Annotated in this window: 37 protein-coding genes (1 of these 37 running past the window's edge); 30 read left to right on the forward strand and 7 right to left on the reverse strand. The window is 43.8% G+C overall.

Annotated elements, in window-relative coordinates; all coding sequences use genetic code 11:
• Window positions 1–97: 97 nt before the first annotated feature.
• The 5 genes from JGK20_RS00385 (at window position 98) to JGK20_RS00405 (ending at window position 6,716) form a co-directional block, all read left to right on the forward strand.
• Complete coding sequence (locus JGK20_RS00385) at window positions 98–925, forward strand: TonB-dependent receptor (RefSeq protein WP_293228742.1); 828 nt, start codon at window positions 98–100, stop codon at window positions 923–925.
• Window positions 926–1,098: 173 nt separating this feature from the next.
• On the forward strand, window positions 1,099–1,917 hold the full coding sequence (locus JGK20_RS00390; RefSeq protein ID WP_293228744.1) for a class I SAM-dependent methyltransferase: 819 nt from the start codon (window positions 1,099–1,101) through the stop codon (window positions 1,915–1,917).
• Between the two features lie 10 nt (window positions 1,918–1,927).
• On the forward strand, window positions 1,928–3,733 hold the full coding sequence (locus tag JGK20_RS00395; protein WP_293228747.1) for an ABC transporter ATP-binding protein: 1,806 nt from the start codon (window positions 1,928–1,930) through the stop codon (window positions 3,731–3,733).
• 195 nt (window positions 3,734–3,928) lie between these two features.
• On the forward strand, window positions 3,929–5,662 hold the full coding sequence (locus JGK20_RS00400; RefSeq protein ID WP_293228749.1) for an ABC transporter ATP-binding protein: 1,734 nt from the start codon (window positions 3,929–3,931) through the stop codon (window positions 5,660–5,662).
• A gap of 157 nt (window positions 5,663–5,819) precedes the next feature.
• The gene (locus JGK20_RS00405) at window positions 5,820–6,716 is read left to right on the forward strand and encodes a transposase family protein (RefSeq protein ID WP_293228751.1); all 897 of its coding nucleotides are present in this window, start codon (window positions 5,820–5,822) and stop codon (window positions 6,714–6,716) included.
• Window positions 6,717–7,291: 575 nt separating this feature from the next.
• Here JGK20_RS00405 and JGK20_RS00410 read toward each other — a convergent pair.
• Together JGK20_RS00410 and JGK20_RS00415 are read right to left on the reverse strand one after the other, a co-directional pair.
• A complete protein-coding gene (locus JGK20_RS00410; protein WP_293228753.1) occupies window positions 7,292–7,693 on the reverse strand; it encodes a biopolymer transporter ExbD in 402 nt (133 codons plus the stop codon).
• A complete protein-coding gene (locus JGK20_RS00415; RefSeq protein ID WP_293228755.1) occupies window positions 7,677–8,336 on the reverse strand; it encodes a MotA/TolQ/ExbB proton channel family protein in 660 nt (219 codons plus the stop codon). Before JGK20_RS00415 ends, JGK20_RS00410 begins: the two co-directional genes overlap by 17 nt.
• Before the next feature lie 866 nt (window positions 8,337–9,202).
• Between JGK20_RS00415 and JGK20_RS00420 the strand changes: the two genes are divergently transcribed.
• Window positions 9,203–10,873: a TonB family protein gene (locus JGK20_RS00420; RefSeq protein WP_293228758.1), complete on the forward strand. Its 1,671-nt coding sequence runs from the start codon at window positions 9,203–9,205 to the stop codon at window positions 10,871–10,873.
• A 90-nt stretch (window positions 10,874–10,963) separates the two neighbouring features.
• Window positions 10,964–12,049 carry a hypothetical protein gene (locus tag JGK20_RS00425; RefSeq protein WP_293228761.1) on the forward strand — a complete coding sequence of 362 codons (1,086 nt, stop codon included), beginning with the start codon at window positions 10,964–10,966 and terminating at the stop codon, window positions 12,047–12,049.
• A gap of 58 nt (window positions 12,050–12,107) precedes the next feature.
• Here JGK20_RS00425 and JGK20_RS00430 read toward each other — a convergent pair whose 3' ends face one another.
• Both JGK20_RS00430 and JGK20_RS00435 read right to left on the reverse strand, forming a co-directional pair.
• Window positions 12,108–13,172, reverse strand: coding sequence for a PepSY-associated TM helix domain-containing protein (locus JGK20_RS00430; protein ID WP_293228764.1), 1,065 nt, complete (start codon window positions 13,170–13,172; stop codon window positions 12,108–12,110).
• Between the two features lie 238 nt (window positions 13,173–13,410).
• Entirely contained in the window at window positions 13,411–14,103 is a 693-nt protein-coding gene (locus JGK20_RS00435) for a hypothetical protein (RefSeq protein WP_293228767.1), read from the reverse strand.
• Between JGK20_RS00435 and JGK20_RS00440 the strand changes: the two genes are divergently transcribed.
• Complete coding sequence (locus tag JGK20_RS00440) at window positions 14,084–14,275, forward strand: hypothetical protein (protein WP_293228770.1); 192 nt, start codon at window positions 14,084–14,086, stop codon at window positions 14,273–14,275. The genes JGK20_RS00435 and JGK20_RS00440 overlap by 20 nt on opposite strands.
• Window positions 14,276–14,467: 192 nt before the next feature.
• Here JGK20_RS00440 and JGK20_RS00445 read toward each other — a convergent pair whose 3' ends face one another.
• Window positions 14,468–14,734, reverse strand: coding sequence for a DUF4351 domain-containing protein (locus JGK20_RS00445; protein ID WP_293228773.1), 267 nt, complete (start codon window positions 14,732–14,734; stop codon window positions 14,468–14,470).
• 251 nt (window positions 14,735–14,985) lie between these two features.
• On the opposite strand from JGK20_RS00445, the gene JGK20_RS00450 reads away from it, so the two are divergent.
• The 6 genes from JGK20_RS00450 (at window position 14,986) to JGK20_RS00475 (ending at window position 24,698) form a co-directional block, all read left to right on the forward strand.
• Window positions 14,986–17,106, forward strand: coding sequence for a TonB family protein (locus JGK20_RS00450; protein ID WP_293228776.1), 2,121 nt, complete (start codon window positions 14,986–14,988; stop codon window positions 17,104–17,106).
• A gap of 396 nt (window positions 17,107–17,502) precedes the next feature.
• A complete protein-coding gene (locus JGK20_RS00455) occupies window positions 17,503–18,330 on the forward strand; it encodes an AMIN domain-containing protein (RefSeq protein WP_293228779.1) in 828 nt (275 codons plus the stop codon).
• 202 nt (window positions 18,331–18,532) lie between these two features.
• The gene (locus tag JGK20_RS00460) at window positions 18,533–19,456 is read left to right on the forward strand and encodes an ABC transporter substrate-binding protein (protein ID WP_293228782.1); all 924 of its coding nucleotides are present in this window, start codon (window positions 18,533–18,535) and stop codon (window positions 19,454–19,456) included.
• 8 nt (window positions 19,457–19,464) lie between these two features.
• On the forward strand, window positions 19,465–20,466 hold the full coding sequence (locus JGK20_RS00465) for an iron ABC transporter permease (RefSeq protein WP_293228784.1): 1,002 nt from the start codon (window positions 19,465–19,467) through the stop codon (window positions 20,464–20,466).
• Window positions 20,467–20,471: 5 nt separating this feature from the next.
• A complete protein-coding gene (locus tag JGK20_RS00470; protein WP_293228787.1) occupies window positions 20,472–21,275 on the forward strand; it encodes an ABC transporter ATP-binding protein in 804 nt (267 codons plus the stop codon).
• A 588-nt stretch (window positions 21,276–21,863) separates the two neighbouring features.
• Complete coding sequence (locus JGK20_RS00475) at window positions 21,864–24,698, forward strand: TonB-dependent siderophore receptor (protein ID WP_293228790.1); 2,835 nt, start codon at window positions 21,864–21,866, stop codon at window positions 24,696–24,698.
• 334 nt (window positions 24,699–25,032) lie between these two features.
• Here JGK20_RS00475 and JGK20_RS00480 read toward each other — a convergent pair whose 3' ends face one another.
• Window positions 25,033–25,203 (reverse strand): hypothetical protein, encoded by a 171-nt coding sequence (locus JGK20_RS00480; protein ID WP_293228793.1) that lies wholly within the window; start codon window positions 25,201–25,203, stop codon window positions 25,033–25,035.
• Window positions 25,204–25,248: 45 nt separating this feature from the next.
• On the opposite strand from JGK20_RS00480, the gene JGK20_RS00485 reads away from it, so the two are divergent.
• Together JGK20_RS00485 and JGK20_RS00490 are read left to right on the forward strand one after the other, a co-directional pair.
• Window positions 25,249–26,628, forward strand: coding sequence for a cytochrome P450 (locus tag JGK20_RS00485; protein ID WP_293228796.1), 1,380 nt, complete (start codon window positions 25,249–25,251; stop codon window positions 26,626–26,628).
• Window positions 26,629–26,732: 104 nt separating this feature from the next.
• Window positions 26,733–28,100 carry an MATE family efflux transporter gene (locus tag JGK20_RS00490; protein WP_293228798.1) on the forward strand — a complete coding sequence of 456 codons (1,368 nt, stop codon included), beginning with the start codon at window positions 26,733–26,735 and terminating at the stop codon, window positions 28,098–28,100.
• 80 nt (window positions 28,101–28,180) lie between these two features.
• On the opposite strand, the gene JGK20_RS00495 is transcribed toward JGK20_RS00490, so the two are convergent.
• Entirely contained in the window at window positions 28,181–28,945 is a 765-nt protein-coding gene (locus JGK20_RS00495; RefSeq protein ID WP_293228800.1) for a thioesterase II family protein, read from the reverse strand.
• A 627-nt stretch (window positions 28,946–29,572) separates the two neighbouring features.
• On the opposite strand from JGK20_RS00495, the gene JGK20_RS00500 reads away from it, so the two are divergent.
• The 14 genes from JGK20_RS00500 to JGK20_RS00565 all read left to right on the forward strand — a co-directional run.
• A complete protein-coding gene (locus JGK20_RS00500) occupies window positions 29,573–29,803 on the forward strand; it encodes a phosphopantetheine-binding protein (RefSeq protein ID WP_293228803.1) in 231 nt (76 codons plus the stop codon).
• Window positions 29,800–31,341, forward strand: a complete 1,542-nt coding sequence (locus tag JGK20_RS00505) for a benzoate-CoA ligase family protein (RefSeq protein ID WP_293228806.1) — start codon at window positions 29,800–29,802, stop codon at window positions 31,339–31,341. The genes JGK20_RS00500 and JGK20_RS00505 overlap by 4 nt, the downstream gene beginning before the upstream one ends.
• A gap of 149 nt (window positions 31,342–31,490) precedes the next feature.
• Window positions 31,491–32,747 (forward strand): salicylate synthase, encoded by a 1,257-nt coding sequence (locus tag JGK20_RS00510; RefSeq protein WP_293228809.1) that lies wholly within the window; start codon window positions 31,491–31,493, stop codon window positions 32,745–32,747.
• A 73-nt stretch (window positions 32,748–32,820) separates the two neighbouring features.
• The gene (locus tag JGK20_RS00515) at window positions 32,821–34,335 is read left to right on the forward strand and encodes a 3-oxoacyl-[acyl-carrier-protein] synthase III C-terminal domain-containing protein (RefSeq protein WP_293228811.1); all 1,515 of its coding nucleotides are present in this window, start codon (window positions 32,821–32,823) and stop codon (window positions 34,333–34,335) included.
• Between the two features lie 61 nt (window positions 34,336–34,396).
• Window positions 34,397–37,870: an amino acid adenylation domain-containing protein gene (locus JGK20_RS00520; RefSeq protein ID WP_293228813.1), complete on the forward strand. Its 3,474-nt coding sequence runs from the start codon at window positions 34,397–34,399 to the stop codon at window positions 37,868–37,870.
• A 97-nt stretch (window positions 37,871–37,967) separates the two neighbouring features.
• Window positions 37,968–42,677 (forward strand): type I polyketide synthase, encoded by a 4,710-nt coding sequence (locus JGK20_RS00525; RefSeq protein ID WP_293228816.1) that lies wholly within the window; start codon window positions 37,968–37,970, stop codon window positions 42,675–42,677.
• A 93-nt stretch (window positions 42,678–42,770) separates the two neighbouring features.
• Window positions 42,771–43,022 carry a phosphopantetheine-binding protein gene (locus tag JGK20_RS00530; RefSeq protein ID WP_293228819.1) on the forward strand — a complete coding sequence of 84 codons (252 nt, stop codon included), beginning with the start codon at window positions 42,771–42,773 and terminating at the stop codon, window positions 43,020–43,022.
• A gap of 51 nt (window positions 43,023–43,073) precedes the next feature.
• On the forward strand, window positions 43,074–43,391 hold the full coding sequence (locus tag JGK20_RS00535; protein WP_293228822.1) for an acyl-CoA dehydrogenase family protein: 318 nt from the start codon (window positions 43,074–43,076) through the stop codon (window positions 43,389–43,391).
• Window positions 43,310–43,819 carry a hypothetical protein gene (locus tag JGK20_RS00540; RefSeq protein WP_293228825.1) on the forward strand — a complete coding sequence of 170 codons (510 nt, stop codon included), beginning with the start codon at window positions 43,310–43,312 and terminating at the stop codon, window positions 43,817–43,819. Before JGK20_RS00535 ends, JGK20_RS00540 begins: the two co-directional genes overlap by 82 nt.
• Window positions 43,820–43,892: 73 nt before the next feature.
• Window positions 43,893–47,324, forward strand: a complete 3,432-nt coding sequence (locus JGK20_RS00545) for an amino acid adenylation domain-containing protein (protein ID WP_293228828.1) — start codon at window positions 43,893–43,895, stop codon at window positions 47,322–47,324.
• Window positions 47,325–47,358: 34 nt separating this feature from the next.
• The gene (locus JGK20_RS00550) at window positions 47,359–50,250 is read left to right on the forward strand and encodes a type I polyketide synthase (protein WP_366038342.1); all 2,892 of its coding nucleotides are present in this window, start codon (window positions 47,359–47,361) and stop codon (window positions 50,248–50,250) included.
• Between the two features lie 53 nt (window positions 50,251–50,303).
• Window positions 50,304–55,682 (forward strand): non-ribosomal peptide synthetase, encoded by a 5,379-nt coding sequence (locus tag JGK20_RS00555; RefSeq protein WP_293228831.1) that lies wholly within the window; start codon window positions 50,304–50,306, stop codon window positions 55,680–55,682.
• Window positions 55,683–55,744: 62 nt separating this feature from the next.
• Window positions 55,745–57,415 (forward strand): pyridoxal-dependent aspartate 1-decarboxylase PanP, encoded by a 1,671-nt coding sequence (gene panP / locus JGK20_RS00560; RefSeq protein ID WP_293228834.1) that lies wholly within the window; start codon window positions 55,745–55,747, stop codon window positions 57,413–57,415.
• A gap of 97 nt (window positions 57,416–57,512) precedes the next feature.
• Window positions 57,513–57,671: the start of a type I polyketide synthase gene (locus JGK20_RS00565; protein WP_293228837.1), read on the forward strand. It continues 3,117 nt past the right edge of the window; only the first 159 of its 3,276 coding nucleotides appear in the window; it begins with the start codon at window positions 57,513–57,515; its stop codon lies off the right edge, out of view.

The following is a 57,671-nucleotide window of genomic DNA, read 5'->3' on the forward strand; positions in this document are numbered from 1 at the left end:
CGAGAAGCTGGAGAAACAAATATGGCACAGGCACAACGGCTCGCTGGCTATGGTCTAGACGTTTTGAAGAAGCTGTTTAGAATGAAATAGCCCTGGCATGGAACGTCAGTCTTTGCTTGAATTGGCAGGAGTGAGAACCCCTGCGGCTCCAGATATCAATCTCAGCGACAGCAACAATGTAATTCTTCCTAAAGTTGCAATAGATTACCGTTTTAATCCCAACGTATTGATCTACGGTAGCATCGGTCGCGGATACAAGAATGGGGGCTTTAGTTCGCTTCCCAGCACTCCAGAAGCTGCTGCATTCGACCCCGAACGCAGTTGGACTTACGAAATTGGGACAAAAACCAACTGGTTTAACGATCGCCTTCTAGCTAATTTATCTCTGTTCTACACGCGAGTCAAAGATTATCAAGTCATTGACTTTATTCCTCCCAATATATCCTCAATTACTAATGCTGAATCTGCGAATATTTGGGGTTTAGAAGTAGAAGTAAAAGCACAGCCAGCAACAGGACTTAACTTAAATGCAGGATTGGGATATACAAATGCCAAATATGACAGATATACCAATGGAGCTGGAATAAATTTGGGAGAAAATAGGCTATCAAACACGCCAGAACTCACCTACAATTTAGGAGCGCAGTACCGCAGTCCTAATGGATTCTTTAGCAGGGTTGAGTTACAAGGATTTGGCACTACTTTTTTTGAAGAAACCAACCAAGCAAAACGGAGTCCCTTTGGTTTAGTAAATGCCAGAATCGGCTACGAGTTTGATAACTTTGGGATTTATTTATTTAGCAATAATTTGTTTGACAAAACCTATCTCACTTCGAGTTTTAAAAATCGCTTTGACGGCGATCGTTTCTACGGTGGTATTGGCGAAGGTAGAACTATTGGAGTTCAAGTCACAACGCAATTTTAGTCAGTAGGAGAAACATATGACAAGCAGCAAAAATCAACAATTCGATGTAATCATCTTAGGTTCAGGACTGGGTGAAAACATCTCCTAAACCTGATGTTAAGAAGTATTTTGATTTCAAGATCGGAGATATGGCGCGCTATCTTTTAGTCAATCAGTAAACAGGAGATCGATTTATGTCTGAGTCAAATGTTCAGTTAAGCGGTGTACCGCGCACAATGGTTTTAACTCTGCGAGGGCGTGCGGACGAACACGATCGCCCCGACGGTTTATTTCAAGACGATCGCGCTGCTGCATGGATAAAATCTTTGCCTTGGGATAAGGAACTAGAGGAATTTTACAATCCAGTATCTCAAATTGCTTGGGCTGTGCGGGCCAAACTATTTGATGAAGTTGCCGAACGTCATATTGCTAATTTTAGGTATCCATTAATTGTAGAATTGGGTGCTGGTTTATCGAGTCGCTATCATCGTGTCGGCAAGGACCGATCGATCTGGATCGATCTCGATCTTCCCGTCGTGACTGAAATTAGACAACAGTTAGACACCGAGACAAACGAACATCAATTTATCCGCAGTTCGGTGATGGATTTTAATTGGATGGACGCACTACCCAAAAGGGAACCTGAAAGCATTTTGTTCATTGCTGAAGGATTGCTGATGTACTTTGAAATTAACGAGTTGCAGCAGTTAATTAACGAGATGCGCCGCAAGTTTCCCGGTGCAACTTTGGTAATGGACGTAGTAGGAAACTCTAGTAAAAAAACTGGCAGTAAATTGGCTCAACTGGGAGCACCGATAAAGTGGTATGCCAGAGATGAACGAGATGTTGAAGCTTTGGGATTGTCGCTAGTAAACGTTCGATCCTTTTTTCGATCGTACCCGGAACGTTGGCCTTTGATGGTGCGCTTGCTTTCTTGGATTCCTTATATTCGCAATGGCTGTCTGGTTGTGGAAACCAAACTCAATCCGTTGGTGCAAACAATTAATCAGTGAATTTTGAATCATGAATGTACTGAATTCGGAAACAAAGCAGAGCATCTTATTAGATTTAGTGAAACAGCGACTGTTGCCAATTTGTCTCTCAATCGGTATGGCTGCGATCGGTACATTGCTGGGGCTAGTGCCGTTTGTTCTGATTTATTTGATGGCGATCAAGTTACTCAATCCGCCAATTGACCGAAACTATATTTGGATATTGGCTGCTGTTAGTGTAGCTGCCATTTTTTTCAAGTCTTTGTGTAAGAGTTTAGCAATATCCATTTCTCACCGTGCAGCTAATGCGATAATCTGCGACGTGCGATTGGCGATCGCCCAAAAGTTAAATCGGGTTCCCTTGGGTTACTTCAATCAAAACTCGATCGGTCAAATTAAAAAGATTATGGCAGACGATGCTGAAAATCTTGAAGAGGCTTTAGGTCATATTTTACCAGATTTCGTATCTGTCACAACATTAGTTTTGCTGACAACCATTTATCTATTTACTGTTGACTGGCGGATGACTCTAGCAACACTTGCTGTTTTTCCGATCGCCCTTGCAGGTCAAGCTTGGTCAGTTCAAGCTGCTGTGAAACCCCTTTACAAACCGTTTCACGATTCCCTGGAAGACATGAATAGCACGATCGTTGAATACGTGCGGGGAATGAAAGTAGTTAAGGCATTCGGGCAAACAGCAACGTCCTACGAAAAATACGAAAATGCTGTCAATCGCTATCACAAAATTTACCAAGAATGGGTTTGGAAATCCTTACCCGGTTTATCAGTATTTTTTGTCGGTATCACGGCTAATATCGTTACCATTTTACCAGTAGGAACTTGGCTTTATCTTTCTGGCAGCATCGATATGTCAACCTTAATTTTGTTTTTGGTTTTAGGTTTGAGTTTCAATGCACCGCTGTCTAAACTGATGTCAATTCTCTCAGACGGATATTATATGTTTGAGGGTATGAAGCGTATTGAAGGAATTTTCAACGAGCAAGCGTTGTCGGTGTCAGAGTGCGATCGCCAACCGGAAAACTCTAGCGTTGAATTTCGTAATGTTGCCTTTAGCTACAACGAAAAACAGACACTTCGCGACATCAGTTTTACCGCAAAACAAGGAACTGTAACTGCTTTTGTCGGGCCTTCTGGAGCAGGAAAAACGACTGTCGCACGGCTAATTCCCCGGTTCTGGGATGCAGATAGCGGTGAAATTCTCATTGGTGGGGTTAACGTTAAGGATATGTCTTTTGAAACTCTGATGTCGCAAGTAGCATTCGTGTTTCAAGATGTATTCTTATTCCAAGATACTATTTGGGAAAACATTCGCTTAGGGAACCCAAAAGCCAGCAATGCAGAAGTTATTGAAGCAGCAAAAATGGCTCTAGTTCACGAATTTGTTGAGGCCCTGCCGCAAGGTTATCAGACTATTGCGGGTGCGCGAGGTGCTAAACTCAGCGGTGGACAAAAACAGCGAATTGCGATTGCGCGAGCTATCTTAAAAAATGCTCCAATTGTTGTATTGGATGAAGCTACAGCTTTTTTAGACCCAGAAAATGAGGCCAAAATTCAAGAAGCGATCGGTAGTTTGATTCAAAATAAAACTTTAATTGTCATAGCTCACCGACTATCAACTATTACCGAATCTGACCAGATTATTGTATTAAATAAAGGTACGATAGTCGATCGAGGTCGCCATTCCGAACTGTTGCAAACAAGTGAGTTATACGGCAAAATGTGGCAGGCTCATAACACGGTGCAAGACTTAGAGCTTAATGCAATAAGACTTACGCAAGAACACAGTATTTCTGTAGTTGCAAGCGAAGCAAAGTAACTTCAGCCTTGGTTTTTATTGAGGCAATACTGTAATATCCATAATTGACAGCAAAGATACAGCACTTCCGGCTATTATGAAGCACAGTTTTACTCGTATCCCTTTCCTGTCCTAACTTTCGATACTGTCTGCGTACCTCATAGCAGCCGGAAGTGCTGTATTAACATGATAGTTACAATCGCGGGTAAATAAACAATGATTTCCTTTGTAAAACAACTCTACAATCTAGGCACAAAACAAGATAAATCGGATCTAGTTGTGGCAACACTACTAAAATTAATCTCAGCATTATTCACGAGCACACCTACGGTATTTCTCTACTTAATTTTGCTAGATTTATTCGATGAAAATATTGACGTTTGGAAATTTGTTTATTTGATAATTGGTGTAGCAGCTTGCATTCTGTTACAGTCGATTTTTGGTTACCAAGCATACCGTATTTACAGCAGCATCCAAGCCCGCATTGCTGGCAGAATCCAAAACGAGATAGGCGATCGGATTCGCAAACTTTCAATGGGGGTTTTTTCAGAGATGAATGCCAGCACGATCGACACAATTGTGACCGCTGATGTGATGAAAATTGATTATATGTATGCCTTTCCAACTATAGTTGATGCTATTAGCATACCTGCTTTTATTGCTTTGTTTTTATACTTTATAGATTGGCGGATGGCCATAGCTACAGTAGCAGGAATTCCGTTGGCTATCTCGATTTATAACTGGAGTCAAAGTCGGCTCAAAGAACTGACTCAACTCCAAGCAAAATCGCAAATCCAGAGCAATTTACAAATCATGGAATATATCGATGGAATTGGAGAAATTAGGGGATTCGATCGAACGGGGATGCAATTCCAAAAGCTCGCTGTAGCTGTTAAGGATAGCAGAGAAGCTAACATTAATTTAGCCACAAAGTTAGCACCCGCAGACGTAGCTTTTAACACAGCTTTAGAATTAGGTTTTGCTGCACTTTTGCTGTCAGGAACCTATTTGCTTTTGCAAGGTCAATTGACTGTACCAGTTTTTCTGATGTTTTTGGTGCTGGGTTTGCGATTTTACATCCCCTTGCAAAAAATTGACGAATTATCTCGCAATCAGCGACAAGCAAGTGAAGCGATCGCCCGTATATCTAACTTGCTGGAAGTTCAGCCACTCCTTGAAGTAAAAGAAGACAAAACTTTAGAACAGTTCGATATAGAGTTTAAAAATGTTTCTTTTAGCTATGAAGAGATTCCTGTGCTGCAAAACATTAGCTTCACGGCAAAACAGGGGAGGGTAACGGCACTTGTCGGCCCTTCTGGCTCTGGCAAAACAACTATTAGCAACTTAATTGCTCGGTTTTGGGATGTCAGTAATGGCGATATTTTAATAGGTGGAGTAAATGTCAAAGATTTAAAAAACGATACACTACTATCATATATTAGCATAGTGTTTCAAGACGTTTACTTGTTTAACGACACTATACTCAACAATATCAAGTTTGGCAATTCTAATGCTACGCAAGAGCAAGTGGAAGCAGCAGCTAAAGCTGCAAGGTGTCACGAATTTATTTTAGAATTACCCGACGGATACAACACTCCTGTCGGTGAAGGCGGATCTGCACTTTCTGGCGGAGAGAAGCAGCGAATCTCGATCGCCCGAGCCATTTTAAAAGATGCGCCGATCGTGCTGTTGGATGAAGCTACAGCATCGATCGACCCGGAAAATGAGCTGCTAATTCAACAGGCGATCGACTCTTTGGTGCAATCAAAGACGCTAATTGTTATTGCACACAAACTCTCAACTATTAAGAATGCCGACCAAATTTTAGTAATTGAAGGCGGCAAAATTATTGAGCGGGGCAATCACGGCGAATTAATTAAAAACGGCAATCTTTATAGTCGCTTTTGGAGCGATCGACAACAAGCCAGAAGTTGGAAAATTGAAGTTTGATAAGGAGTAAAAAATGTTGGATGCTGACCTGTTATTTGACGCTACATTTTATCTCAACCAAAATCCCGGTGTAGCGGCAGCAGTAGAGCAAGAGACATCTCCAAAATAGTAACATTCGTGGTAAAATAACATCATAAAGCTTTTTTAACACCGAAACATGACCGACATACTAAATCATATTGAAGAGCATCCTCAAGAAACACAGCGATTAATTGGTTTGGATTATGAACAACTACAACAATTAATTCAAAACGCGGAACGATTACATCATGAAAAACAAGCTTTACTAGAATCAAAGAAAATTAGAATTATTGCTAGTGGAGGCGGGCGTAAATCAAAATTATCTATGCGGGAACAAATAATTTTAACGTTGGTCTATCTGAGGCATATGACAACCTTTCAACTTCTGGGCATCCAGTTTGGAGTAAGTGAATCTACAGCTAATGATACGTTTAATTATTGGTTGCCTCAATTGCGAGAATTGCTACCATGTAGCTTACTTGAGCAAGTAAAAAAAAACGCTGCTGACTATGAAATGGTCAAGGAAATACTCACAGAATATGAATTAATAGTAGATACCTACGAACAAGTCAGAGAAAGACCTGGAGCTCAAGATGAACAAGAAAAATATTTTTCAGGTAAGAAGAAAAATCATACATTTAAAAGTCAAATAATTGTCATGCCAGATGGTAGAGATATCGTTGATGTTGTGGCACTTAAACCTGGACCGAAAAGCGATATAACTTTATTCCGAGAAGAACGCTCACAGTTTGACCCTCAACAAAAATTCAAGGGAGATAAAGCTTACGTTGGAGAAGCTTTAATGACAACTCCTATGAAGAAACCCAAGAATCGAGAATTAACAACTGAAGAAGAAGAACAAAACAAAGCATTTTCTGGCAAAAGAATCTTTGTTGAACATCGAATTCGCTCCCTCAAAATATTTCGAGTTCTCCAAGAAAGATTTAGGTTAAATCCCCAGAAATATGAGGAAGTAGTTTTGACGATTTGTGGAATAGTAAGGTTGCGAATTAGAGCGCTAATATTACAATGATAAATATCTGCTACATCATCAGGTTAAAATCAACACACATAACTAGATATTTTGGCTTAATTATCAACAATAAATATCTCAAAGCCTTATTAGAGCGTACAGAGTCGCTAATTTATGATGATTGCATTTACGTCTTACAGCCTAGTTACACAAAGGCTTTAACTGTTTTTGGAGATGTCTATTCTAAGTTTCCCACGATTCCAGGCCAATGCAAATACTACCCTTGACAATTTCCCTTTTTCCTTAACTTGTCACCAATGATCGTCCGTAGATTATTTTTGAATCTGACCTTGTTGCCAACTTCCTTTGTTGAGCAGGCTCAGCATACACCTTGACAGGGCTAGTTGAAAAAAGCATAATTTTACCACAAAAAGATCGTAATAAATGACTACACTACGAGCAATTTTATTGATGAAATTATTAAAATAATCTGAAATTACAGAGGTACTAAAATCCGGGTATCAAAGCCTGTATTTACTTTTTAATCAGGCTTACAGGCTTTTTTAGTACATCTGCACGGGATAATTTCAGTTTAAAGGTATGAAGAAATACAAATTAGGAATTATATTAGCTCCCTACTTTGTGGTAGCAATCCCTAACTTAGCTCCCTTAATTCGGCGCAATCTATCCATGACTTCCACAACATTTCCGTGATTGACGCTTTTATCCGCATTCAGCACAATTAAGGAGCTCGGATTTGACCCCATCACCTGTCGCACCGTACTCTCAATCTGGTCTAAGTTGACTGACTTTTTATCAACCATTAATTTTCCCTGAGCATCGAGCGTGACGGTGATTTTAGAAGGCGATTCCTGAACTTGAGAGGTTGCTGCTTTCGGTAAATTTACAGGCAAACCCTCGGATTTGGATAAAGACAGGGAGGAAATAATGAAAAACGTCAATATGGCGAAAACCACATCAATTAGTGGCACGATATTAATTTGGGCAATATTATCAGGTTCATCGGGTAGGCGCATAGTTAGATTCTCTTGATAGTTTTTCGTAGCGGTGACGGTACAATAACTCTAGCTGACCTCCAGATTCCTGAATAAAAGCTATCTGCTGTAGGTAAAAACCGCGAAACATATTGGCAAATAAAAGCGTAAAGATTGCCACGACTAACCCCATTGCCGTAGAAACGAGGGCTTCGCTAATCCCACCGGTAACGCCTGCGGCATTGGTGCCTCCGGCATCTCCCAGTTTCAGAGAATCAAAGGTGGTAATTAACCCCAAAACTGTTCCGAGCAACCCAAATAGTGGGGAGAGGGTGATAATGGTGTCAAATATTGTATTGAATCGCTTCAAAATGGGGATTTCTGCCTGAGCTGCACTCTCTAAAACCAAACAAAATTCTTCGATGTTGGGCGAGTCTAATTCTAATGCTTCTAAAAAAATTCGGGCTAAGGGCAAATCGGCGTTTACTTGTAATTTTTTGATGGCGGAATCGGGGTTTTGACTGTAGAGTTGTAGCACTTCCCTCACGACTCGCCGCTGCCGCCGATTCACTCTAAACCAAAAAGCAAGACGCTCTAAAATCAGCGCGACTGCTGCGATTGATGAGGCCAACAGCGGCCAAGAAACAATGCCCCCAGCGCGAAAAATGTAAATGAGATTATCCATTGGTTTGTACTCTCGTTAGCTGTTTTGAACGATCCAAGCTGCCTCATGGTGCAACGCCGCCCGATCGAATGCTGGTATAGTTTCTGCGTCAAGTCGGCACAATTAAACAGTTGACAGTTGACAGATGACAGATGAGTGCGAAGTGAGAAGAACGGAGATTTAAATTCCGTTCTGATCGCAATCTGCCGACCTGAGTAAGGGCTTCAAACCCCTGCCCCGTCGGTGATTCAGACGGAGAATTGTTTCACTCAAGCGCGATCGCACAAACGCACTACCTGTATTTGACTATCTTCATCTGTACCCAAAATGCTCCTACTGCGATCCCGACCGATTTTTCTGCCAATGCTTTTTTGCTAAATATATGCGTTAGGACTTGACAATAGTCTTCAATAATTTAAAAGATTCTCAACTAGGTTTCCACAAAAATCAGGCAATGTCAAGCGATCGCCCAGAAATCTTTAATAAATAATAGTTATCTGTTTTATGATAACTATTATAAATAGTTATCATGTTTTTCTCTAAAAAGCTTGAGAATGTTGAAATTTGTTGGTAAATTCGGGGGTAGAGTATTGCAGTTAAAGAATTTTGGAAGCTGGCCCTGCCAGAATCAGAACATTGACAGCGCCCATGCGAGCCACACAGGCACACCCAAAAGAAATGCCCAGGGGTGGCGTCTAGTCGCTCTATCAAAATTAAATAAATGAAAATTAATAGCAAGAGTCTTGAACAGGGTGACAGTCTTCTTATAGGATAAGTAAGTTCATCAGTGATAGCAAGCTCAACCCGCAGTTGGTAGCTTGTTTCGGGTTATGTGGGGGAGCCAGCGAGGATGTTGCCAACCCATCAATAAAGGAGATCGATCGGGCATGAGTTTTTCAAATTTTTCGGCGACGCAAAGACAACAACAAGAAGAAGCTCTCAAAAAAGTGCTGGCGATCGGTTTTATCGCCTCAACCTTACTGCACGGTGTCGCGCTGCCGCTGAGCCTCAACTTGGTCAAACCTGCTGAATTTGCAGAGGATGCCATTGAAATTGTTGTGCTTGATGAGCCTAAAGTAGAGGAAACCGAGCCAGAGCAGGCTATTCCAGAAAAGGTTTCTCCCCCGACTGAGACGTTCAAACCAGAACCGCCACCAGAGCCAACTCCCCCAGAGGAGCCACCGGTAGCGGCAACGCCACCGCCGATTCCAGAGGAGCCATCGGTAGCAGCAACGCCCCCGCCGATTCCAGAGGAGCCAAAGGTAGCGGCAACGCCACCGCCGATTCCAGAGGAGCCAAAGGTAGTGGCAACGCCACCACCAGAGATTAAGAAAGAGCAGCCCTTAACGGAAACTTCGCCACCAACTCCTGTGGAGCCTTCCCCCCCACCTCAACAGGATTTCAATTCCCCAGAAACTCCTAAAACCCCGATCGCCAACGAACCCAAAAATCCCTCGCCCGATCCTCCAAAAATTGATAGCCCCAGCACAACTGCTCCCCAGCAATCGCCTCCGAGCGAACCACCCGTTACCGCCTCCCGCCCCAAGGGCGCTGGCAGTTCCACAGACTTTACAAAAGATGCTGGAAATCCCAACTCCTCCGACAGCCCTGAAAAAAACAACCCGCTCTCGCCATCTGCTTCGGCGGGTAGCGGGGAACCTTCTGATGAGGCATTAAATCCTGCTTCCGGCCCCATACAGCGATCGCCCCAAACTGGCTCGCCAGTCACAGCTACTAGGCCAGGAGGCGGTAGTAACTCTGGAAATGCGATCGGGGATCTCACAAACCCCTCATCCTCTAATAGCCCCGGAGGCGGAAGCCCCGCCAGCGAAAGCGAAATATCTTCCTCAGAGCCATTTGCGGCTGGTTCGGGGCCCTCGCCCCGATCGCCCGCGGCTGGCCCGCCAGTCACAGCCACCAGGCCAGGAGGTGGCCGCAATTCGGGAAATGCGATCGGGGATGCCACAAACCCCTCATCCTCTAATAGCCCCGGAGGCGGAAGCCCCGCCAGCGAAAGCGAAATATCTTCCTCAGAGCCATTTGCGACTGGTTCGGGGCGATCGCCCCGATCGCCCGCGGCGGGCCCGCCAGTCACAGCCACCAGGCCAGGAGGCGGCCGCAATTCTGGAAATGCGATCGGGGATGCCAGAAACCCGGTCGGAAGTCCCTCGAACTCACCATCCGGTGGGAGTGGAACTGGTGGGGGGCTTTCTTCAGAGCCATTTGGCAGTGGTTCGGGTGCGGTGCCAAAGCCGACAAATCCAGGAGGCGGGGGGAGTCCTTCGCGTCCGAACGGCCCGGCTCCAGGTACTTGCATTAGCTGCGGTAAACCTGAATATCCGAGCGCAGCCAGACAAGAAGGGCGACAAGGCCGAGTGGAAGTCATGTTTGACGTTGACCCCAACGGTAAGGCATTCAACATCGCGATCTTGACTTCGAGCAAGTACGACGACTTCGATCGCGCAGCGATTAAAACAGTAGAAAAATGGAAATTTGCCTCATCAGAGAGCGGCATTCAAGGAAAAACAGCATCCATTACCTTCCGGCTCAATGAGTAGGGATTTTTTTGAGACTCTCGCAATTTGGCTGGGAATTCTATAGCACCGTCCCTGGAATAGCAAAGTTAAAAGTTGAATTTTTTGTGAATTATGAATTTGAGAATATCGTCAGCAAAATTAAGTAAACTTCAGCGAGTTGGACTCGCTCTATTAGTTGGTTCCAACTTGGGAATGGCTCAGTTATTTGCAAACCCTCACAGCGCAATGGCAGGAGTGATTACTTTACCCGATGGCGGACGTTGCGAGGGAGAATTGAGTGAGGGAAAACTCAGCGGCCCCGGCACCTGTCAATATGCTAATGGCGATCGCTACGAAGGCCAATTTCTCAACGGCAAACCTCACGGTAAGGGCACTTATACATTTAAAGCAGAAGGTCGATACCAAGGAGAATTTGCGGATGGGGAATTCAACGGTCAAGGTGTCCGCGAATTTGCTAACGGCAACCGCTATGAAGGGACTTTTAAAAACGGTGAGTTCGATGGAACTGGCATTTTTACCTCAGCTAACGGAATTCGTTACGAAGGCACTTTTACCAACGGTTCTCCCAGCGGTCGAGGGGCTTTTACTTTCAGTGACGGCACTCGTTGCGAAGGAGATATTAAGGAAGGAAAAGTTAACGGCAAAGGTGTCTGTCAATATGCCAATAAAAACCGCTACGAAGGAGAGTTGTTGAATAACTTGCCTCACGGACAGGGAACCTATACCTTTGCGGTCGGAGGCCGTTATGAGGGGCAATTTAGTGAAGGGCAATTTCACGGTAAAGGAGTTCGCGAATATCCGAACGGCAACCGCTATGAAGGAGAGTTTGTGAAGGGAAACACTCAAGGTCAGGGGTTGTTGACTTTTAAAGAAGGGGGACGTTATCAAGGGCCGTTTGACAATGGAGAATTTAGTGGTGAAGGTGTCCGTGAGTTCGCCAATGGAAATAGCTATAAAGGCACTTTTGTCAAGGGTAAGATGAGCGGGAAAGGAGTTTATGTTTTTGCGAATGGCGATCGCTGCGAAGGCGAATTTAACGATGGTCAGTTCAACGGTAAAGGTAAGTGTATCTATGCCAATGGCGATCGCTATGAAGGTCAATTCCTCAACGGTCAAAAACACGGTCAAGGTGCCTATGTTTATGCAGATGGCACTAAGGTAGAAGGAAATTGGCAACAAGGTCAAATTAAAAAATAATCTACGGGCGATCGATTTCATCTTTAACGTTTGAGTCGCAGTAAAAACCAACATCCCGCTATGTTTTAAAAGGCGATCTCCGTTTCCACATCACTAAACCAGTGATTGATAAAACTGCTGGCATTAAGCCGATGAAGACATAGAGAATGCGCGTAGCAAGTCCGCCAAAGGTGCCGTAGTGCAAATTAACGATCGTCACTAACACCTTAAATAGGGGATCTGGTTCAAGCACTTTTTCTGCTTTCAATACCTTGCCTGTAAAGCGATCGATCTCGACTGCACTCAAGTCAAAATGTCCCGTTGTTTGCTCTGGAAAACTTTTCTGAATAACTAGCTTATTTCCCTTGTCTTCGGGAAATTGGACATAGGAAATCTTGCCACCGGGAAGCGCTGCATCGGCTTTTTGAATTAATTGACTCAGTGCAATTGGTGTTTGAGTTTTATTTGGAACGGGTTTTGCTTGAACTTGACCGCCCCCTCCACCTAATAAAAACTGCGCTGCAATAATCGCTGAGCCGGTAAAAGCAAGGATGCTGAGCAGAATTGTTGTGAGGATACCACCGACATTATGCAGGTCGTAATTCAATAAAGGTGCGGGTGCCCTCCAACGAATTTTAAATCCGATTTTTAAGTTTCGCCAACCCGACCACAGTAACGTTCCGGTGATAGTAGTCAGCAATAGCAATCCACCTACAAAACCCATTGCAATATGACCGGGCGTTTTCAGCAATAGGGTGTAGTGTAAAGTGTGCATAAAACCGATAAACGATCGCTCCCACACTCTCGCACCCAACACCTTTGCTGTATAAGGATTCACATAGACTTCTAAATGATTTTCGTCTGGCAAATTACCGCCAAAGTTATAGGTATCTTGTGGTGTTTTGGGAAAGCGAACGAACGGCGCTTCCAGAGTTGGATAAGCTTGTTGAACTGATTCAAAAATTCGAACGAACGACGCTTTTTTGGGTTGCGGAATAACTTGCATTAAAACAGGATTTAATGCGCGATCGGCTTCTTGGCGAAAGACGATCGTGCTACCCGTCAAACCCGTGATAGTAAAGATTAATCCGAGGAGCAAACCAATAATACTGTGAATGTTGAGAACAAACTTGCGGAATTTCATTTTTGACCTCACTAAAAATGCACGGGAAATTAACCAATTACTGCGAATAGTTCGCCCATTTCGATATGTTATTGAATTTGATAATCAAGGAATTTTGGATTTGGAATTTACGACTTTAGATTGACCCCAAACAGTCAAATCAGAAGCTTGAGAATTTGGGATTTACGATTTGCGATCGGCGTTGAAACTTTCTTACTTATTTGAAACTTTTATCTTAAGTTGACACCAATCATCTCGGTTACTCTCCTTTGCCACATTTTGTTTTGCCACCACCGCAATAAGTCGCAAACCAAGGACTGAATTTAGCGGCATCTTCTTTATCGTTGGTCATATTCACAAGCGTTGCAAAGCTAGATGGCTTACTACCATAGCGAAAGTGCATATGTATTGGTTCACCCTTTGATGCACCGTGCGGCGGGATGAAACTGAGATACTGAAAGCGATTACAGCCTGGATCTTGCTTTTCCTGTTTCGCTAACTCAAATAAATCCCAAGCTATTTTGTACTCTTTGTAATACTTGGAATCGCCAGTTGCACCCATGTAGACGTACTGGCAGTTGCGCGCGATCGGTTTTTTACCGGCTGCATCTTTATAGAAGCTGAATTTCTCCATTTTCTCGACATCAATGCGTTTGGGATTGCGCGGATCTTTGACAGAGTTCTGGTGTTCTGTGTTGAGATTAAACACGCCATTAAATCCTAAATAAGGGACTTTATAGGCATTGATGGAGAGAATTTGAGTGGCTACAGGCGATGGGGACGCAATTGCCTGGGGCGCTTGCGGGGCTGTATTTTCAGAGGTACTAGAAGCATTTGTTGGGGCTGCCCCATCGGCCGTTTTATTCGCTTCAGGTATATCTGATGTGCCTTGACAGGCGATCACCACTACCGCAGTTACAGCTAGAATTGCCTTGAGTTGGAATCGTTTCATAGATATCTCCTGGGATAAAAAATTAGAGTGCGATCGATTCGTTGCCAACTCGCAAGTAGGGCTAATGCCCCTGTGCCAGCCCCAAATGCGAACGATCGCACCGTGGAGTCGCACTCATTATCATTTACAGCAAGCCTCTGGGGATACTCGTTCTTTCCATCTAGTTGCCTGACACGAGCAACCGTGCAATCCGAGTGCATTAACAAATCTTGATTTATTGATAACTATTTTCAATAAGTAAGTTACAATAGCTTATTGCTAATGTCAAGTCAAATTAATCAATAATTAATCTCAATAATTTTGGGACAGGTTTTGACGATCGCCCTCAAGCTAGAAGCGCGATCGCATCGACGAGCCCGCCAAATTATTGACTTTCCGACTGCTGCGCCTCCAGCAAAGCCTGCAAATCCTCTCCAGTAGCAAAATCCAACAGTGCCTCACTCAAATCTTCGAGCACGGGCAAGGGGAGATTGACAAGGCGCACGGGCATTTCCTCAGACAATTCTTGTCGTAACCGACGGGTTAATAATCGGATAATCAGCGCGCAGGCTTCTGCCTGTCGTCCTTCCTGCCGTCCTTCCGCCTTAGCTTCTTGATAGAATCTCGTTTCCTGCAATGTAATTCCCAACATCGACAATACGCTTGACTTTTACAATAAATTAATGCTAAAGAATTGCAATAATTGTGAAATCATGAGAATATAAATAGCAACAAGCTTAAGTTGATGTTGGGATTGTTGACAATCAATAGAGCTATTAGCTAACGACTAACAGTTTTTACTTAGTAACTAACTACTATTCACCCCCGATCGGGCACTGAGAGCTTAAAGTTTGCAGCGACTGAAAGCAGAGTCGGGTTTGCCAAAGATATTGAGGAGCAAGCATGAGCCTATCAAATTTTTGTATAGAACAGCGATTGAAAGAGCAGGAGGCTCTGAAGAAGTTTCTGATTTACTGTTTTGTCAGTTCAGTAGCCTTCCACGCCGGGCTAGGCGTCAGCGCCGATATCCTCTATCGCGCTGTTGAAGTCACACAAGAGCCAGTAGAGGTAGTTGCAGTTGAAGATACCAACTCGCAACTAGAGCCTGAACCGAAGGTTAAAAAAGACATTTCTGAGCCAGAACCCAAACTATTTGAAGGTTCTATGTTACAGGCCCCAGGGGCTGCCAAACCGGGCGAGTTAACCGCACCAGAACCTGCTGCTGGGAAAGCAACTTCTCCTGGTGGAGCTGCGGCGGAACCATCAGCTTTAGTTTCGCCACCTCAGCAGACTGAACAACCGCGATCGACTGTTCCAGCAGCCACGCCACCAGATCCAACAACTTCAGCACCACAGCCACAGCCAACCGTTGAAGCACCGCCTCCGGCACCAGCACCGCCTCCAGCACCAACAGCTCCACCAGCGACATCGGAGCCAAAAGCAGAAGCCGCACCGACTCAGCCAGCAGCACAGCCAGCACCAGAAGCGATCACACCTCCACAAACCACAACCTCTTCAACTCCAGCAGTTGAAGCATTTCCACAACCGACAGCCGATTCGGGCACGGGGGATCTCGCGCCCGATACTTCAACTCAATTCCCCACACCAGGAAACGTGGGTTCTGTAGCTAAGGGGCTAAAAGATTCCACGGAAGTCACAACTGGTACAGGTACGACGGCAACGGGTACGAGTACGGGTACAACCGCACCAAGTACAGGTACGGGCACAGGCATAGGTACGAATAGTGGGGGTACAAGCACAGGCACGGGTATAGGCACGGATATAGGCACAGGTACAGGCACAGGTACAGACACAGACACAGGCACAGGTACAGGCACAGGTACAGACACAGACACAGGCACAGGTACAGACACAGGTACAGACACAGGTACAGACACAGGTACAGGCACAGGTATAAGTACGGATACGGGTATAAATACGGATACGGCTACAGGTACAGGCACGGGTACAGCTACAGGCACGGGTACGGGTATAGATACGGATGCGGCTACGGGTACGGGTACGGGTACGGATAGTGCGACTACAGATATAGTTACTGGTACAGGTACGGCTACGGACAGCGTGGCTACGGGTACAGACACAGGTATCGAAAATTTACCAAACGATCTAGGCCCAACCGAAACTGCAACCAGAAGCATCAATCCAGAAGGAAACACAGGCAGTGGGGGTACTGGTTCGAGTGGATCGGGCGGGCAAGCTTGTCGCGGTTCGTGCGAATATAAATACGAACGCAGGGACTCATTAAGCGAAGCAACGGGCGATACTCGTTTGAGGGTCAAAGTAGATTCTAGAGGTCGAGCCGTTAATGTGGAGGTTTTAGAGTCCAGTGGCGATAAAGAAGCCGATCGCGCCGCCATTGAAGCTGCACGACAAGCTGAGTATCCTAAAGCAGAATCCGGTGATGAACGCTGGCATCGAGTTAGAGCCAATCACGGTATGGAAGGTTCAGGGCGTGCCAGCCAAAATCGCGATCGCGTGGAGCAACAGCAACAGGAAGCCAGTCGCGAGTGGGAAAGACCTTCTTCAGAGATAGTTGACGTTCCCCCCGAACCAGCTTATCAGGAGGCAGCACCCGCTCCCGAACCAGCTTATCAGGAGGCAGCACCCGCTCCCGAACCAGCTTACGAGCCACCACCGGAGCCAGCTTACGAGCCACCACCCGAACCAGCTTACGAGCCACCACCGGAGCCAGCTTACGAGCCACCACCGGAACCAGCTTACGAAGAGCCACCACCGGAGCCAGCTTACGAAGAGCCACCGGAGCCAGCTTACGAAGAGCCACCACCGGAGCCAGCTTACGAAGAGCCACCACCGGAGCCAGCTTACGAAGAGCCACCACCGGAGCCAGCTTACAGCTTACGAAGAGCCACCACCGGAGCCAGCTTACGAAGAGCCACCACCGGAGCCAGCTTACGAAGAGCCACCACCGGAACCCGCCGAGTAAATGTATTGTTTTTGTTCAAGCCCACATTCCGCACCCCCAACTGCGTGTGTGCCAGTTGAGGGTGCGGAATGTGGGTTGTAAGCTGATCGCGATCGAGCCTGGGGGGTAAGTTCCGCTTACCACACATGGGTTTAAGCTTTGCCCCCTATGGTTTTCAGGTGGGTTGTCACCCCTCCAGTAGAAAATGCACTCTTTGTGGAACGGCATCTTGCCTGTTCTTGAGAATGGAATGGTGCAATATCTTAGCAGACCCACCAGCGGGCGCATTTCATTCAAAAAATGACAATTATTATCAATAAAACTTTTGATTATTTGCTTGACATTGCTAGCAGAGTATTTTAATTTAATTAAATTACTGCAAATAATTAGTGATAAAGTCCTAGCTTATTGACCGCGACTATTTACTAATGGTTATACAGTAGCTCAGCTATTATTGGTGTGTGGTGAGTGTGAATATGAAACTATATCTACCGTTGGCGTGCGCTGCACTGCTGAGTATTGGTATGGGCCCGACTGTCGCGGCTGAGGCTGCTAGGGAGGACAGGGCTGAAGCCTCGCGCTCGATCGCCCTTAAACCAGGACCGATCGAGCGTCCGGGCGAATCAGAGGAATTGCTTCAACCATTACCCGATAGTGCTCTTGGGGAACGGTCAGAACTTTCCCTGAAGAAGTCGTCGATTAAAAGTGAGAAGCTTGAAACCAAGCAAACTGCGGCAGACCCCGATCGCCAACCCAATCCCCAGTTGACGCAAAATATTTTCAACTCCGACGATCACAACACCTCTATTCCCAATCCTCCACCATTCGCCACAGGGCGATCGATACCGACGACATCCATTCCTAAAGCGGACGAAATAGAACAACCCAGCACCAGCGCCCAAGGGCTATTGCGTCCGTCGGTACGGAGTTTCACAAGTTTGGACGATATTGTGCAAATCTCTCAATCAGTCGTACAAGTAACCGACGTGCGGCTTAACCAAACATCAAGGGGTTTGGAAATCATTTTAGAAACCGGAGGGCAACAATTACAAACTACTACTAGGATTCAAGGCAATACGGCGATCGTCAACATTCCCAATACAGTATTACAGCTACCAGATGGTAACGAATTTCGCGCTCAAAATCCAGCAGAAGGTATTACCCCTATTATCGTAACTCAGCTAGATGGTAATACTATTAGGGTCAGCGTGACGGGAGTTAACAGCATACCAACAGCACGGATAAATCAAAACGAAAACACTTTAATTCTCAGCATTTCGCCAGAAATAACAAATTTAGAATAACACGGTTTCAGGGGGAGTAAAAGTTGTCTTCTAGGCAAGCATTCCCATTCCACCGTTCAAGAATATGTATCGCCTGAGTCTGGCTAAGTTAGGATAACTGCAAGCTTTTTTAATGATATCATTGTCGTCATTAGTGTCAACAACTAGGTCAAAAGTAGTCACAGACTGCTGTTTAACCTTTTTGAGCGGGAGCGTAAAAATTATGATCGATCGTCGTCGGCCATGTAGCGGTTTGGCAATTTTATTGAGTTTATCGTTAGCTGCTTGTACGAGCGTCAATACACTGCCATCATCGAGTCCTAAAGCTCGGGAAACGGTTGCTCAATCTAGTCCCAGCACTAACTTTAATAAAGAATCAGTTCAAAGGGTAGTTGCTCTCAGTTCTTTAACTGCTGATATTATTTATCGATTAGACGAAACTAAATTAGTTGGAATGCCTGAAAGTCGAGTGTTCAGCGGGGATAAAAGACTGGAAAAAATTCCGCGCGTTAGTGAAGAACGCACGCAACCAAATCTCGAGAAAATCGTCGCTCTCAAACCCGATTTAGTTGTCGCTGTAGCAGGCTTTCACGACCAAACCGCACAAAAGCTCAAAGAATTGGGAATTAACACTTTATTAACTAATGCCGATAGCTGGCAATCTCTGGAAGAATTGACTAAAACTTTAGCAAAGTCGATCGGTGCTAATTCAGAACCCCTACTAAAGCAGTACCAAAGTTTCTTACCCCAAAAGCCGGTCGCCAGTCTTTCTACTCTTCTTCTAGTAAGCCGTCAACCGATATTATCTCCTAATAAAAATAGTTGGTGCGGGGATATGCTAGCTCAGTTTAATGTAAAGAACTTGGCAGCAGATCTACAAGGAGAAAGTCCGATAAAAGGCTATATTCCTTTGTCGGCCGAAAAAATAATTCAAGCAAATCCAGAGATGCTAGTGGTTGTGGAAAGGGGAGATAACATCCTCGAAGAATTCCAGTCTCAACCTTTTTGGAGTCAACTAAAAGCAGTGAAAAATAAACAAGTTTACGTTTTTGACTACTACGGACTCGTACACCCCGGCAGTATAGATTCAATAGAAAAAGCTAGCACGAAACTCAAACAGGTATTATCAGAACAGGAACGGAGGTAATAATTAAGTTGAAAAAGTTGAAAAAAGTCGTCTTAAATAATCGGATTGTTAAAGCAGCGTTAATTCTGTGTTTCGGTTTAGGAATTGCGGTCGCCATTTCTCTCTCTTTGGGTGCAGTTCCCTTAAGTTTTCAGGAAATCTGGCTGGCACTTTTGCGTCAAGGGAATCCAGTTAACCAAACTATTTTGTGGGATTTGCGCCTGCCTCGTACTCTCGCTGCTATGTTAGTAGGAGCAGCTTTGGGAATGTCAGGAGCGTTATTACAAGGGATGTTGCGAAATGGTTTGGCCGATCCGTTTTTGTTGGGAATTTCAGCGGGTGCGGGATTGGCCGCTGTTGTTTTGCTGATGTTGGGATTATTTATAGCTTGGGTACCGCTAGCTTCTTGGTTAGGCGCAATTCTCACAACATTAGCGGTTTATTTTTTAGCGCGAACACCATTAGGAATTTCTGTTCAGCGCTTAATTTTGGGAGGAGTGGCACTCAGCGCTTTTTTTGGCTCAATTACTTCGATGTTATTGCTGTTTTCTGACGATCGCGTTCAAGTTGCGCTCAACTGGTTAATAGGTAGTTTAAACGGTCGCGGTTGGTTGGAAGTTAAAGTAGTTGGGTTGTATATTTCAGTCGGTTTAATTGCCGGGTGCTTGCTAGCACGTCCGCTAAATCTGTTGAGTTTGGGAGATGAATTGGCTGTAGGATTAGGAGTATCGTTGGCGCGATCGCGTTTGTTAATTGGTGGAGTAGCCGCACTTTTAGCAGCCGGTGCTGTTAGTATCAGCGGTTTAATTGGTTTCGTTGGCTTAGTAGTTCCCCATATCGTTCGCTTGCTAGTGGGAACAAATCATTACTGGGTTTTACCACTTTCAGCAGTTGCGGGAGCTTTGTTAATGACAGTCGCCGATTTAATTGCTCGTTTAGGTTCTGTGGAATTGCCTGTAGGTGTAGTAACTTCTGTAATTGGAGCGCCTTTTTTTGGCTTTTTGCTTTATCGGCGTTCTGATATTTCCTAATTGCTATGAATTTTTTAGAAGTACAAAATCTCAAAGGTGGTTATGGTTCTGTTGCGGCTATCGAGTCAATTAATTTATCGATAGCGCCTGGAGAATGGTTAAGTATTATTGGCCCCAATGGTTCGGGAAAATCTACTTTGCTGAAGCTGACGGGGCGCATTCTTTCCCCTCAGTCAGGAATTGTTTTGTTGGAGGGGAAAGATATTCACACTCAACCGGCGAAGGTGGTAGCGCAGAAATTAGCATTATTGCCGCAACAACAAACTATTCCTTCTGGGTTGAGCGTGCGCCAGTTAGTGAGTTTGGGAAGAAGTCCCCATCAAGCTTGGTGGCAATGGGAGTTGGATAGCGAAGGAAGTGCAAAAGTTGAGGCTGCGCTGGTGCAAACTCAAATGAAGGATAAGTGCAATCGTGCAGTCGAGGAACTTTCTGGAGGAGAGCGACAGCGAGCTTTTTTAGCACTAGCATTAGCTCAAGATGCGCGGGTTTTATTGTTAGATGAACCGACAACTTATCTGGATATTCGCTATCAGTTGGAGTTACTGGAGTTGCTTAAACGCCTCAACCAAGAGCAAGGGTTAACGTTAATTACGGTTTTGCATGAGGTGAATCTGGCAGCCCGATATAGTTCCCGTATTGCTCTCCTCGATCGGGGAAACCTTTGGGCTGTGGGAGCGCCTGCTGATGTTTTAAATCCTACTAATTTTGCTCGGGTATTTGGTTTGTCTGTCGTAATTTTGGAAACGCCTGTTGGTTTGCAAATCTGCCCGATTTCTCCTGTGTCTGCCTCAACAATTGCTGATTGGTGAGTATATGGTTATAAGACAATACGATCGACTATCAGGGGGATGCGAGGGGATCTCCGGGGAATTAACAGTGTTAACCCAAGCGTATTGGGTTATGAGATTATTTTTGATTAGACTGATTCACTTTCAAACTACCTAGTCACTCAAAGCAAGTAATTATTGAGAATAATTTTTAAAAGTGGTTCCCGAATTCCATCAGTTGCCGAAGGGTATCCGCAACAGACTTGCTCGGTTCGGCAGGCTGTGCCGACAGTGTTTGCACCTCGGGCAAGACTTGGGAAAGACTCTAAATGTAGGTAAAATAAGCATTTTATGCACCATATACGCTATATGTGGAGTCGCGAAGCAAGTTTTTTTAGAGATAAAGTAACAGCCTGCCCCCTAATCAGCCATCCGCCCGAAGGCCCATTATACTAGAAAAGCTGATAATTATTTTTAATAAAGAAGTTCAATATTTACTTGACATTGGCAGCAAACTTATTATATTTTGAGCTAGCTACTGCGAATTATTAGTGATAAACTACGGTTGTTGACCGCCACTATTACGAATTGCGTAGCCGCCCAAAAATATTAGCTGTGTGTGGTGTGAAGATGAAACTGTATTTACCGTTAGCGTGCGTTGCGCTGCTGAATATTGGTATCGGGCCTTCTGTGGCGTCCCAGGCTGCGATCGAGGACTTAACTGAAGCTTCAAGATCGAGTTCCCTTGCACATGGGTCGATCGAGATTCATAGTGAGTCAGAGGAATTGCCTCAACAAGAGTCCGCGATCGCCACTGGGTTACAGCCAGAACTTCCCATTCAGGTGAAGTCGTTGATTACAAGTCAGAAGCTGGAAACAAAGCAAACTGTGGCAGACGACGATCGCCAACCCAATCCTCAGTTGACGCAAAATATTTCTGATAATGACGATCGCTCTACCTCTATCTCCCATTCCCCACCAATAGAAGCACAGCGTCAGGTACCAATAGCAGAAATTCCCCAACTCAGGGAAATAGAACAACCCAGCACCAGCGCCCAAGGGCTATTGCGTCCGTCGGTACGGAGTTTTAGAAGTTTGGACGATACTGTGCAAATCTCTCAATCAGTCGTACAAGTAACAGGGGTGCGATTGAACGCAATTGCCAGCGGTTTAGAGGTAATTCTAGAAACACCTGAAGGACAAGTGCTGCAAGCTACAACCAGAATCGAGGGGAAAAGTGCGATCGCAGATATCGAAAATGCCCAATTGGTTCTGCCGTCGGGTGGGGAATTTCGGGAATCTAATCCAGATGAAGGAATTGCTTCGGTAACAGTAACTCAGCTAGAAGGTTCGCGCATCCGGGTAAGTGTAACAGGAATAAAAGCAGCACCGGAGGCTTCGGTAGTAAAGAGCGATCGGGGTTTAGTTTTGGGCGTGACTCCCAGCGCCAAAGAAGACATTAAAATCATAGTCACAGCCACACAAGCAACTCCCTATCGCAACCCCAATGCCTCCTCCGCCACCCGCACCGAGACGCCAACTCGAGACATTCCTCAGTCGATCCAAATTGTCCCCCAAGAAGTGATAGAAGATCAACAAGTGGTGCGACTCGAAGAAGCATTAAGCAACGTTAGCGGTGTCACATTTGGCGGAGAAGCTACAGGTCGAAATATCACATTTGGCCTTCGAGGTTTTAACGATGCTCCTATATTGCGAGATGGGTTCGTGCGATACGGATCGCAGTCTATTCCAGAAGTCGCCAACCTCGATCGCGTTGAAGTTCTGAAAGGGCCAGCTTCAATTTTGTACGGAGAAATTCAGCCAGGGGGTTTAATTAACTTAGTATCCAAAGAACCGCTGTCAGAACCTTTCTACGAAGCTGAACTGCAACTTGGAAACCAGAGTTTTATCCGACCCCGCATTGACATTTCCGGCCCTTTAACCTCAGATCGCAGCCTGCTTTACCGCCTGAACGCAGCGTACCAAACAAGTGATAGTTATCGGGGCTTTACCCAAGACAATCAGCGGTTATCTATTGCGCCGACGCTTGCTTGGAGAATAGGCGATCGCGCTGACTTGACAGTTTCTCTCGAATACATCGATGATAAGCGGGCTGCTGATAATGGATTGCCTGTGATTGGTCGTCGGGTTGTTGATGTTCCGCGCGATCGTGTTTCTAGCGATCCCGATGATGCGATCGAAACCCAAGATTTTAATGTTGGCTACAAATTCGAGTACCGTTTCAGTGACAACTGGAAGCTAAGAAATGCGTTTCGCTACGCATCCTACAACTTCGATTTTAATGTAATCGGTCTTCAAGAACTTGGCTTTAATGAGGAAACTGGCACCACCGATCTATTTTGGGCTTCTCAAGACTCCCAAAATAAAAATTACACCCTTCAAACAAACATCGTCGGCAATTTTGCTACAGGTTCAGTCCAACACACCCTCATATTTGGTGCAGACATCGCCTACAGCGATGTAAGAACTTTTACAGTTGGTGATTTTGAAACACCGGCTCCGGTAAATATTTTCAATCCGGTTTATAGACCTATTCCCAAACCCGATGAAGATACACTAGCTCTTTTCTCTGAGACTAATGTAAAAACCTATAGATATGGTTTCTACGTGCAAGATCAAATTTCAATCTTCGATAATTTAAAGCTGCTAGCAGGTATTCGCTATGACACGGCAGAGCAAAGAAATGACTCAGGTGAAGAAAGCGAAACAACAAAAAATTACGATGATTTTACCCCCCGTATCGGGATTGTTTATCAACCCATTCCAGAACTTTCTTTTTATGCGAGTTATTCGCGTTCTTTTAATCCAGGTTCGGCAACAACAGCCGGGGGCAGTCCGATCGAACCCGAAACCGGCTCGGGTTATGAAGTCGGTGTCAAAGCTGAGTTGCTCGACAGAAGGCTGGCGGCTACTCTGGCATACTTTGACATTACAAAACAGAACGTTGCTGTCACAGATCCGAATAATTCTTTATTCTCAATTGCCTCTGGGGAACAGCAAAGTCGTGGTGTTGAACTCGATATTTCGGGACAAATTTTGCCTGGGTGGAATATTATTGCTGCTTACGCCTATACTGACGCTGAAGTTACAGCAGATACAGACCGTGATGTGGTGGGCAACAGATTGTTTAATGTTCCTAAACATAGCGGTAGTCTGTGGACAACTTATCAAATTCAAAGTGGCGATTTGCAGGGTTTAGGTTTTGGGCTTGGGTTCAGCTATGTTGGCGAGAGACAAGGGGATCTAGCTAACAGCTTTGAAGTGGATAGTTATTTCCTCCCCAATGCTGCTGTTTTTTATCAGCGCGATAATTGGCGAGCGGCCATCAATATCAAAAACCTGTTCAATGTCAACTACATTAAATCTATCAGTGGTAGCAGAGCTTCTGGCAATCAGCCTGGTGAACCATTGACAGTAATTGGTTCTTTTTCCCTACGGTTTTGAGAGTTATTTTGCGAGTTGGCAACCAATCGCTCGCGCTCTATTTTTTTACCATGAGACTCCACCATGAAACGATTTCAACTCAAGGCAATTCTAGGGCGTCGGTTCAGTATTAAACATTGACAAAAGCGGCATAGTATGTATGTTCATGTAGACCTTGGCAGGGCGAAGCATGAGGACAAAAAAATGGTTGGCGCTCGCGATCTACTGTCGCCCTCATGCTTCGCCCCTACATAATACATATTTCGTTCTTTTTGTCAAAATATTCTACTGTACCGACGATCTAGCTGTAACTATTGTTTTTTCCCCAGCCAGTCCTCGGTCCCCAGTTCCATGATTAACCCAAAAAGCTTAGAGAAATTCGGATTGCTTGCAGCTTGTACGTATCGCAGTTTATCCCGATCGCGTGTTTGTACAAAGCTTTGCCCGTATTGATGCGACAGCGTGGGGCCTCATTAGAAGCGATCGGTTTCCTCCCCTGATCGAAAAAATCAGACTCCCCTTCCATACCTCACGACAAATGTAGATATACATCAACTAATTAAAAAGCTCGATGAACCTACCTTCAGGCCCAAAAGCTCCAATCTGGTTGCAATATCTTAAAATCGCCACCAATCCTATTGGTTACATGGACAATCTCGCCAAACGCTACGGTGACATTTTCACCATCACGTTTGGGTCTATTCCTGTATTATTTGTCAGCAATCCCCAAGGAATCGAGCAAATTTTTACCAATGCAAAACAGATTCCCGCTTCTGGAGAGTTGAACGGAGATATGGCCCTAATTACAGGGAACCAAGGAATACTCCAACTCGATGGTTTGCGCCACAAACATCGACGTAAGCTGATAATGCCTGCCTTTCACGGTGCGAGATTGCGTTCTTACGGACAGCGAATCTGCGATTTGACAGAAAAAATTATCGGTCAAAATCCGACTGGCAAAGTCTTTTTAGCATACCCATCCATAGAAAAGATTACTTTAGAAATAAGCATTCAAGTAGTCTTGGGTTTACGTGAGGGAGAACGATACGAACGACTCAGGCAATTGCTTCCCGCAATGCTAAAATTGATGCGGAGCAACCCAATTCAGATCTGCAATATTTTTCCCTTCCTGCAACGAGATTTAGGACAGTGGAGTCCTTGGGGAAGACTTCTTTACTTCCGCCAGGAAGTTTACCAGCTAATTGAAGAGGAAATCAAAGAACGCCGCCAGCAAGCAGATATCTCAGGTGCCGATATTTTATCAGATATCATGTTCGCTAAGGATGAAATGGGAGAAGCGATCGACAATGAAGAGTTGCGCGATTTAGTTATCTCGCCTTTGTTAGCTGCTCAAGATGCTTCCGCGATCGTGATCGCTTGGGCGTTATACTGGATTCACAGTTTGCCGACAGTCCGCGATCGACTATTAGCAGAACTTGATACTATTGGCAACTGGCAAGATCCCGCGAGCATCGTCGGACTACCCTACCTCAGTGCAGTCTGTAACGAAGCTTTGCGAATTTACCCCACTCAATTATTCACCTTCCCACGAATTGTAGAATCACCAATTGAGTTAATGGGTTATCAATTAGAACCCGGTACGCTGTTGAGAGTTAATATTTGTGCGACTCATCAGCGCGAGGACTTATACCCAGAACCTAACAAATTTAAGCCAGAGCGCTTTTTAGAGAGAAAATTTTCTGCTTATGAATTTCTGCCCTTTGGCGGAGGCACTCGTAGCTGTATCGGTGCGGCTTTAGCCTTATTTGAAATGAAGCTAATATTGGCAACTATGCTATCACGATATCAATTAGAACTAGCCGATCGCAAACCGGAACGACCTAAGTTTGAAGGTCTGCTCTGTTATCCTGCTAGTGGCGTGAAAATGGTGATGAAAAATCAGCGCCAGCAGCAAGAGGGATCGGAACAGCCTGTTTCTACTTCAGTTTAATCGAAATTATTGGTTTGGTCGCCACCCGGATTAATCCGTGAGATCAATCCAAAATTGCGAAGCATCGCGAGCTCCGCGCGGCAACCACTCAAATTCAAAATCGAATGACTTCACAAAAACAAACCAAAGCTACGGATGAAATTCTGCAAGGAAATCTGATTCAGTTGATGTTGAAATTATCCATTCCTGGCATTCTAGGAATGTTGCTGATTGGCTTGAACACTTTTGTCGATGCTTTATTTGCAGGAAGACTAATTGGTGAAAGTGCTTTAGCAGCTATATCCCTCGCACTACCGTTGACGACGATTGTAATTGGATGTGCCTTGTTAGTTGGCATAGGTTCTGCTTCGGTTCTCAGTCGCGCTATTGGTGCGGGAGATATCAAAACTCAGTCTAAGATATTTGGCACTTTTATAGTGCTTAGTTTGATTATCTCTTTTTTCATTACTATTTTAGGTTACGGTTTTGGCGATCGACTAATCTCTTTCATGGGAGGAGAAGGTGAAGTTGCCTTATTAGGAGCGGATTATTTTAAGACTTATATGTTGGGATCGGTATTTCTTGTCCTAGCGATAGGTTCTAGCCAGTTAATCAAATCTGAAGGTAAAATCGGTTTAGCCGCTGGATTCTCTGCTATTTACGTTCTGACTAATACCATTTTAAATCCGATCTTTGTTGCTGTTTTTCATTGGGGGATTCGAGGAATAGCTTGGGCAACAGTTGTTGCCTCAATGGTTTATGCGATCGTAAATATTACCTATTTTATTTCTGGTAAAAGTTCTACTCCGGTTCAAATAAAAAAGTTAACTTTGTCAGCAGATTTACTATCACCAATACTATCGGTTGGTATGTCAGTGCTAATCATGGAGTTAATGACTATAGTTCAACAGGTTGTGATTTTTAAATCGATCGCCTATTATGGAACCGATACCGATATTGCTTTTGCTGGCGCAACCTTGAACTTGTATTCTTTGGCACTAACTCCTGTTTTTGGTTTTGTATATGCTTTACAACCCGTAATCGGTATAAATTATGGAGCGGGAAGTTATCAAAGAATGAAGAAAGGCTACTTAATTTTTGGCATTGGCGGTACTGTTCTGTTAAGCATACTCTGGTTGCCACTACAATTATTCCCGGAAACTTTTCTGGGCTTGTTGCTGCCGAAGGTTGCTTTCACTGCTAACGATATACTAAACTTTCGTATTGTCATTATAATGCTACCCCTACTGTCTTTTATCTTTTGTGGCATTACGTTATTCCAATCCATAGGCAACGGTAAAATTGCGGGAATAATAGTTGTAGCAAGACAAGTATTTCTGTTTATACCAGTAGTGTTAATATGGCCGCTATTCATGGGAATAAATGGGATTTATTATAGCTTGACTGCTGTGGATATTTTGATTTTCCTAATTGTCGCTTTATTTAGTTGGAGGGAATTGGCTCGAATCCAACTTCAAATTTTAGCAAAATAAATTGGTGGGTTTAATGCAAGACGGCTTGTTTAGCCGCCTTTTTTTTAAAGAGCAGTGAGTATGTCAATTAGCCTACCAGTTCATGGAAGTTCAACTGCTGAAAGTAATTGTGAAAGGCTTTGTAGCAGAAGTGTTTGGGCTGAGTGCAGGTAGAAATGATCTCCGGGAAACATCTCCAGCGAAAAGGCAGAGTTTGTCTGTTTTTGCCATGCTTCTAGTTCTTGAATACCGACTTTCCAATCCTCTAATCCACCAAAAGCAGCGATCGGACAATCTAACGGCGGTTCCTGCAAGTAAGCGTAAGTTTCAACCACAGCAAAATCGGCTCGCAGAGTAGGCAGTAGCAGTTCCATCAGTTCAGCGTTTTCTAGCACGGCTTTGGGAGTTCCGTTATAACGGAACAATTCTCGTAGAAATTCTGTTTCTGGTAGAGCATGAATGGGCAGATCGCGATCGGGAATTTGAGGAGCGCGATGTCCTGATACAAATAGGTGAACTGGGCTTTGGTTGTACTTTTTGCGGAGTAGTCGCGCCAGTTCAAAGCTCACCAATGCGCCCATACTGTGACCGAAGAAAGCAAAAGGTTTGTTAAGGCTGCTCAGGATGGTAAGAGCAAGAGTCTCAATTAGAGGCTCGATCTCGGTGAAGGGAGTTTCCAGCAGTCGAAATCCACGTCCGGGAAGTTCGATCGGACAAACCTCTACATCAGACGGTAGGTTCCCTGGAAAAGCACGATAGCTCAAAGCCCCACCCCCGGCATAGTGGAAGCAGAATAGCCGTAACTTGGCTTCAGGATTGGGTTTCGGATAGGTAATCCAGGAGTTTGCACTTATGGTAGCGTTCATAAATTAATACTGTTGAAAGACTTGACGCAGCAAGGGTTTGAGTTAATCTGTCTCAAAAAAGATATGTGCGGGCGATGCCTGCGGCTGACTGCGCCTAGGCGATTTTTTCGGGTTTGGATAACGGACAATAAGCATCTCTGGCGATTGCTACCTATAATTATTATCAATAATTTAGTCAAAAAGTTGCAATCATTCTCAAGATTAAGGAGCCTCAACGGTTGGCTCATCAAGGTGAGAGAGCCATTGTCACCCCGTCAGCTTGAATAGATATCTCAGGTAAAAAAATCTTAAATCCTTGCCCTGTATGAATAAAATCTAAATCTGGTTGAAGTCTAATACGTAACCGTATGTTCCTATTAATAAAACTTTACAAAACTTTCGTGCTTAGGGCTTGCCAAAAATCGAGAACAGGTAATATGATTTACCTAGCTTATTGCAAGCCATTCTTAACTATTCATCAAACGAAGTGAGCGTGGCAGATTTAGGCTGCTCTTGGGGTTAACGATCGGTTCGCTGAAAAAATCGACATTTTCAACTGAAAGCCAGAAAAATTAAGTCAAAACATCACCTCTATTTATTTCATGAGAAGTCAAAAGGATCGTTTATTTCATGAGAAGTCAAAAGGCGATGGATACACTGAAGGAAATACTGGCTAATTTAGGTATTCCCGAAGAGTCCCTTCATCAAGACACCTTACTCCGCGCGAATTTACAACTTGACTCTATTGAAACAGTACAAGTTGCGCTGGAATTGAAACGAAGATTGGGGGTTAACCTGAAACTTGGAACGCGCCAAGATATGACATTAGCTCAAATCTGTGATGAGATCGAAACGGCGATACCAGCCGAACATAAATGAGTATTTCTGAAAAATTACCTAGCATCTTCAACGTTGCAGCTTACTTCTTGGAAAGCAATCTGGCACAAGAAGGACGTAACGAGAAAGTAGCGTTTTACCATCAGGATCGGACTTATACTTATGCCCAATTAAACAGCTTTGTCCGCCGTACAGCTAGATTATTCTCCGAGCTAGGATTGGCGCGAGAAAACCGGATAGCCATTCTTTTGCCAGACACTCCAGAGTCAGTATTTGCTTTCTGGGGAGCAATTTTACTCGGTGCAGTACCAGTTCCGATTAATACGGCTTGTACGATCGATGACATCCACTATATCCTGCAAGATTCACGCGCCAAAGTCTTAGTAACTAACCAAGACTGGCAAGAAAAACTGACTCCCATCCAGTCTAAGTTCTTGCAAAATATTCTCCTTGCAGACGGAGAAAAACCTTTTTTGTCTTTGCTGACTCAGCAGACAGACGAACAGCTACCTTACGCCGAGACATCTGGAGATGAACCTGCTTTTTGGCTTTACACTTCCGGTAGTACGGGCAAACCCAAAGGTGTAATTCACAACCACCAAAGCATGGTAGTTTGTGCAGAACTGTATGCTAAAGCTAAACTCGGTTTGCATCAAGATGACATCACCTATTCAGTAGCTAAGATGCCTTTTGCCTACGGTTTAGGGAATAGTTTATATATGCCGATGGCAGTTGGTGCAGCGACAATATTATCAGATGCTAATAATGCTTTTGATATTATCGCGGACATCGATCGCTACCGACCGACAATTTTGTTTGGCATACCCAGCATATATGCCAGCATTCTCTCAGTGCATGAAATTGCACCTCTCAATACTTCATCTTTAAGGTTGTGTTTATCAGCAGCAGAACAACTACCCAAAACCATTTGGTATAAGTGGCGAGACACTTACGGAATTGAGATTTATGAGGGTATCGGTACGACGGAATTGCTGCATATCTTTCTGTCTAATGCAGAGGGAGAATGTCGTCCCGGCAGTTCTGGTCGTCCCCTTTCCGGTTATGATGTGCGAGTGGTTGATGAAAAAGGTTTTCCTGTTCCGGCGGGGGAAATTGGCGACCTAGAGGTGAGTGGAGAAAGTCTCATGCTGGGGTATTGGAATCGCCTGCGGGAAACGCGACAAGCTCTTTACGGAAACGCGATGCGAACGGGGGATAAATATCTGCGTGATGCGGATGGTTATTTCTGGTTTATGGGACGTAAAGACGATTTATTCAAAGTAAATGGGATGTGGGTATCACCGTTTGAAGTGGAAGATGTCTTACTCCAGCACGAAGGTGTTCTTGATGCAGCGGTAGTGCCAGAATGCGATCGTGGCGAACAATTAACTGAGATTATCGCTTACGTCAGCCTTAAACCCGGCTTTGAGAAATCTCCAGATTTAGAAGAGAAAATTCGACAATTAGCTAGGGCTCGATTACCCCATTTTAAGGCTCCTAAAAAAATCCACTTTTTGGAAACATTACCACGCACGCCCACCGGAAAAATTCATCGCAAATCATTACTGAAAACGCATTAATCTTTAACTCCCTTCACCCAAAAATTGACCCAATGTATCAGGTAGCGAGCAACTTACTAACTTATCATGAACTATTCATACCAGGTCAGAGAGATGCTCTGATTCTGTTGCAGAATCTATTAGATGCTGGGATTTTTTCCAAATACGTAATGTACAAAAGTGAAAACGAAGTACGTATTGCTGGGAATGTTTTAGCGGAAATATCGGTAGGTTCTCACGATGTTTCGATCGCCTGTATGGGTGAGATTAAGTCAGAACCGATTGTCGATCCGCTAAAGCAAGTAGAATCAGCCTTAGCATCTTTGCCGATCGAGAATTGGACTGCTTATGGTTACATAGGTTTTGACGTGGCTCGTTTCTACTACTCCTACTCCAAGGCAATTGAACAACCGCTGCTCTATTTTTTAGTTCCAGAAACCGAACTTTTCATCACTCCTAGAGGAGTTCATATCAGAAGCATCAAGTCGCCAACAACAGTTCTGGAAGCGTTATCACTCGATAATAAATTGAAAGACTATGTAGCGACACCGCCAGTTGTTGATTTCGCTGATCGAGAAGAGTACCAAAACCAGGTTAGCGAGCTGATTCAAGCCATCCAAAAAGGCGATTTACATAAAGCGATTATTTCCCGCTCCGTGAAAGTGAAAGCGGAGATGGATTTGCTGGGAACTTATGCTTTAGGAGCGAAAAACAACAACTCAGCGCGATCGTATTGTTTGCACGTTGGCGAAGTAAGTGCGGTAGGCTTCAGTCCTGAAATTTTAATGGAAGTTAATGCTGATGGATTTGTAATTACTAATCCCTTGGCAGGAACTAGACCGAGATCGGAAAATTTAGAAGAAGATGTACAATTGGAAAGTGAGCTATTTACTGATGCTAAAGAGGTAAAGGAACACGCGCTTTCGATCTGGTTAGCGCAAAGTGAGATGGCTGAGATTTGTCTCCCAGAAAGTCTTCGGATTTTTGACTTCATGCAGGTGAGACAATACAGGTGCGTGCAGCATCTATCATCGCGAATTGGCGGTCAACTAAAAGGAGAAAAAACTTTATGGGATGCTTTAAAAGTGTTATTTCCGGGTGTCACCGTATCCGGGATTGACAAACAAAAAGCTCTCCAATGGATCGAGCGACTAGAAAAAGAACCGAGAGGAATTTATGCTGGTGGTATTGGTTGGGTTAATAGCAATGGCATGGCAGATATCGCGATCGCAATTCGCTCGGCTTACCAATATGGTGATTGGGTTCACTTAAATGCTGGCGCAGGAATTGTCGCAGAATCTATTCCCGAAAACGAGTATGTGGAGTCTGTTAACAAGATGAATACGATGTTAACTAATTTGGTTTTGAAGGCTCCTTTGGCGGTTGAAACCGCTACTACACAAACGAAGTCCGCCTGCGCGGACTAAGAAATAACGGGGATATTTAACTGCCTTTAGCGCTAAAGCGCAACTACTTACCTAAGAATCACCCCTAGTCTTAATGGTTATGCTCAATCCGCCCGTCGGTATTCGATCGCTTGCACTCTGTTTTCCCAGCCTCATTCGGACTAATGATTATTGGCTGGAAAAGTTTCCTCATTTGTTTGCGGTAAATGCGCCAAGAAGAACGAGGTTATCTCAGTCTAATGAATTTACCTCCGACGATGATGGATTCGCTATTTGGTCGCAAGAAGTAGCACCATATTTATCAGACCCTTTTCGGGGTAACGTCGAGCGACGGGTGCTGGGTCCAAACGAGTCTTCGCTGATGCTGGAATGTCGCGCTGCTAGGGAGGCGCTGGATGCAGCAAAACTTTCTACCGATCAAGTGGAATTGGCGATCGTTGCTTCTATTTTCCCCGAACAACTGGTTCCTGGCAATGCCTCTTACCTCGCAGGTGAATTGCAATTGCAATGTCCGGCGTGGAATCTGGAATCGACTTGTTCGAGTGCGTTAGTTGCGCTGCAAAATGCGCGTGCGTTGGTGCAAACTGGAGAGTATCGCAATGTTTTGGTCGTTGTTTCTCACATCGAGTCTAACTCTGTAGATGAGGAAGATACTTTATCTTGGTCTATGGGAGACGCTGCGGGAGCTTTTGTGGTCGATTCGCTCAAACCCGATCGCGGAGTTTTGGGCACTAAAATAATTAATACTGCTGCTACTTGCGGTGCGTATTTACACGAATTAACAATCGACGCGCAAGGTAAGCCTGGAATGCGTACTCGGACAGGTGAGAATGCCAGCAGTTTCGCCGAAACAAGTGTGGAGTTCGTTCGTACTTGCTGTGAGGGGGCTGTGGCGGCGGCTGGCGTGACTCTCGAACAAATTGACTTTTTTGCCTTCAATACTCCGACAGCGTGGTACGCGAGGCTTTGTGCTAGGGCATTGGGTATAGATTTGGAGCGGACGATCGATCTTTATCCTCGGTATGCCAATATCGGTTCTGTATTTGCGATCGCCAATTTATACCATGCCGCTCTTGCAGGTAAAATTCGCGAAAACGACTTAGTTCTTGTTTACACCAACGGCGCGGCTGCAACTGCGGCTGCAACGGTAATGCGCTGGGGTGATGTGGCCCTAGGAACTGCTCCTGCTCCCCCAATTAATATTAATCGAAAACAAGAAAAGAGCGCAGTCAATCTTTTCGATGTCAAAAAAACTGTTCTATCCAAGGAAAAACTATTCGCCGCTGCACCGAGAGAACAGCAGCAAATATTGGAAACTTATTTAATAGAATGGCTGACCAATTCTTTACAATTGCCTTTCGATAGCCTAAGTCCCCAGCATTCTCTGGCTTTACTGCTTGATTCCTTAATGGCTTTTGAACTCAGGAGTCGAATCGAGGCGGTTCTACAAGTGCGAGTGCCAATAGAAAGATTCTTTGGCGACAACAACATCACTCAATTAGCCGAACTCGTGCTTAATCAATTAGCTTTGGCGAACTTAATGGCATCAGAATCGGGTTTTGTTACCGAATTCAAAGCAGAGGAAGAAAGAGAAATATTAACTATTTGATTTGAAACACAAAGAAATAAATGATCGTCAATTGGTGCTCTACTAACTTCAAGCTAAAAATATGAATCTACATTTACTTTTAAACACTTTATCTAACCAAGGCGTAAAACTTTCTAGCAATGGAAATTCGCTAGAAATTGATGCGCCAAAAGGAGCAATTACTCCCGAATTGCGTAATTCATTGATTGAACATAAAGCAGAACTTATCCTGTTATTGCGCCAGAACAGCATGAGTGCTAGTTCTACTTCTTTACCAATAATTAAACCAGCACCAGACTTGCGCTATGAACCTTTCCCCTTGACTGATATGCAGCACGCATTTTGGGTAGGACGTAGTGGGGTATTAGACTTAGGAAATGTTGCCAATCATGGTTACTACGAGATTGAATGTCACGGCTTAGACTTGGAAAGATTAAACGAGGCGTTGCCAAAATTAATCGATCGCCACGATATGCTGAGGGCAATAGTATTGCCAGATGGTCAGCAACAAGTTCTCAAACAAGTTCCTATATATCAAATGGAGATTTTGGATCTGAGGGGACAGGAGAAAGAAGTTGTAATATCTGAAATTGAAGCAATTCGAGATCGCTTATCTCATCAAGTTTTACCGGCTGACAAATGGCCTTTGTTTGAGTTTAGAGCAACGCAGTTAAATGGGGATATAGTTCGGCTGCATATTAGCTACGATTTACAAGTGTTTGATGCTTGGAGCTTGTTTCGTTTATTTGATGAGTGGTTTCAACTGTATCAAGAACCTGATGCGATATTGCCACCGTTGGAAATAACATTTCGGGATTATGTTTTGGCAGAACAAGCTTTGGAAGATACGGAATTATATAGACGATCGCAGGAATATTGGTTGAGCCGTTTAGATAGCCTACCTCCTGCCCCCGACTTACCCCTCGCCAAAAATCCTAAAGAACTCAAAAAACATCAGAGCAAACGTTACGAAAGCCGACTCGAATCAGCCGACTGGAAACAATTAAAACAGCGAGTTTCTCAAGCTGGTTTAACCCCTTCCGGCATCCTATTAGCCGCTTTTGCCGAAATTATTACACTTTGGAGCAAGAATCCTCAATTTACGATTAATCTTGCCTTATTTAATCGCTTACCCCTGCATCCCCAAGTCAACGATTTGTTGGGAGATTTTACTTCCGTAACGCTGTTAGCGGTCGATAATTCGGTTGTCGAATCTTTCCGCGATCGCGCGATTCGCCTTCAGAAACAATTGTGGCAAGATTTAGAACACCGCTACTTTAGTGGAGTGCGCGTAACGCGGGAACTAGGCCGCAGGAAAGGTACAGCTCCCAGCGCTATACCTGTTGTTTTCACCAGCACCCTCGGTTTAGGTTCGCTCGGTCAAGAAACTTCGACCTTCAGTCATTTTGGAGAAATGGTCTACGGTATCAGCCAAGCATCTCAGGCTTGGATGGATGTCCAAGTTTGGGAGGAAAAGGACGAATTGACCTTTAACTGGGATGTGGTGGAGGAACTATTCCCTGAAGGTCTAATTGCAGATATGTTTGAGGCTTATTGCTGTTTTCTCAAGCAACTTGCTACTTCTGAATCAGCATGGATAGAAACGAATCGGCAACTTTTACCTCCGACGCAATTAGCGCAAAGAAATGCGATTAATTCTACAGATGCGCCGATTTCCGACGATCTACTGCATAGTTTATTTGCCGCGCAAGTTCGGGATAGAGGAAATGAAGTTGCGGTGATTTCATCTGAACGAACATTAACTTATCAGGAATTATTCGAGCGATCGAATCAGGTGGGTCATAAGCTTCGGTCATTGGGGGCAACTCCAAACAAACTGGTAGCTGTGGTGATGGAGAAAGGGTGGGAGCAAATTGTCGCAGTTGTAGGCATTTTAGCTTCTGGATCTGCCTACGTTCCCATCGATCCAGGTTTACCTCAAGAGCGAAGGGAATATCTATTAAAAAATAGCGAGGTTGATATTGTTTTAACCCAATCTTGGCTTAATGAGCAAATTTCTTGGCCAGAAGGGGTTGTGTCGCTGTGCCTAGATAACCAAGAGCTAACGGATGAGAGTAAAGAGCCGATCGAGCCAGTCCAGACACCCGATGATTTAGCTTACCTGATCTACACCTCCGGTTCTACAGGTGTTCCGAAAGGGGTGATGATTAACCATCGTGGTGCTGTCAACACCATTATTGATATCAATCGACGCTTCGGCGTTAACTCAACTGACTGCGTGTTGGCTCTGTCTTCCCTTAGTTTTGACTTGTCGGTTTACGATATTTTTGGCACCTTGGCTGCGGTCGGAACGATTGTTATTCCCAAAGCCTCGTGCGATCGGGAACCAGCCCACTGGACTCAATTGATAGTGCAGCACAACATTACCATCTGGAACTCAGTGCCTGCTTTAATGCAGATGATGGTGGACTATGCTGCGAATAACCCTCAAGTCCTGGTAAATTTGCGTTTAGTTTTGCTCAGTGGAGATTGGTTGCCGCTAACCTTGCCGACTCAAATTAAAGACTTGGTTAAAGGTGTTCAAGTCATCAGCTTGGGAGGTGCTACTGAGGCATCCATTTGGTCTATTCTTTATCCGATTAAAGCAGTCGATCGGGCTTGGAAGAGTATTCCCTATGGTTGTCCAATGGCATCCCAGCATTTCTATGTACTCAATGAGTCGCTAGAACCGTGTCCTGTGTGGGTTCCAGGGCAACTTTACATCGGAGGAATTGGCTTGGCTATGGGTTACTGGCGGGAGGAAGCTAAAACTGCGATTAGTTTTATTACTCATCCTCAGACGGGCGAAAGATTGTATCGGACAGGTGATTTGGGTCGTTATCTACCTGATGGAAATATTGAGTTTTTAGGACGGGAAGACTTTCAAGTAAAAATTGGTGGGTATCGCATTGAGTTAGGAGAAATTGAGACGATGCTCGTGCAGCATCCTGCTGTGCGTAAGGCAATAGTTTCGGTAGCGGGTAAACAGTTGAGTGACAAACGCATCGTGGCTTACGTGATTCCTCACGAAGCAATTTCCTCTGATGAACTACGGCGTTTCCTGCGCGATCGGCTGCCAGAGTATATGATGCCATCAGCTTTCATATTTCTGGAAGGTTTACCGCTGTCGGCGAATGGGAAAGTAGACCGCCGTGCGCTGCCTACGACCGACGTTGTGCTTCAAGAATTAGAAGTTGCTTATATAGCACCCCAAAACGATATTGAGCAAACTATTGCTACAGTTTGGCAGACTGTATTGAACTTAGAAAAAGTAGGAGTAAATAGTAACTTTTTTGAAATTGGTGGAAACTCATTATTAATCACACAAGTTTACAGCAAACTCAGAAATATTTTATCCAATGAGGAGGTAGAATGTATAAATTTAGTTGATTTATTTAAGTATCCAACAATTCGTTCTCTAGCTAAATACTTAATTCTAGATCGACAAGCCGTGTCGCCACCGCTAAAAATCAGTGAGTTAGGCAAGCAACTAGAAACAGGAAAAAGTCGCCTAAAACAAAGGTTGAAAAAATCAAAAAACAACGTTATAGTTTGAGTTGTGCAAAGAAATAGGATTAGCAATTGTAAGTATCAAAAGATATGCTAATCTAGAGCGAGCTAAGCAAAAATTACAAATTCTTCATGGAATAAATATGATGTCTGAATCGACTGGACTAGAAGTAGCATTAATAGGTATTTCAGGACGTTTTCCAGGAAGCAAAAATGTTGATATTTTTTGGCAAAACCTGATAAATGGATTAGAATTTATTTCAATTTTGCCGAATAACAAAGATGCAAATCAAGAATTAGAGATAGATCCAAACGGGACTAAAAAAGAATTAAAAGCAGCGGCTTTACTAGAAGATATTGAACTGTTCGATGCCTCCTTTTTTGGTTTTAATCCCAGAGAAGCCGAAATTATGGACCCGCAACATCGCCTTTTTTTAGAGTGTGCTTGGGAGGCACTTGAAGATGCTGGGTATGACTCTGAAAGAGAAGAAAGACCAATCGGAGTTTACGCGGGAGTCGGGAGAAGTACATACTTACTTTATAACCTCTTACCTAATAATCTGGATAAAACTCTCGGATATTTTCCCATCCTACTTGCATCTGATAAAGATTACGTACCCACCCGCGTCTCCTATAAATTAAATCTAAAAGGCCCCAGTTTGAGTGTCGGAACAGCCTGTTCTAGTTCATTAGTTGCAGTTCATTTAGCCTATCAAAGTTTATTAGGTGGCGATTGTGACATAGCTTTGGCTGCCGGTGTTTCAGTTAAAGCCCCCCAAAATGAAGCAACTCTTTGCCCAGAGGGTATTTCTCCTGATGGGCATTGTTTCGCCTTTGATGCTCGTGCAAATGGGACAATTGGTGGGAACGGTATTGGTGTTGTTGTTCTCAAGCGACTCGAAGATGCGATCGCCGATCGCGACTACATTTACGCCGTTATTAAAGGTTCCGCTATCAATAATGATGGTGCCGTCAAAGTTAGCTACACAGCACCCAGCGAAGAAGCTCAAGCAAAAGTCATTCGCGCTGCTCAAATCATGGCGGAAGTGGAGCCAGAAACCATCACCTATATAGAAACTCATGGCACTGGAACCACCTTGGGAGACCCGATTGAAATGGCAGGGTTAAAACAAGCATTTCCTAATAATAAAAAAACATCTTGTGCTATTGGCTCAGTCAAAACCAATATCGGGCATTTAGACGCAGCAGCCGGGATCGCAAGCTTAATTAAAACAGCTCTATCCCTCGATCGCAAATTGCTGCCACCCACGCTAAATTTCGAGACACCCAATCCTCAGATTGATTTTGAGAATAGCCCCTTTTACGTTAACACTACACTTTCTGAATGGAAAGCCAACGATACACCTCGTCGTGCTGGAGTCAGTTCCTTCGGTTTTGGCGGCACAAATGCTCACGTAATTTTGGAAGAAGCGCCACCTATTCAGGCTTCAACCACCTCCCGGCCTTGGCAATTACTAATGTTATCTGCCAAGACTAATTCAGCTTTAGAGACAGCAACAGTCAATTTGACTGAATATCTAAAGCAACATCCTGACCTTAACTTGCCTGATGTTGCTTACACCTTGCAAATTGGTCGTAGAGAATTTGATTATCGACGGACTGTTGTTTGCCAAAACATTGAAGACGCGATCGCTGCACTCCAAGACCCTAAACGAGTTCTCAGCAACATTGAAGAAACAAGTGCAAAACCAGTCGCTTTTATGTTCACCGGTATGGGAACTCATTATGTCAATATGGCCTGGGAACTTTACCAAAATGAGCCAACATTTCAAAAAATCGTCGATCACTGCTGCGAACTACTCAAACCTCTGCTCGGTCTTGATTTAAGAGATATTATCTATCCCAATCGGAACCAAACTGCAAACAGTTCCCAACAACCTAATTCGACCGCTCAATCGAGCTTTGATTTGCGTAAAATGCTGGGTCGTGGTCAGCAAGAAACCACCGATGAAACCAGTAAAAAACTAAATCAAACTTGTCTCACCCAACCCGCTGTTTTTGTCATTGAGTATGCCTTGGCTCAGTTATGGATTTCCTGGGGAATTCGTCCGGCGGCAATGATCGGCTACAGTATTGGTGAATATGTCGCGGCAACTTTAGCCGAGGTATTGTCTTTAGAAGATGCTCTGACTCTGGTTGCCAAAAGAGCACAAATGATTCAGAATTTGCCTAATGGCGGAATGCTAGCTGTCCCCCTTTCAGAAGCAGAAGTTCGTCCCTTCCTGAGTGAAAATTTGTCCTTATCAGCAATCAATGGATCGAAACTGTGTGTCATTGCTGGAACGATAGATGCGATCGATGAATTAGCATCTCAGCTAACAGCAAAAGGATTAGCCTGTCGGCCTTTACAGACATCCCATGCGTTTCATTCTTCCATGATGGAAGCGATCGCTTCTGACTTCACGGAATTAGTCAAAACCATCAATTTTCAGCCACTCAAAATTCCTTATATATCAAACGTCACCGGAACTTGGATTACCGCAGAACTTGCTACCGATCCTAATTATTGGACTCAGCATTTGTGTCAACCCGTATTATTTGCTGATGGGATGCAAGAGTTGTGGAAAAAATACAAACCAATTCTCTTAGAAGTAGGGCCGGGACAGACGTTGTGCAGCTTGGCACAACAGTGTTTAGAAAATGTGGCGATCGCGGATAAAGTCGCGTTACCCTCCCTACGCGATGCCTATAATCAACAACCCGATTTAGCATTTTTACTCAACACAATGGGAAAGTTGTGGCTATCAGGACTTCAAATTAATTGGTTTGGATTTTATGCCAATGAATCCCGCGATCGCATCCCCTTGCCGACTTATCCCTTTGAGCGTCAGCGTTACTGGATTGAACCTCCCAAAAATACCCAAAATCTCAATCTGAACCAAGCAGCCCTAGAACAAAAGCTTGACATTGCCGACTGGTTTTACACTCCTTCCTGGAAACAAGTTGCACCACCTGGATCTTTTGAACCAAGTAAATTAATAGCTCAAAAGCAATGCTGGCTGGTGTTTATCGATCCTTGCGGTGTAGGAGCGGAAATTGTAGAACGACTAGAAAGGGAGAATCAAGATGTAATAGTTGTGAGGATGGGAGATAAATTTAGCCATATCGGAGAGCGGGAATACACGATCGAACCTCAAAATAGAGATGACTATAACGCTCTAATAAAAGCCCTTGGTGATTTAAAGAAAATTCCCAAAACCATCGCTCATCTGTGGAACATAACATCGAACGATCGCATACACTCAACACTTGAAGATTTAGAACAGACTCAAGTTTTTAGCTTCTACAGTCTGCTTTTTCTGGCCCAGGCACTGGGAGAACAAAATCTTACTGAGTCTCTCCAAATCGTTGTCGTATCCAATAATCTACAGGAGTTAACTGACGAAGACGAGTTGTACCCAGAAAAGGCAACTCTTTTAGGCCCATGTAAAGTTATTCCCGAGGAATATTCAAATATCACCTGTCGCAGCATTGATATTACTGTTCCCCGATCGGGTACTAAGCAATGGCAACAACTGATAGATCGACTCCTAGCAGAATTAGCTGTCGAGCTATCTGAGCCGGTCATAGCGTATCGCGGGAATCGTCGATGGGTGCAGTGCTTTGAGCCGCTACCAGTGAAAGATAAAACCTTACGCACAGCTAAGTTACGGCAAGGAGGAGTTTATATTATCACAGGTGGATTGGGTGGAATTGGACTGGCGATCGCCGAACATTTGGCAAAGACAACTCAAGCCAAGTTGGTGCTAATTGGACGTTCGGGATTACCGCCGAAAGCTGAGTGGGAGCAATGTTTATTAAGCGGTGATGAGCAAAATCTACTGAGTACAAAAATCAAGAAAGTTCAGCTTCTAGAAGAATTGGGTGCAGAAGTTCTCGTTATCAAAGCAGATGTTGCCAACCTAGAACAAATGCAAGGGATGGTTAAGGCAGTATGCGATCGCTTCGGGGATATTCATGGAGTAATTCATGCAGCCGGAGTTCCAGGTGCAGGTCTTGTTCAACTGAAAACGACCGAATTGGCGAACAGTGTTCTTGAGCCTAAGATGAAGGGAACACTGGTATTAAATGCTGTATTGAAGGATATAAAGCTAGATTTTTTGGTTTTCTTTTCTTCAATCATTTCAGTTTACGGTAGATTTGGTCAGGTAGATTACTGCGCCGCTAATGCTTTTCTTGATGCCTTTGCTCATTACAATTTTTCGAGGCATCAAGTGCCTACTGTCTCAATTAATTGGGATTGGTGGCAATGGGATAGCTGGCAAGATGCACTGCTGTCATCTGAGCCAGAGATGCAAGCTAGCTTTAAGCAAATGCGAGAGCAATACGGCATAACGTTTCAAGAGGGTATAGAGGCGTTAGGTCACATTCTCTCTTGTCAACTCCCTCAAGTAGTGGTATCAACGCGAAATCTCCAGGCTGTAATTGAGCAGGACGAGGATTTTGAGTTAACCAGTTTAGTGGAAAAATCACAGAAGTCTCGCGCCGAATCAATTCACTCGCGACCTAACTTAAAAACTGCCTATGTTTCACCTAGCAATGATACTGAGTACAGAATAGCTGGCATTTATCAAGAGTTGCTGGGAATCGATCGCGCAGGCATAAATGACAGCTTTTTCGACTTAGGCGGTAACTCTTTGATCGGGATTCAGTTAATTTCTCGGCTTCGCCAAGACTTCCAGGTAGAACTATCTATTCCTTCCCTTTTTCAGTCACCATCTGTAGCTGAATTAGCTTTAGTTATTGAAGAAATAATCATCGGGGAATTAGAACAGTTAACAGAAAATAATGAAGCTCGCGATCTTGTAGCAATTAGTCCCAGCAGCAGTTAATACTATAAAAAATGGTAGATGCTAGATTGCACGGGCGAAAAAACAGAAAAGGTTTCTATACCTACAATCATTAGTCATTAGAAATTACAGAACATGAAAGCAGCTAAAGACAAAATCAAAAAATTCATTTCTCAGTTTTTCGGCGATCGTGACTTGCAGGATGATGAAGACATCTTTGCTTTGGGGTTCGTCGATTCCATGTTTACCATGCAATTGGTGTTGTTTATAGAAAAAGAGTTTGAAGTGACGATTGAAAACGAAGACCTAGAATTTTCCAACTTCAGGAGTATCAACTCTATGACGGCGTTACTAGAACGGAAAAATATCGTACTGGCGAGAGATTGAACAATAAATTTGATTTGAAAATATTGACATTTGAAGGGATTAAGTGATACGATGAAACTAGAATTAAACTCTCAGCAAAAAAACGAGCAATCCACTTTCAAAGCTTTCGTAGATGAAGAAGTATTTCCTCATGCCGATCGCATCGATCGCGAAGAAAGAACGCCGCCCGAAGTCATCCAAAAGTTACCTCAAAAAGGATATTTAGGAGCCCTATTACCCGAAGAATGGGGCGGTATTGGCATGGATGCGATCGCCTACGGTCTCCTAAACGAGGAAATCGGACGGGGATGTTCTTCGCTCAGGTGTTTGCTAACAGTTCATTCTATTGGGATTCTAAGGTTTATTCGATTAAAGAAGTTGCTAAGCTAATTAATATCGGTACGGATACGATCGCTTTCGTTGACGACAAAATTTTTGAACTAGAAGAAGTAAATTTTTCCCTTCCTGAAGTCCTTTATATTAATGATAAGTATGAAAATTATGGGAAAATCGGCTTAGCTCTCCTCGAATACTCCGACAGCTTTTGGACTATAAAACTATTCCTGATGTCTTGTCGCGTCATGTTTAGAGGTGTCGGGACAGTTATGCTAAATTATCTGCTCGAACTCGCTAAAGACAATAACGTTCGATTGCGTGCAGAATTCCTTTCAAACAATCGAAATCGGATGATGTACATCTCTTATAAATTTTCCGGCTTCCCAGAAATCGATAATAACGGCGCTCTGGTAATTCTCGAAAACGATCTACAAACAATTCAACCTTACCCCAAGTATATGAACATCGAAATCATCAATTAGAAAAATCAACATTCATCTGCATTTATCTGCAATCATCGGCGATCAAAAAAGTCTACCAGGAGATTCTCAAAAAATGGACATAAACAAAGAACAAATACTAGCAAGACGCCATCAACTTTCCGCCAGCAAACAAGCACTTCTTTCCCAACGCTTGCGGGGTAAAATTCAGTCTGATTCCCCCATGAACCTGATTCCCAGACGATCGAGTACCGACCCTGCACCGCTATCCTTTCCTCAACAAAGGCTGTGGTTACTTCAACAAATCGATCGCACCAATCCTTCTTACAACGAACACGCAGCAATACAACTCAAAGGTTTGCTTAATGTACCAGCACTAGAGCGCAGCCTCAACGAGATCGTGCAACGCCATGAATCCCTGCGAACTACTTTCAAAATGATGGAAGGACAACCAGTCCAAATCATTTCTCCATCGTTAACTCTAAAGTTACCAACAGTCAATTTATCCGACGACTTGCCTTTATCAGAACAAAAAAACCAAATCCAGCGAATTGTGATCGAACAAAGCCAATCCCTCTTTGACCTAGCTCAAGGGCCATTATTGCGTTGGACGCTGTTACAAATTAGCCAACAAGATTACGTACTGCTAGTCACCATGCACCACATTATTTGTGATGGCTGGTCTTATGGTGTAATGATGCGCGAATTGGCTGCACTTTACGAAGCATTTTCCAACAGCAAATCATCCCCTCTTAGCGAACTACCAATCCAGTATGCCGACTTTGCTTTATGGCAGCAACAGTCCCTAAAAGGAGAGGGGCTGGAAACACAAATTGCTTATTGGAAGCAGCAGTTAGGTAACACTCCTCCCGTACTACAATTACCCGCAGATTATCTTCGATCGGCCGTACAAACCTACCGAGGTACGAGGAAAACCTTCTCTCTGACGGCGGAATTAACTAAAGCACTCAAGGCGCTAAGTCAGAACGAAGATGCGACTTTTTTCATGACATTGTTAGCCGCTTTCAAAATTTTGTTGTATCGCTACACGGGAATTGAAGATGTCGCGATCGGTTCCCCCGTTGCTAATCGCAACATGAGCGAAATAGAACAATTAATTGGTTGTTTTGTCAATACTTTAGTGCTGCGAACTGACTTATCTGGCAATCCTACTTTTCGGGAATTGTTAAGTCGAGTACGTCAAGTGTGCATAGGAGCATATGCTCATTGCGATGTGCCATTTGAAAAGTTGGTAGAGACACTGCAACCGCAACGCTCTTTGAGTTACACTCCACTATTTCAGGTGATGTTCACACTTCAAAATACTCCAATGTCAGCGTTAGAGTTATCGGGGTTGACAGTGAGCAGTCTGGAGAGCAATAGCGGTACTGCGAAATTCGATTTGAGTTTGTATATCGAAGAAAGAGGAGAGGAATCGATCGGAACTATAGAATATAATACCGACATATTCGAGGCAGCTACGATCGCCAGAACGATCGAGCATTTCCAGCAGTTACTGGCAGGAATTGTCGCCAATCCCGATCGGCGAGTGAATGAATTACCGCTATTAACATCATCTGAAAAACAGCAGTTGTTAGATTGGAATTGTACTCAAACAGATTACCCCAAAGATGCTTGTATTCACCAGCTATTTGAAGCGCAAGTTGAAAAAACGCCAGATGCTGTGGCGATCGTATTTGAAGATAGACAGCTAACGTATCAAGAATTAGATCGACAAGCCGATCGATTGGCGGATTATCTGAGAGAATTAGGAGTGCGATCGGAAGTTTTGGTAGGGATTTGTGTAGAGCGATCAATCGAAATGGTAGTCGGACTTTTAGGCATTCTCAAGGCTGGTGGAGCTTACGTACCGTTAGATCCAGCATATCCCAAAGAGCGTCTGGCTTTCATATTATCTGATGCTCAAGTGTCAGTATTATTAACTCGCGAAACTTTAATTAAAAAACTACCAGCTTTGAGTGCAAACGTAACTCCAGTAGTTGTTTATTTCGATCGCGAATGGGACACGATCTCTAATCCAAAATCCTGTCTTGGACAGGTCAGCATCGTGACGGGAACCGCCAAGATGCCGACTTTCCGCAAAATCCAAAATCCAAAATTGTCCGATCGCCTCGCCTACGTCCTCTACACTTCAGGTTCTACCGGGACACCCAAAGGCGTACTCGGTCGCCATCGCAGCGCGGTCAATCGCTTGAATTGGAATCCTTATCCTTTTGAAAAGGGAGAGATTTGCTGTCAGAAAACATCATTAAATTTTATAGATTCAGTTTGGGAAATTTTTGCCCCATTGCTGCACGGACTGCGAACTGTCATCATTGCCGATGAAATAGTAAAAGACCCTTATCGGTTAGTTCAAACTTTATCTCAGCAACAGGTTACGCGCCTTGTTTTAGTGCCATCATTGTTGCGCGTCTTATTAGAAACTTTTCCAGATTTACAAAGCAGAATTCCCAAACTCAAGTATTGGGTTAGCAGTGGAGAAACTTTATCCGTGGAACTATGTCAGCGCTTCCAAGAAAGGATGCCTCAAAGTATTTTAATTAACCTTTATGGTTCCTCCGAAGTATCCGCAGATGTGACTTGGTACGACACGAGCAAAAACCAATCTCTTTCTTCAATTCCGATCGGTCGTCCCATTTCCAATATGCAAGTATACGTGCTGGACGCGCACCTGCAACCCGTTCCGATCGGCGTTCCGGGCGAACTATGTATTGGCGGCGATGGTTTAGCGCGAGGCTATCTCAATCGCCCAGAACTAACAGCAGAAAAGTTTATTCCCAATTCGTTTAGCAGTGAAGATGGCGCTTATCTTTATCGAAGTGGCGACATCGGTCGTTATCGATTCAATGGGGAAATCGAGTATTTGGGACGTAGCGATCGCCAAATCAAACTTCGCGGTTTTCGCATTGAATTAGGGGAGGTTGAAAATGTACTAAACCAACATCCAGCCGTCAAGCAAGCTGTGGTTTTTCTCAGAGAAGATGAAGTAGATAACAAACGCTTAGTTGCTTATATTGTCTCAGATAATATAAGCCTAGAACTACACAGTTTTGTAGCAGAAAAGTTACCGGATTACATGGTTCCATCAGTTGTCGTACAGTTGGAGGCATTACCTTTAACACCTAACGGTAAAGTAGACTATCTCGCCCTACCAGTACCGGAAAATCGCCGGGATTTGAAACGGGATTACGCGATGCCTAAAACTAAAGCAGAGCGACTGATTGCTGAGGTTTGGCAAGAGATATTGCAATTGGAAAAAGTGGGGATTAATGATAATTTTTTTGAAATTGGCGGGCATTCTTTACTTTTGGTCAAAGTTCAAGCAAAATTGCTTGAGGTGTTCGATCGAGATATTTCTGCGATTGACTTATTTAAGTATCCTACTATAAAGATGTTGGCGGAATATTTGAGTCGAAAACAGGATGGGGAGCAACCGATGTTTAGAGAAGTTAATAGCTATGTCAGAAAGCAGGAAGAAGCGGTTGCCCGACAAAAAGAACTGTTTAAACAAGCTAGGAAGCGGTAATATCAATGAACTTTTTTACCACAGATAAAAACATATGAACACAGATGTAGATCGAGTTTTAGGAGAGATAAAAATGGATAACTGGGAAGAACAAAGTGTGCTGGAACCAATTGCCATTATTGGGATGGCTGGTCGTTTTCCTGGGGCTAAAAATGTGGATGAGTTTTGGCTAAACTTGTGTGATGAAGTGGAGTCTATTTCCTCGTTTAGTGATGAAGAATTGAGGGCTGCAGCCGTAGAAGAGAGTTGGTTGAATGACTCGAATTATGTGAAAGCTGGGTTCGTGTTGGATGATATCGAAATGTTTGATGCTTCGTTTTTTGGGATGCTGGCAAAAGAAGCTGAACTTACAGATCCGCAACATCGTCTTTTTTTAGAGTGTGCTTGGGAAGCTTTAGAAAATGCGGGGTATGACCCGGAACAATACGAAGGTTTGGCTGGTGTTTATGCAGGTGCTAACCTGAGTACATACCTGCTGAATAATATTCTTTCAAATCGCGATTTATTGCAATCGTTGGGTTATTTGCCGCTGGGAATTGGCAATAATCAAGACTTTTTAGCTACTCGAATTTCTTATAAATTGAATTTGAAAGGGCCGAGTATTAATGTTAATACGGCCTGTTCTACATCATTAGTGGCAGTTCATTCGGCTTGTCGGGGATTGTTGAGTTACGAATGCGATTTAGCTCTAGCTGGTGGTGTTTCAATTCAAGTTCCTCAAAAACAAGGTTATTTTTATCAAGAAAGTGGGATATTTTCTACCGATGCTCGCACTCGCGCTTTTGATGCCAAAGCAGGAGGAACTACTTTTGGCAATGGGGTGGGTATTGTTGTACTTAAGAGATTAGAAGATGCTTTGGCGGATGGCGATCGCATTTATGCGGTTATTAAAGGTTCAGCTATTAATAATGATGGTTCGGAGAAAGTTAGTTATACAGCACCTAGTGTTTCGGGTCAAGCTAAGGTAATTGCTCAGGCGCAAGCGATCGCGCGTTTCGCTCCTGAAACTATCACCTATATCGAAACTCACGGAACTGGTACTTCTTTGGGAGATCCGATCGAAATTAGAGCGCTGCAAGAAGTGTTTGAATCGCAAACTAAGAAGAAGGGTTTCTGTGCGATCGGCTCTGTAAAAACTAATGTCAGTCATTTGAATACAGCCGCCGGAATAACGGGTTTAATTAAAACAGTTTTGGCGCTCAAACATCAGAAAATACCAGCCAGTTTGCACTTTGAAAAACCCAATCCAGAAATTGATTTTGCCAATAGTCCGTTTTATGTCAATACCACCCTCCGTGAATGGAAAACAGGCGGAATGCCTCGTCGTGCGGGAGTCAGTTCTTTCGGCATTGGCGGTACTAATGCTCATGTCGTTTTGGAAGAAGTTCCAAATTTAGAGCGAGAGAGAAAGGCAGCAGGCGAGAAAGGGAGAAAGTATCAATTGTTGATGCTTTCTGCTAAAATAAGTTCGGCTTTGGAAACAGCAACGGCAAATTTAGCGGCACATTTAAAACAGCATCCAGACCTCAATTTAGCTGATGTAGCTTACACTCTGCAAGTTGGTCGTAAAGTGTTCGATTATCGCCGAATGTTAGTATGTGAAAATATTGACGGTGCTGTACAAGCGCTGACTCTGAAAACTGAGAAAAAAGGCAATAAAAAAATATTAATTACCGATATTTTCCACTCCTACCACGAGGAGTCTGGTAATCGTCCTGTCGTGTTTATGTTTTCCGGTCAAGGGGTGCAGTACGCGAACATGGCGCGGGAACTTTACCAGACTGAATCTATTTTTACTCGTGCTATTGATGATTGTTGCGAACTCCTAACACCGCATTTGGGAATAGACTTGCGTACCGTTTTGTATCCAAGTGAAGTAGGGGAAGAAGATGCCGCAAAACAACTGAAACAAACTTATATTACTCAGCCAGTATTATTTATAATTGAGTACGCTTTAGCTCAGTTGTGGATGTCGTGGGGCGTGCTTCCTGAAGCTGCGATCGGTCATAGTATTGGCGAGTACGTTGCAGCAACTCTTGCTGGTGTGTTTTCCCTGGAAAATGCGTTGATATTAGTTGCTACTCGCGGGAAATTGATGCAGCAACTTCCTCTTGGTGCAATGCTGGCTGTACCTCTATCGGAAAAGGAAATTGAACGGAGTGAAGAACTTTCTCTGGCTGTAATTAATGCACCATCTTTGTGTGTAGTTTCTGGTTCTATAAAAGCTGTTGACGAGCTGCAAAATCGTTTGATAGAACTAGGTTTAGATTGTCGTCGATTGCATACTTCTCATGCTTTTCATTCTGATATGATGGAACCCATTATCGAGCCGTTCATCGCAGAAGTTAGAAAAGTCAACCTAAAGGCTCCTCAAATTCCTTTTATATCCAATGTAACTGGTACTTGGATTACTGAAATGGAAGCAACTGATCCGAATTATTGGGGGAAACATCTACGCCAAACGGTGCGTTTTGCTGACGGGATTGCTGAGTTGCTAAAAGAACCAAAGCGAATCCTGTTGGAAGTTGGCCCTGGACGCACTTTGAGTACCTTTGCTAGAGATTGTTTAGAGGAAAATACTCAAACAATTGTACTTTCTTCGCTGCGTCATCCAAAAGAGCAGCAGTCGGATATAGCATTCTTGCTGAACGCATTGGGAAGACTTTGGCTAGCTGGCGTGTCGGTCAATTGGTCGGAATTTTATCGCCACGAGCGACGCGAGCGCATTCCTTTACCCACTTATCCTTTTGAGCGAAAAAGATATTGGATTGAACCTCCTAATCCCGAAGTTCATGACAAGAAATTCACACAATTAGAGAATACAATCGAGGAGGAAAATGTAGCCGATCGCGAAATTGAAGAAATAATGGCTCAACAAGTTGAGATCATGTCTCAACAACTGGATCTGCTGAGAATGTATGGCTAGCATTCATGCTTCATGGTTCATCTGACTAATGACTAATAATTAAGGAAATTCCAATGTCTGACTCCCAACTCAACCAAAAACTAAATTCATCAATATATCCCTCGCAGACTGACAAAACCCTGTCAGTATTAAAAGAAATTGTCGGTAAAACAATGGGAGTAAGCTCGTCTGAAATTGACGATCGGACTAATTTTCTCGAACTCGGTTTTGAGTCCGTGCAATTACTCCAAATAAATGGCGCAATAAAAAAAGCATTTGGTCTCAATATTTCTTTAAAATTATTAATTGAAAATAGCTCCACGATTAACGAATTAGCCGTCTACATATCTCAGCAAATGCCGTCGATCGAGCCAACATTAACGCCCGATCGATCCGAAACAAATAACTCAAAACCAAAGAAAAAAGCATCGCTATTGCCAGAAAAGCATCTCGATCGACAAACCGACAATACAGCTATCAAACGTTTGATGGCGCAGCAACTTGAGGTAATGTCCAAACAACTGGACTTTCTGCGCGAAAACATTTCACCAAAGCAGAAACAACATACACGCATACCTACCGAAACTATCGAACAGGAACGCCAGAGAGAAATTCCCATCCAAAATCCAAAATCCAAAATCCAAAAATCCCCCAGTTCCGCCAATTTAACTCCACGCCAACAAGAACATTTAGACGCATTAATTGCACGGGTGATCGAACGCACTCAAGCATCGAAAAAGTTGACGCAAAACGATCGCGTTCATCATGCTAATTCCCGATCGATATTGGGGTTTCGTCCCTCAATCAAAGAAATGGTATATCCTATCTATCCCCAAAGAAGTTCGGGTGCGAGAATTTGGGATATTGATGGGAATGAATATATAGATATGTCAATGGGATTTGGCGCACTTTTATTCGGTCATTCTCCATCTTTTCTTATTAATGCAATTCAAGATTATGTTCACCAAGGAATACAACTTGGCCCACAATCAGCAATGGCCGGTAAAGCTGCTCAGTTAGTTTGCGAATTAACAGGTCAAGAAAGGGCTTGTTTTTGTAATGACGGCAGCGAAGCGGTAATGGGAGCAATTCGCATCGCTCGCGCCATTACAGGGCGCGAAAAGATTGCTTTTTTTGGAGGTTCCTATCACGGAACTTTGGATGAAGTTTTAGTCGCCGGAGTACCGAGTGAAGAAGGAAATTTGCGTTCGATCGCGATCGCTCCTGGTATTCCGCAACATAAAGTCGAACAAGTAATAGTTCTAGAGTACGGAAATTCCAAATCTCTAGATATTATCAGAGCTCACGCCAGTGAATTAGCTGCTGTTTTGGTAGAGCCAATCCAAAGCGCCAAACCGGATTTGCAACCTAAAGAATTCTTGCATGAATTGAGACAATTAACTCAAGAAACGGGAATTGTTTTAATTTTCGATGAAGTGATTACCGGATTTCGGATGCACCCAGGCGGGATGCAAGCGTTGTGGAATATTCGAGCCGATATCACAACTTACGGTAAAGCAATTGGTGGTGGGATGCCAGTCGGAGTAATCGCTGGTAAGGCTGCTTTTATGGACGCATTAGATGGTGGATTTTGGAGTTATGGAGATGCGTCTTATCCTGAAGTCGAAATTACTCACTTTGCAGGTACTTTTTTCAAGCATCCTCTCGTGATGGCTGCTACTTTGGCTGCACTCACCCACCTTAAAAATAGCGGCCAGAAACTGCAAGAAGAGTTAACGGTTAAAACTACCAAATTAGCTAATACGCTCAATACTTACTTCAATCAAAAACAGTTACCGATTCAGGTAGTTCATTTTGGTTCTCTATTCCGCTTTGCTTATTCTCCCACCCTCAATTGGATGGATTTGTTTTTCTATCACCTGCTAGAAAAGGGTATCTTTGCTTTAGAAAATCGCAGACTTTTCTTATCTACCGCTCATACTGATGCAGATATCGATCGGATGATTCAAGCAGTCAAGGAAAGTATCAGCGAAATGCAAGAAGGTGGATTTTTACCACCGGAGGTTTTCTGTAGGGGCAGTGCCCCCGTGCCTGCCCCTGCCCCCGTGCCTGCCCCTGCCCCCGTGCCTGCCCCTGCCCCCGCGCCTGCCCCAAACCCTTACGGGGCAACCACAGGGGGATTGCCCCTACAAGAGAATGAAACAGCCCAGGCCAGGGAAGGCGGGCTCCAAACTCTCCCCCTAACAGAAGCGCAAAAAGAACTTTGGGTAATGGCACAAATGGGAGAAAATGTCTCCCGCGCTTATAACCAATCAACGACAATTCATCTGCGTGGTTCCTTCAATTTGGCAGCAGCGCGTAAAGCAATTCAAGAAGTAGTCGATCGCCACGAAGCATTGCGAGCAACCTTTAGTCCGTCAGGAGATTATCAACAAATTAATTCGACTCTGACTGTCAATATTCCGGTAGTGGATTTCTCGACTTTAGATAACAGCGATCGCGCCACACATTTAGCAGAATTTTTAGCAACAGAAGCAAGACAAACTTTCAATCTTGAAACTGACCATTTAGTCCGCACCCATATTGTCAAATTAGAAGAACAACATCATCTTTTAGTTCTTACAGTTCATCACATTATTGCTGATGGTTGGTCCTTGGGAGTTTTGCAACAAGAACTAGCTGCAATTTATACAGCCGAATGTGAAGCGATCGCGCATCAACTCCCACAACCAATGCAGTTAAGCGAATACGTTCAGTGGGAAGCAAGCCAGCAGGAAAGTCCAGAAATGACAAAAGCTGAGGCTTATTGGTTGCAGCAATTTTCCAGTTCAGTTCCGGTATTAGAATTGCCAACCGATCGCCCTCGACCATCAGTCAATCGCTACGTCGGTACTCGACAAACTTTCACACTGGATAAAACTTTTTATGGCGCTTTGAAACACGAAAGTATCAAGTTTAAAAGTACCTTATTTACAACAGTTTTGGCTGGATTTTTAGCGTTACTTCACCGATTGACAGGCCAGGACGATATCGTTATTGGTATCCCTTCAGCCGGACAATTATCTGTTGAAGGTCAATATCTTGTCGGTCACTATGTGAATTTATTGCCAATCCGCAGTCAAGTTGTAGAAAACCAGACATTCATGGAATATTTAAGTTCAATAAAACAGGTGTTATCCGATGCTTATGACCATCAAATTTATCCGTTTATTAGGTTGGTTAAAAAACTAAATCTGCCAAGAGATACAAGTCGTCCACCTTTAGTGACAATAATGTTTAATTTGGACAGACCTCTGGCTACTTCAGAGTCTTTTAGCCGAAAATTCGAGTTTGTCAGAAATCCTACCAATTCTTCCATCTCGGATATTTTTCTGGATATTCACCAACAAAATGACGAACTTATAGTCGATTGTGAATACAACACCGACTTATTTGACTCGCAAACTATTGAACGGTGGATCGAACATTGGCAAACTTTGTTAGAAAGCATTGTTGCTAATCCAGAACAGCGAGTTTGGGATTTACCTTTACTGAAGTCAGACGAACTAAAACAGTTGTTGGTGGAATGGAATGATACCGAAACTGACTATCCTCAACACTGCATTCACGAACTTTTTGAAGCGCAAATGGAACGCACGCCTGATGCTGTGGCGGTGATGTTTGAAAACCAAAGTTTGACTTATCGAGAACTGAATGCTAAAGCTAATCAGTTAGCGCATCACCTGCAAAAGTTGGGGATAAATTCGGAAGTAATGGTGGGAATTTGTTTGTATCGATCGCTCGATTCAATCGTCGGAATTTTGGGTGTTCTCAAAGCAGGTGGCGCCTACCTACCCCTCGATCCGAATTATCCCCAAGAACGACTGGCTTTCATGTTGTCGGATAGTCAATTGTCGGTGGCGATCGCTCATTCGTCATTAGCTAAAAAGTTTGCCGAAATGACTGTCATCTGCTTGGATACCGACTGGGAAATTATCCAGCAAGAAAGCCGAGAGAATCCTATCAGTAGTTCTGTAATTGATAATGTGGCTTATGTCATTTATACCTCTGGTTCTACGGGGAAACCTAAAGGAGTCTTGGGTCTACATAAAGGCGCGATCAATCGTTTTCATTGGATGTGGCAAACTTATCCTTTTAAAGGAGAAGAAGTTTGCTGTCAGAAAACATCGTTAAACTTTGTAGATTCTGTTTGGGAGATTTTTGGGCCGTTACTGCAAGGAATACGGACGATTATTGTAAGCGATCGCATTCTCAAAGACCCTCACCAGTTCGTAGAAACTCTCGCTAACAATAAAGTGACGCGACTTGTCTTGGTTCCTTCTTTACTGCGGTTACTTTTAGATACGTTTGATGACTTGCAGAAACGGCTACCGAACTTGAATTTTTGGGTGACAAGTGGAGAAGCACTTTCGGTAGAATTATTGCAAAAGTTTCGGCAAATTTTACCTGAGAGTACGCTGTTAAATCTTTACGGTTCCTCGGAAGTTTCTGCTGATGTCACTTGCTACAGTAGCAGTCCGCAAGATCGAGCTAATTCGCACGTTTCTATCGGCCGTGCGATCGCTAACACCCAAATCTACGTCCTCGATCGAAATTTACAACCTGTTCCAATTGGCGTACCTGGTGAATTATATGTCGGTGGCGCAGGATTGGCGCGAGGTTATCTCAATCGTCCCAAATTAACATCTGAGAAATTCATTCCTAATCCATTAGCGATCGTTCGCGATAAACCATCGACAAAACTATACAAAACTGGCGATCTGGTTCGCTATTTACCAGATGGCAATTTGGAATTTCTCGGACGAATCGATAACCAAGTCAAAATTCGCGGTTTCCGGATCGAATTAGGAGAAATTGAAGCGGTACTAGCTCAACATCCATCTGTGCGACAGGTAATAGTTTTGGTGAGGGAAAATGAACCAGATAATCAGCAATTGGTGGCTTATATCATATCCGATCCAGAACAGGCGATCGCAATCAGCGAACTTCATCGCCTGCTGCAAGAAAAGCTGCCTAACTATATGATACCATCTGCTTTCGTGATGTTAGAAAATCTGCCCTTACTACCCAATGGTAAAGTAGACCGTCGAGCGCTACCAGCACCAGAACAAGCGCGTCCTAAATTGGAAGCAGCCTATCAATCGCCCCGAACGGAAATAGAACAAAGCATTGCTGCTATTTGGCAAGAATTCCTTCATTTGGAGGAAGTAGGTATTCACGATAACTTCTTCGATTTGGGTGGTGATTCATTGCTTTTAGTTCGCGTTCACAGCCAAATGCAAAAAATATTTCAGCGAGAGTTTTCTTTGGTTGGAATGTTTCAATATCCAACCATCGGCTACTTAGCTGAATATTTAATTCAGGAGGAAAACAAACAGCGCTCGTCTGCAAATAATTCTCAACCATCTATAACCCCAACAGATTCCATCAACCGCCGCCGACAAGTCAGACAAGAACATCGAGCAGCAAGACAAAGCAGAGATCCGTCTTAGCAGCTAATTGTAGATGGTAGATTCCACAATATCTTTCAACCCAAATAAAGTAGGAACAAGTGATGTTAAACCAACAAAAAATGCTGAAACTCAAAACCTCCTTTGACACCGAAAACACGAGCCAATACAGTATCAAACAAAAAACGATTGAACTATTTGCTCCATCCACGCTTACTGCCTCTCTAGAAGAAACAACCGAGATGCAAATTGACGCTGTAACTCGCGATTTCTTAGCCAACATCAACACCAATAGCGATATTGATTTTCAAGCGTTAACACAAAACTTTTGCGATCCTCGAATTCCCCTTGAACCAGCTAATTTTGAAAGCTACCTGGAATATTTATCCAGCAACGTAATTAGCCATTCAATCCACACATCATCGCCGCGATTTATCGGTCACATGACTGCCGCACTTCCCTATTTCGTGCAGCCTCTAGCTAAACTGATGACGGCGATGAATCAAAACGCCGTAAAAATAGAAACTGCTAAAGCTTTCAGTCCTTATGAACGTCAAGCTTTGGCGATGATTCATCAACGAATTTACAACTTTAGCGATTCTTTTTACGCCCAGCATATTCAAAACAGCGAGAGTACATTAGGAATTTTGCTTTCTGGAGGTACTACAGCGAATATCACCGCACTTTGGTGCGCCAGAAATACTTCTTTAGGGCCAAAAGATGACTTTCCCGGTATAGAAAAGGAAGGTTTAACAGCCGCCTTAGATTATTATGGCTACAAAGGTGCGGTAGTAATCGGTTCGGACTTAATGCACTACTCGTTTGAAAAAGCCACCGACTTGTTAGGTATCGGTACCCGAGGTTTGATTAAAATTAAGAGCGATCGCAACAATCGGATTGACATCGAAGCGCTTCGTCAAGCCGTTGCAGATTGTCGCAACAAAAACAAACATATTATCGCGATCGTAGGCATTGCTGGCACTACAGACTCAGGTGGAATCGATTCTCTTTCCGATATGGCGAAGATTGCAAAAGAAGCGAAAGTTCACTTCCACGTCGATGCTGCTTGGGGTGGACCCGTGATTTTTTCGCAACAGCATCGACATAAACTTATTGGGATCGAACGGGCTGATTCGGTGACGATTGATGGACATAAACAAATGTACTTGCCAATGGGTATTGGGATGGTCTTTTTGCGCGATCCGATCGTGGCACAAGCGATCGAAAAAAATGCCAGTTATACCATGCGTAAAGGTTCATTCGATTTAGGTAAACGCGCTTTGGAAGGTTCTCGACCGGCAATGGCATTATTCCTTCATGCTGGGCTCAACTTAATTGGAGTAAAAGGATATGAATTTTTGATTGATGAAGGAATTCGTAAAACTCAATATATGGCCGATCGCATCCGCAGTCTAGCTGAATTTGAGTTGTTAGCAAAACCGGATATTAACCTTTTAATTTACCGTTATATACCGGAGTCATTGCGAGAGAGTGCGGCTAAAAATCAGTTAAATGAAAGTGAAAATAAGCTAATCAATCGATTTAACGAACGACTTCAAAAAGCCCAGCGCCAAGCAGGTCGTACTTTTATTTCGCGGACAACTAAAACCACGATCTGTTCTGGAAAAGAAATTCCAATTATCGCATTGCGGGCGGTGATTGCTAATCCACTTACCACTGAAGATGATATCGATGCAGTTTTAAACGACCAGATCGAGATTGCTTTAGAGATTTCGATGTCTAATTCTCTAGAAACTACAGAAAATGTAGCATAACTCGCAGCACGCCTTGGAAGTAGAATCTCCCGCACCTCGTTTCCAGGTTCTACCTAGAAACGAGAATAAAGTTAACAATAAATGGTTGAGTATTTCCATGAATAATCTAAGTGAATTAAATCGTTTTAATGGCAAAGATGAAATCGCGATCGTCGGGATGGCGGGTCGTTTCCCTGGTGCAAAAGATGTCGAATTTTTTTGGCAAAACCTGCGTGACGGCGTGGAATCAATTTCTTTTTTCACAGATGAAGAACTC

This window comes from Microcoleus sp. PH2017_05_CCC_O_A, from assembly GCF_020738785.1.
In the GTDB taxonomy this organism is placed as follows: domain Bacteria; phylum Cyanobacteriota; class Cyanobacteriia; order Cyanobacteriales; family Microcoleaceae; genus Microcoleus.

Bases quoted from the DNA above. Each gene is read 5' to 3' on its own strand.
- JGK20_RS00445 (WP_293228773.1), bottom strand. From the start codon at position 14,734: ATGTTGGGAATTACATTGCAGGAAACGAGATTCTATCAAGAAGCTAAG.
- JGK20_RS00525 (WP_293228816.1), top strand. From the start codon at position 37,968: ATGATGTCTGAATCGACTGGACTAGAAGTAGCATTAATAGGTATTTCA.
- JGK20_RS00515 (WP_293228811.1), top strand. From the start codon at position 32,821: ATGGTTATGCTCAATCCGCCCGTCGGTATTCGATCGCTTGCACTCTGT.
- JGK20_RS00480 (WP_293228793.1), bottom strand. From the start codon at position 25,203: ATGGAAGGGGAGTCTGATTTTTTCGATCAGGGGAGGAAACCGATCGCT.
- JGK20_RS00490 (WP_293228798.1), top strand. From the start codon at position 26,733: ATGACTTCACAAAAACAAACCAAAGCTACGGATGAAATTCTGCAAGGA.
- JGK20_RS00420 (WP_293228758.1), top strand. From the start codon at position 9,203: ATGAGTTTTTCAAATTTTTCGGCGACGCAAAGACAACAACAAGAAGAA.
- JGK20_RS00520 (WP_293228813.1), top strand. From the start codon at position 34,397: ATGAATCTACATTTACTTTTAAACACTTTATCTAACCAAGGCGTAAAA.
- JGK20_RS00385 (WP_293228742.1), top strand. From the start codon at position 98: ATGGAACGTCAGTCTTTGCTTGAATTGGCAGGAGTGAGAACCCCTGCG.
- JGK20_RS00530 (WP_293228819.1), top strand. From the start codon at position 42,771: ATGAAAGCAGCTAAAGACAAAATCAAAAAATTCATTTCTCAGTTTTTC.
- JGK20_RS00400 (WP_293228749.1), top strand. From the start codon at position 3,929: ATGATTTCCTTTGTAAAACAACTCTACAATCTAGGCACAAAACAAGAT.
- JGK20_RS00415 (WP_293228755.1), bottom strand. From the start codon at position 8,336: ATGGATAATCTCATTTACATTTTTCGCGCTGGGGGCATTGTTTCTTGG.
- JGK20_RS00500 (WP_293228803.1), top strand. From the start codon at position 29,573: ATGGATACACTGAAGGAAATACTGGCTAATTTAGGTATTCCCGAAGAG.
- JGK20_RS00450 (WP_293228776.1), top strand. From the start codon at position 14,986: ATGAGCCTATCAAATTTTTGTATAGAACAGCGATTGAAAGAGCAGGAG.
- JGK20_RS00505 (WP_293228806.1), top strand. From the start codon at position 29,800: ATGAGTATTTCTGAAAAATTACCTAGCATCTTCAACGTTGCAGCTTAC.
- JGK20_RS00425 (WP_293228761.1), top strand. From the start codon at position 10,964: ATGAATTTGAGAATATCGTCAGCAAAATTAAGTAAACTTCAGCGAGTT.
- JGK20_RS00430 (WP_293228764.1), bottom strand. From the start codon at position 13,172: ATGAAATTCCGCAAGTTTGTTCTCAACATTCACAGTATTATTGGTTTG.
- JGK20_RS00550 (WP_366038342.1), top strand. From the start codon at position 47,359: ATGAACACAGATGTAGATCGAGTTTTAGGAGAGATAAAAATGGATAAC.
- JGK20_RS00435 (WP_293228767.1), bottom strand. From the start codon at position 14,103: ATGAAACGATTCCAACTCAAGGCAATTCTAGCTGTAACTGCGGTAGTG.
- JGK20_RS00495 (WP_293228800.1), bottom strand. From the start codon at position 28,945: ATGAACGCTACCATAAGTGCAAACTCCTGGATTACCTATCCGAAACCC.
- JGK20_RS00405 (WP_293228751.1), top strand. From the start codon at position 5,820: ATGACCGACATACTAAATCATATTGAAGAGCATCCTCAAGAAACACAG.
- JGK20_RS00460 (WP_293228782.1), top strand. From the start codon at position 18,533: ATGATCGATCGTCGTCGGCCATGTAGCGGTTTGGCAATTTTATTGAGT.
- JGK20_RS00475 (WP_293228790.1), top strand. From the start codon at position 21,864: ATGAAACTGTATTTACCGTTAGCGTGCGTTGCGCTGCTGAATATTGGT.
- JGK20_RS00485 (WP_293228796.1), top strand. From the start codon at position 25,249: ATGAACCTACCTTCAGGCCCAAAAGCTCCAATCTGGTTGCAATATCTT.
- JGK20_RS00540 (WP_293228825.1), top strand. From the start codon at position 43,310: ATGTTCTTCGCTCAGGTGTTTGCTAACAGTTCATTCTATTGGGATTCT.
- JGK20_RS00395 (WP_293228747.1), top strand. From the start codon at position 1,928: ATGAATGTACTGAATTCGGAAACAAAGCAGAGCATCTTATTAGATTTA.
- JGK20_RS00535 (WP_293228822.1), top strand. From the start codon at position 43,074: ATGAAACTAGAATTAAACTCTCAGCAAAAAAACGAGCAATCCACTTTC.
- JGK20_RS00545 (WP_293228828.1), top strand. From the start codon at position 43,893: ATGGACATAAACAAAGAACAAATACTAGCAAGACGCCATCAACTTTCC.
- JGK20_RS00410 (WP_293228753.1), bottom strand. From the start codon at position 7,693: ATGCGCCTACCCGATGAACCTGATAATATTGCCCAAATTAATATCGTG.
- JGK20_RS00510 (WP_293228809.1), top strand. From the start codon at position 31,491: ATGTACAAAAGTGAAAACGAAGTACGTATTGCTGGGAATGTTTTAGCG.
- JGK20_RS00470 (WP_293228787.1), top strand. From the start codon at position 20,472: ATGAATTTTTTAGAAGTACAAAATCTCAAAGGTGGTTATGGTTCTGTT.
- panP (WP_293228834.1), top strand. From the start codon at position 55,745: ATGTTAAACCAACAAAAAATGCTGAAACTCAAAACCTCCTTTGACACC.
- JGK20_RS00390 (WP_293228744.1), top strand. From the start codon at position 1,099: ATGTCTGAGTCAAATGTTCAGTTAAGCGGTGTACCGCGCACAATGGTT.
- JGK20_RS00555 (WP_293228831.1), top strand. From the start codon at position 50,304: ATGTCTGACTCCCAACTCAACCAAAAACTAAATTCATCAATATATCCC.
- JGK20_RS00455 (WP_293228779.1), top strand. From the start codon at position 17,503: ATGAAACTATATCTACCGTTGGCGTGCGCTGCACTGCTGAGTATTGGT.